General features: G+C 38.8%; 61 protein-coding genes (2 of these 61 cut by a window edge). 6 read left to right on the forward strand and 55 right to left on the reverse strand.

What is annotated here, in order from left to right:
• The 13 genes from pepT to ruvC form a co-directional block, all read right to left on the reverse strand.
• Nucleotides 1-1,267, reverse strand: partial view of a peptidase T gene (pepT, locus tag DYE54_RS03685; protein ID WP_115309968.1) — the 5' portion only. It extends 5 nt beyond the left edge of the window; the window shows 1,267 of its 1,272 coding nt (coding positions 1-1,267); the start codon lies at nt 1,265-1,267; the stop codon falls past the left edge of the window.
• 11 nt (nt 1,268-1,278) lie between these two features.
• Complete coding sequence (locus DYE54_RS03690) at nt 1,279-2,853, reverse strand: AbgT family transporter (protein WP_218564752.1); 1,575 nt, start codon at nt 2,851-2,853, stop codon at nt 1,279-1,281.
• A 292-nt stretch (nt 2,854-3,145) separates the two neighbouring features.
• On the reverse strand, nt 3,146-4,342 hold the full coding sequence (locus DYE54_RS03695) for an MFS transporter (RefSeq protein WP_115309969.1): 1,197 nt from the start codon (nt 4,340-4,342) through the stop codon (nt 3,146-3,148).
• 106 nt (nt 4,343-4,448) lie between these two features.
• Nucleotides 4,449-5,351 (reverse strand): protein translocase subunit SecF, encoded by a 903-nt coding sequence (secF, locus tag DYE54_RS03700; protein ID WP_115309970.1) that lies wholly within the window; start codon nt 5,349-5,351, stop codon nt 4,449-4,451.
• Nucleotides 5,351-6,607 (reverse strand): protein translocase subunit SecD, encoded by a 1,257-nt coding sequence (gene secD, locus DYE54_RS03705; RefSeq protein WP_115309971.1) that lies wholly within the window; start codon nt 6,605-6,607, stop codon nt 5,351-5,353. Before secD ends, secF begins: the two co-directional genes overlap by 1 nt.
• Before the next feature lie 39 nt (nt 6,608-6,646).
• A complete protein-coding gene (locus DYE54_RS03710; protein ID WP_245935685.1) occupies nt 6,647-7,210 on the reverse strand; it encodes a 5-formyltetrahydrofolate cyclo-ligase in 564 nt (187 codons plus the stop codon).
• 1 nt (nt 7,211) lies between these two features.
• On the reverse strand, nt 7,212-7,493 hold the full coding sequence (yajC, locus tag DYE54_RS03715; RefSeq protein WP_115309972.1) for a preprotein translocase subunit YajC: 282 nt from the start codon (nt 7,491-7,493) through the stop codon (nt 7,212-7,214).
• A 54-nt stretch (nt 7,494-7,547) separates the two neighbouring features.
• Nucleotides 7,548-8,657, reverse strand: coding sequence for a tRNA guanosine(34) transglycosylase Tgt (gene tgt, locus DYE54_RS03720; RefSeq protein WP_115309973.1), 1,110 nt, complete (start codon nt 8,655-8,657; stop codon nt 7,548-7,550).
• Nucleotides 8,658-8,762: 105 nt separating this feature from the next.
• Nucleotides 8,763-9,785: a tRNA preQ1(34) S-adenosylmethionine ribosyltransferase-isomerase QueA gene (gene queA, locus DYE54_RS03725; protein WP_115309974.1), complete on the reverse strand. Its 1,023-nt coding sequence runs from the start codon at nt 9,783-9,785 to the stop codon at nt 8,763-8,765.
• Nucleotides 9,786-9,816: 31 nt separating this feature from the next.
• Entirely contained in the window at nt 9,817-11,283 is a 1,467-nt protein-coding gene (locus tag DYE54_RS03730; protein WP_115309975.1) for a SpoIID/LytB domain-containing protein, read from the reverse strand.
• Nucleotides 11,280-12,326 carry a Holliday junction branch migration DNA helicase RuvB gene (gene ruvB / locus DYE54_RS03735; protein WP_115309976.1) on the reverse strand — a complete coding sequence of 349 codons (1,047 nt, stop codon included), beginning with the start codon at nt 12,324-12,326 and terminating at the stop codon, nt 11,280-11,282. Before ruvB ends, DYE54_RS03730 begins: the two co-directional genes overlap by 4 nt.
• Before the next feature lie 2 nt (nt 12,327-12,328).
• On the reverse strand, nt 12,329-12,940 hold the full coding sequence (gene ruvA, locus DYE54_RS03740; protein ID WP_115309977.1) for a Holliday junction branch migration protein RuvA: 612 nt from the start codon (nt 12,938-12,940) through the stop codon (nt 12,329-12,331).
• Between the two features lie 48 nt (nt 12,941-12,988).
• Nucleotides 12,989-13,489 (reverse strand): crossover junction endodeoxyribonuclease RuvC, encoded by a 501-nt coding sequence (gene ruvC, locus DYE54_RS03745; protein ID WP_115309978.1) that lies wholly within the window; start codon nt 13,487-13,489, stop codon nt 12,989-12,991.
• Nucleotides 13,490-13,722: 233 nt separating this feature from the next.
• Between ruvC and DYE54_RS03750 the strand changes: the two genes are divergently transcribed.
• From DYE54_RS03750 to DYE54_RS03760, 3 genes are read left to right on the forward strand one after another with little or no spacing between them, the layout of a single operon-like run.
• On the forward strand, nt 13,723-14,046 hold the full coding sequence (locus DYE54_RS03750) for a PadR family transcriptional regulator (RefSeq protein WP_115309979.1): 324 nt from the start codon (nt 13,723-13,725) through the stop codon (nt 14,044-14,046).
• A complete protein-coding gene (locus tag DYE54_RS03755; RefSeq protein WP_115309980.1) occupies nt 14,039-14,620 on the forward strand; it encodes a DUF1700 domain-containing protein in 582 nt (193 codons plus the stop codon). Before DYE54_RS03750 ends, DYE54_RS03755 begins: the two co-directional genes overlap by 8 nt.
• A complete protein-coding gene (locus DYE54_RS03760; RefSeq protein ID WP_115309981.1) occupies nt 14,617-14,820 on the forward strand; it encodes a hypothetical protein in 204 nt (67 codons plus the stop codon). The genes DYE54_RS03755 and DYE54_RS03760 overlap by 4 nt, the downstream gene beginning before the upstream one ends.
• A gap of 105 nt (nt 14,821-14,925) precedes the next feature.
• Here the strand turns inward: DYE54_RS03760 and DYE54_RS03765 are convergent, their stop codons facing one another.
• The 10 genes from DYE54_RS03765 to DYE54_RS03810 all read right to left on the reverse strand — a co-directional run bounded on the left by DYE54_RS03765 (nt 14,926) and on the right by DYE54_RS03810 (nt 22,927).
• Nucleotides 14,926-15,651, reverse strand: coding sequence for a gamma-glutamyl-gamma-aminobutyrate hydrolase family protein (locus DYE54_RS03765; protein ID WP_115309982.1), 726 nt, complete (start codon nt 15,649-15,651; stop codon nt 14,926-14,928).
• 102 nt (nt 15,652-15,753) lie between these two features.
• Nucleotides 15,754-16,515, reverse strand: coding sequence for a tRNA (guanosine(37)-N1)-methyltransferase TrmD (gene trmD, locus DYE54_RS03770; RefSeq protein ID WP_115309983.1), 762 nt, complete (start codon nt 16,513-16,515; stop codon nt 15,754-15,756).
• 101 nt (nt 16,516-16,616) lie between these two features.
• Nucleotides 16,617-17,114, reverse strand: coding sequence for a ribosome maturation factor RimM (gene rimM, locus DYE54_RS03775; RefSeq protein WP_115309984.1), 498 nt, complete (start codon nt 17,112-17,114; stop codon nt 16,617-16,619).
• Nucleotides 17,114-17,521 carry a YlqD family protein gene (locus tag DYE54_RS03780; protein ID WP_115309985.1) on the reverse strand — a complete coding sequence of 136 codons (408 nt, stop codon included), beginning with the start codon at nt 17,519-17,521 and terminating at the stop codon, nt 17,114-17,116. Before DYE54_RS03780 ends, rimM begins: the two co-directional genes overlap by 1 nt.
• A 13-nt stretch (nt 17,522-17,534) precedes the next feature.
• Entirely contained in the window at nt 17,535-17,762 is a 228-nt protein-coding gene (locus DYE54_RS03785) for a KH domain-containing protein (protein ID WP_006556455.1), read from the reverse strand.
• A gap of 21 nt (nt 17,763-17,783) precedes the next feature.
• On the reverse strand, nt 17,784-18,047 hold the full coding sequence (rpsP, locus tag DYE54_RS03790; protein WP_115309986.1) for a 30S ribosomal protein S16: 264 nt from the start codon (nt 18,045-18,047) through the stop codon (nt 17,784-17,786).
• Nucleotides 18,048-18,083: 36 nt separating this feature from the next.
• Nucleotides 18,084-19,442 (reverse strand): signal recognition particle protein, encoded by a 1,359-nt coding sequence (gene ffh / locus DYE54_RS03795; protein WP_115309987.1) that lies wholly within the window; start codon nt 19,440-19,442, stop codon nt 18,084-18,086.
• 1 nt (nt 19,443) lies between these two features.
• Nucleotides 19,444-19,794: a putative DNA-binding protein gene (locus DYE54_RS03800; protein ID WP_115309988.1), complete on the reverse strand. Its 351-nt coding sequence runs from the start codon at nt 19,792-19,794 to the stop codon at nt 19,444-19,446.
• Nucleotides 19,795-20,343: 549 nt separating this feature from the next.
• Complete coding sequence (locus DYE54_RS03805) at nt 20,344-22,512, reverse strand: heavy metal translocating P-type ATPase (protein WP_115311082.1); 2,169 nt, start codon at nt 22,510-22,512, stop codon at nt 20,344-20,346.
• Nucleotides 22,513-22,657: 145 nt separating this feature from the next.
• The gene (locus tag DYE54_RS03810; RefSeq protein WP_115309989.1) at nt 22,658-22,927 is read right to left on the reverse strand and encodes a metal-sensitive transcriptional regulator; all 270 of its coding nucleotides are present in this window, start codon (nt 22,925-22,927) and stop codon (nt 22,658-22,660) included.
• A 250-nt stretch (nt 22,928-23,177) separates the two neighbouring features.
• On the opposite strand from DYE54_RS03810, the gene DYE54_RS03815 reads away from it, so the two are divergent.
• The 3 genes from DYE54_RS03815 (at nt 23,178) to DYE54_RS03825 (ending at nt 25,312) form a co-directional block, all read left to right on the forward strand.
• On the forward strand, nt 23,178-23,819 hold the full coding sequence (locus DYE54_RS03815) for a YigZ family protein (protein WP_115309990.1): 642 nt from the start codon (nt 23,178-23,180) through the stop codon (nt 23,817-23,819).
• A gap of 208 nt (nt 23,820-24,027) precedes the next feature.
• Entirely contained in the window at nt 24,028-24,918 is an 891-nt protein-coding gene (locus tag DYE54_RS03820) for a LysR family transcriptional regulator (protein WP_115309991.1), read from the forward strand.
• Between the two features lie 118 nt (nt 24,919-25,036).
• Nucleotides 25,037-25,312 carry a glutaredoxin gene (locus DYE54_RS03825; RefSeq protein WP_115309992.1) on the forward strand — a complete coding sequence of 92 codons (276 nt, stop codon included), beginning with the start codon at nt 25,037-25,039 and terminating at the stop codon, nt 25,310-25,312.
• Between the two features lie 62 nt (nt 25,313-25,374).
• On the opposite strand, the gene DYE54_RS03830 is transcribed toward DYE54_RS03825, so the two are convergent.
• The 32 genes from DYE54_RS03830 to lpxB form a co-directional block, all read right to left on the reverse strand.
• Complete coding sequence (locus DYE54_RS03830; RefSeq protein ID WP_115309993.1) at nt 25,375-26,760, reverse strand: amino acid permease; 1,386 nt, start codon at nt 26,758-26,760, stop codon at nt 25,375-25,377.
• A 230-nt stretch (nt 26,761-26,990) separates the two neighbouring features.
• Entirely contained in the window at nt 26,991-28,019 is a 1,029-nt protein-coding gene (locus DYE54_RS03835; protein WP_115309994.1) for a DUF362 domain-containing protein, read from the reverse strand.
• A gap of 296 nt (nt 28,020-28,315) precedes the next feature.
• Nucleotides 28,316-30,226: a threonine--tRNA ligase gene (gene thrS, locus DYE54_RS03840; RefSeq protein ID WP_115309995.1), complete on the reverse strand. Its 1,911-nt coding sequence runs from the start codon at nt 30,224-30,226 to the stop codon at nt 28,316-28,318.
• Between the two features lie 506 nt (nt 30,227-30,732).
• Nucleotides 30,733-30,957: a DUF4911 domain-containing protein gene (locus DYE54_RS03845; protein WP_115309996.1), complete on the reverse strand. Its 225-nt coding sequence runs from the start codon at nt 30,955-30,957 to the stop codon at nt 30,733-30,735.
• Nucleotides 30,958-30,988: 31 nt separating this feature from the next.
• Complete coding sequence (locus DYE54_RS03850) at nt 30,989-32,224, reverse strand: peptidase U32 family protein (protein WP_115309997.1); 1,236 nt, start codon at nt 32,222-32,224, stop codon at nt 30,989-30,991.
• Between the two features lie 3 nt (nt 32,225-32,227).
• On the reverse strand, nt 32,228-32,830 hold the full coding sequence (locus DYE54_RS03855; RefSeq protein WP_115309998.1) for an O-methyltransferase: 603 nt from the start codon (nt 32,828-32,830) through the stop codon (nt 32,228-32,230).
• Between the two features lie 15 nt (nt 32,831-32,845).
• Nucleotides 32,846-33,853 (reverse strand): endolytic transglycosylase MltG, encoded by a 1,008-nt coding sequence (gene mltG, locus DYE54_RS03860; RefSeq protein WP_115309999.1) that lies wholly within the window; start codon nt 33,851-33,853, stop codon nt 32,846-32,848.
• Nucleotides 33,854-33,962: 109 nt separating this feature from the next.
• Nucleotides 33,963-34,256, reverse strand: a complete 294-nt coding sequence (locus DYE54_RS03865; protein ID WP_115310000.1) for a DUF1292 domain-containing protein — start codon at nt 34,254-34,256, stop codon at nt 33,963-33,965.
• A 69-nt stretch (nt 34,257-34,325) separates the two neighbouring features.
• Nucleotides 34,326-34,745 (reverse strand): Holliday junction resolvase RuvX, encoded by a 420-nt coding sequence (gene ruvX, locus DYE54_RS03870; RefSeq protein ID WP_115310001.1) that lies wholly within the window; start codon nt 34,743-34,745, stop codon nt 34,326-34,328.
• Nucleotide 34,746: 1 nt separating this feature from the next.
• A complete protein-coding gene (locus DYE54_RS03875) occupies nt 34,747-35,004 on the reverse strand; it encodes an IreB family regulatory phosphoprotein (RefSeq protein ID WP_115310002.1) in 258 nt (85 codons plus the stop codon).
• Nucleotides 35,005-35,099: 95 nt separating this feature from the next.
• Nucleotides 35,100-37,709 (reverse strand): alanine--tRNA ligase, encoded by a 2,610-nt coding sequence (alaS, locus tag DYE54_RS03880; RefSeq protein ID WP_115310003.1) that lies wholly within the window; start codon nt 37,707-37,709, stop codon nt 35,100-35,102.
• 68 nt (nt 37,710-37,777) lie between these two features.
• Nucleotides 37,778-38,584 (reverse strand): metal ABC transporter permease, encoded by an 807-nt coding sequence (locus DYE54_RS03885; protein ID WP_115310004.1) that lies wholly within the window; start codon nt 38,582-38,584, stop codon nt 37,778-37,780.
• Nucleotide 38,585: 1 nt separating this feature from the next.
• Complete coding sequence (locus DYE54_RS03890) at nt 38,586-39,296, reverse strand: metal ABC transporter ATP-binding protein (RefSeq protein WP_115310005.1); 711 nt, start codon at nt 39,294-39,296, stop codon at nt 38,586-38,588.
• 62 nt (nt 39,297-39,358) lie between these two features.
• Nucleotides 39,359-40,288, reverse strand: a complete 930-nt coding sequence (locus DYE54_RS03895; RefSeq protein ID WP_115310006.1) for a C40 family peptidase — start codon at nt 40,286-40,288, stop codon at nt 39,359-39,361.
• Between the two features lie 127 nt (nt 40,289-40,415).
• Complete coding sequence (locus DYE54_RS03900) at nt 40,416-41,360, reverse strand: glycosyltransferase family 2 protein (RefSeq protein ID WP_115310007.1); 945 nt, start codon at nt 41,358-41,360, stop codon at nt 40,416-40,418.
• A gap of 258 nt (nt 41,361-41,618) precedes the next feature.
• Nucleotides 41,619-42,215: a signal peptidase I gene (gene lepB / locus DYE54_RS03905; RefSeq protein ID WP_115310008.1), complete on the reverse strand. Its 597-nt coding sequence runs from the start codon at nt 42,213-42,215 to the stop codon at nt 41,619-41,621.
• A gap of 84 nt (nt 42,216-42,299) precedes the next feature.
• The gene (locus tag DYE54_RS03910; RefSeq protein WP_115310009.1) at nt 42,300-43,172 is read right to left on the reverse strand and encodes a YitT family protein; all 873 of its coding nucleotides are present in this window, start codon (nt 43,170-43,172) and stop codon (nt 42,300-42,302) included.
• Nucleotides 43,173-43,215: 43 nt separating this feature from the next.
• The gene (locus tag DYE54_RS03915) at nt 43,216-43,692 is read right to left on the reverse strand and encodes a hypothetical protein (protein ID WP_115310010.1); all 477 of its coding nucleotides are present in this window, start codon (nt 43,690-43,692) and stop codon (nt 43,216-43,218) included.
• Between the two features lie 234 nt (nt 43,693-43,926).
• Nucleotides 43,927-45,102, reverse strand: a complete 1,176-nt coding sequence (locus tag DYE54_RS03920) for a DUF3084 domain-containing protein (RefSeq protein ID WP_115310011.1) — start codon at nt 45,100-45,102, stop codon at nt 43,927-43,929.
• 186 nt (nt 45,103-45,288) lie between these two features.
• Nucleotides 45,289-46,380 carry an LptF/LptG family permease gene (locus DYE54_RS03925; protein WP_115310012.1) on the reverse strand — a complete coding sequence of 364 codons (1,092 nt, stop codon included), beginning with the start codon at nt 46,378-46,380 and terminating at the stop codon, nt 45,289-45,291.
• 18 nt (nt 46,381-46,398) lie between these two features.
• On the reverse strand, nt 46,399-47,118 hold the full coding sequence (lptB, locus tag DYE54_RS03930) for an LPS export ABC transporter ATP-binding protein (protein WP_115310013.1): 720 nt from the start codon (nt 47,116-47,118) through the stop codon (nt 46,399-46,401).
• A 12-nt stretch (nt 47,119-47,130) separates the two neighbouring features.
• A complete protein-coding gene (locus tag DYE54_RS03935; RefSeq protein ID WP_115310014.1) occupies nt 47,131-47,844 on the reverse strand; it encodes an LptA/OstA family protein in 714 nt (237 codons plus the stop codon).
• 16 nt (nt 47,845-47,860) lie between these two features.
• Nucleotides 47,861-48,400: an LPS export ABC transporter periplasmic protein LptC gene (lptC, locus tag DYE54_RS03940; RefSeq protein ID WP_115310015.1), complete on the reverse strand. Its 540-nt coding sequence runs from the start codon at nt 48,398-48,400 to the stop codon at nt 47,861-47,863.
• Nucleotides 48,387-49,322: a lysophospholipid acyltransferase family protein gene (locus DYE54_RS03945; protein WP_115310016.1), complete on the reverse strand. Its 936-nt coding sequence runs from the start codon at nt 49,320-49,322 to the stop codon at nt 48,387-48,389. The genes lptC and DYE54_RS03945 overlap by 14 nt, the downstream gene beginning before the upstream one ends.
• A 20-nt stretch (nt 49,323-49,342) precedes the next feature.
• Nucleotides 49,343-49,864: a KdsC family phosphatase gene (locus tag DYE54_RS03950; RefSeq protein WP_115310017.1), complete on the reverse strand. Its 522-nt coding sequence runs from the start codon at nt 49,862-49,864 to the stop codon at nt 49,343-49,345.
• The gene (locus tag DYE54_RS03955; RefSeq protein ID WP_115310018.1) at nt 49,864-50,835 is read right to left on the reverse strand and encodes a KpsF/GutQ family sugar-phosphate isomerase; all 972 of its coding nucleotides are present in this window, start codon (nt 50,833-50,835) and stop codon (nt 49,864-49,866) included. The genes DYE54_RS03950 and DYE54_RS03955 overlap by 1 nt, the downstream gene beginning before the upstream one ends.
• A gap of 27 nt (nt 50,836-50,862) precedes the next feature.
• Nucleotides 50,863-51,681 carry a 3-deoxy-8-phosphooctulonate synthase gene (kdsA, locus tag DYE54_RS03960; RefSeq protein ID WP_115310019.1) on the reverse strand — a complete coding sequence of 273 codons (819 nt, stop codon included), beginning with the start codon at nt 51,679-51,681 and terminating at the stop codon, nt 50,863-50,865.
• A 60-nt stretch (nt 51,682-51,741) separates the two neighbouring features.
• The gene (gene kdsB / locus DYE54_RS03965; protein ID WP_115310020.1) at nt 51,742-52,473 is read right to left on the reverse strand and encodes a 3-deoxy-manno-octulosonate cytidylyltransferase; all 732 of its coding nucleotides are present in this window, start codon (nt 52,471-52,473) and stop codon (nt 51,742-51,744) included.
• Nucleotides 52,470-53,606: a tetraacyldisaccharide 4'-kinase gene (gene lpxK, locus DYE54_RS03970; protein WP_115310021.1), complete on the reverse strand. Its 1,137-nt coding sequence runs from the start codon at nt 53,604-53,606 to the stop codon at nt 52,470-52,472. Before lpxK ends, kdsB begins: the two co-directional genes overlap by 4 nt.
• Before the next feature lie 47 nt (nt 53,607-53,653).
• The gene (locus DYE54_RS03975) at nt 53,654-54,958 is read right to left on the reverse strand and encodes a 3-deoxy-D-manno-octulosonic acid transferase (RefSeq protein ID WP_115310022.1); all 1,305 of its coding nucleotides are present in this window, start codon (nt 54,956-54,958) and stop codon (nt 53,654-53,656) included.
• Nucleotides 54,959-54,960: 2 nt separating this feature from the next.
• Nucleotides 54,961-56,691, reverse strand: a complete 1,731-nt coding sequence (msbA, locus tag DYE54_RS03980) for a lipid A export permease/ATP-binding protein MsbA (RefSeq protein WP_115310023.1) — start codon at nt 56,689-56,691, stop codon at nt 54,961-54,963.
• Nucleotides 56,678-57,671 carry the 3' portion of a lipid-A-disaccharide synthase gene (gene lpxB / locus DYE54_RS03985; RefSeq protein WP_115310024.1) on the reverse strand. Its footprint extends 170 nt past the window's final position, so the window shows 994 of its 1,164 coding nt (coding positions 171-1,164); its start codon lies off the right edge, out of view; it ends in the stop codon at nt 56,678-56,680. The genes msbA and lpxB overlap by 14 nt, the downstream gene beginning before the upstream one ends.

A 57,671-nucleotide genomic window follows, 5' to 3' on the forward strand; every position in this document is an offset into this window, starting at 1 on the left:
CTCTGATAGATTTTTCATAGATAAGCTGAATCAATGTCAAAGTCATTTCAAAAGATTTATAAAATGAGTCAATTGGCAAAAATTCATATTTAGAGTGAAAGTTTAATGCTCCTGTAAAATAGTTTGGTGTAAGTATTCCTTTTGTGGAAATAAAGGATCCATCGGTACCGCCACGCATAGCAATTGTTTTTGGCGTAATCTTTAAACGATTCATCGCCTCATACACATAATCAATAGCTTTCTTATTTTCTTCAGTTATGGCATCAGCTATATTCCCATAAGTATCACTTAATTCACAGGTAATTGTAGCTCGTGGATACTGGGTCTGTAATTCTTTTACATTATCTTCAATCAACACCTTCTTAGCTTCATATTTTACTTTATCATGATCTCTAATATTTAATGACACAATCGCCGTTGATTGATTAGATTGTATACCTTGGCACCATATATATCCTTCTTTACCTTCTGTACACTCCGGTGTTTCCTCACGATTAAACATATTGATAAAATCAACGGCTACTAATGTAGGATTAAGCAGGACACCTTTCGCGCTCATTGGGTGCGCACTTACCCCATGAATCGTTACCTTGCCGCTACCAGCATTAAACGTTTCATACACAACTTCACCTAATTCACAAGAATCAATCGTATACGCAAAGTCTACAGGAAATCGTTCATACTCCATATTCTTCGAGCCAAATAATCCGCATTCTTCGTCAGGCACGAAGGCTACATAAATATCTCCATGGTACCGCGAAGTATCCTCTATTAAAGTATGTAGTGCCGTCATAATATTAGCAATCGCCGATTTATTATCAGCTCCTAATACGCTCGTACCATCGGAAACAATAATATCTTGCCCTTCATAAGGAGCCAACTCTGGATGCTCATCTCGTTTCATCACAATCGTTTCTACTGTATTTAGTACAATGTCGCCCCCATCATAGTTTCGAATCACTTGTGGATGTACCTTCGGTGATAAACTTACATCGACTGTATCCACATGCGCACAAAAACCTACAGCCGGCACGGTTCCTACAAAGTCACTAGGTAAATGAGCTGGTAAACGTCCTGTAAGTACTGCCTTATCACTAACATGTAAATCAACTAAGCCTATCGTTTCACACTCTTCACGCAAAAGGTGAATCATGTCCCATTGACTTTCAGTACTAGGAACCACAATACCTCCATTAGGTTGACTCTGAGATGGTATCTGTACATATTTTAAAAACCGTTCTATCAATTCTTCCCGTTTCAACAACATGAAAAACCTCCTTAGAACATTTGACGTGGATATACATAATCAGCTTGGAAACCAAGCGGAATATTTAGCCACCAGAAAATATATAATACAATCGTCAATGCAATTAATAATGCGATTGTATGTGGCAACATTAAACTACTCAATGTACCAACACCAGTTTTTTTATAATATTTCTGACAATAAATAATAATGAGTGGATAAAAAGCAAACATTGGCGTACATACGTTAACAGCCGAGTCACTAATACGAAAGGCCGCTTGTGTTAATTCTGGTGCAATGCCCACTGACATCAACATAGGAACAAAGATTGGCGCTAAAATAGACCACTTAGCCGAAGCTGATGTAATTAATAAATTAAGTAAACCTACGAACACAATGATACCAAAAATCGTAACTTGTGGTGGTAGTGCAAGCGATTTTAAAAATTCAGCCCCTGCAATAGCAATTAAAGCCCCTAAATTAGAAGCGCCAAATGCATACATAAACTGAGCAGCAAAGAAATAAAACACGATCAATTGTACTAGTGTATGAGTAATTTCTTCCATAGATTTAGTGAAATCTTTAGAGTTTTTAAAATTACCACTAATAATCCCATAAACGATACCGGGAATAGCACTTAACAAAAAGATAACAGCTACAATTGACTGCATAATCGGTGCTTTAAAACTGGCAATATTACCATCGGGATCACGAAGCAATGAATCGGCAGGCATTAAAGCAAGCACTAATCCCGCCACCATTAATACAAGTACTAAAGAGGAAATATAAAATGCCCTATTTTCTTTAGCCGTTATGGGTTTCATTGCCTCTTCTGATACATCTAAATCAGCGTCTAGTGGACATGCCTTACGACACCAAGGCTCAGTAATCTTTTCAGTAACCCACCAACAAACAAAAATAACAGGTATGGTTGCCACAACAGAAAAAAAGTAATTACATAATACATTTACTTCATACGATGGGTCAATTAATTGAGCCGCCATCTGTGTAAACCCTTGAATCACCGGATCAATCGCTGACGGTGTATAGTTAGCTGCAAAAGCCCCAGCAATCCCTGCAAACGAAGCTGCTACCCCAGCTAGCGGATGCTTTCCTGAAGCATAAAACAAATACGCAGCAATAGGAATAATAATCATATAACCACTATCAGGTGCTAAATGACTCAACATCCCTACTACGATAACAATTGGTGTTAACAAGAACTTAGGTGTAATGACTAATATCTTTTTTAATCCTGTATTTATATAGCCAGAACCCTGAGCAATACCAATCCCTAATGTGGCTACTATAACCATACTCAGTGGTGGAAATCCAGCAAAATTTCCCACCATTTTCGTCATTAAGGTAACCAGCGACTGAGCTGATAACATATTGGTTACCATAATTTCCTTCCCCGTAGTTGGATGAATATAGCCAAAATGCATGGTTGAGAAAATAGCCGAAACTACACATGTAATAACAAAAGCACCTATAAATAACATTGTAATATCTGGAATCTTGTTTCCCATTCGTTCCAACCAGCCTAAAAAACCGCCCACAGGCTGCACATCTTTTAGGTTAGGTTGATTAGATGGTTGCATTGCCATACAAACACCCCTTTCACCTAATCAGTAAATCCCTTTTTTGTATGCTTCAAAAATACATAGATTATCCTGACAAGCCTTAAAGACACACCTCCTTTATAGGATTTAGCCTATCTATTCGTATTAACACCATACTAACAATCCTGCTATAGAATGTCAAATGACAGTAAACATTTGTATATAATATATATTGTATACAAAAAACTCCGCAAAAGGATATTCCCTTCACGGAGCGCATAAATAACTCTATAATAGGCTATTCATAACCAAATTTATGCTATATAGCTTATCTCCACTAAATAGCCTTCTTATAAAATTGTTTAACATAGAAATGATAAATAAAAAGTCCTGCTAGTGCAATACAAGCATTAATTTGATACATCATAGCAAAGCCTACCCAGCCAATCACTAAACTTAAAATAGCTGAACCCAGACCAACACCAATATCGAGAGATAAGAAATAAGTCGCATTAGCAGCCCCTGCTCGTTCAGCTGAAGCCGCCTGCACACCCAAGGTCTGAAAGGCCGGACTAACAGCCCCATAGCCTAAACCAATAATAGGTGCTGACGCAATAACCCACCAAGGGGAACTTGCTAAACTTAAAATTATAATGCCAATAAAATATAATATAAAACCAGGGTAAATTAAACTATTAGCTCCCAGCTGATCAAAAGCTCTACCAACCCACGGCCGCGTTACAACAATGATAATAGCAAATAATACAAAGAAGAGACTCGCCATAGTGCCTTCACCCATTTCAGTCATCATAATGGGAACAAATACGAGGACTCCCGAGTAACTAAAACTAATGAAAACACCAATAATGGCCCAAGGCAAGGTATGTCGTTCAAAAAAACGGTCAAAGTTCCACGGACGATGTTTTGCCAAACGTGGTAAGGCCAACGTTTCATCAAGTCGTTTACGATTGGCCGCATAAAAACCTAAAAAAGCACAAACACTGAGGAACATAAAAAAAGCCTCAGTCCCCCACATATCTAATATAGTTAATCCTAAGAAAGGGCCAATAACCATGGCTACATTAACAAATACCGAAAAATAGCCAATCCCTTCCCCTTTACGATGTTTAGGTAATACCAATACAGCCACAGCCGCTACAGCCGTAGTACCGATAGCAAATATCATGCCATGCAACAACCGTAATAGAAAGATTAAATCCATAGACGTTGTAAAATTAAAAGCAATCATGATTAATAAAAAAATACCTGTAGTTAAAAAAAGTATGTTTCGTTTATCAAACCCGTCAATAATTTCGCCAGCAAACGGACGGCATAAAATCGTCCCTATCTGAAAATACGTCATAGCTAAACCTGCCTGAAAAGCGGTTCCCCCATAGACAGCGGTAATAATTAATGGCAACCCAGCAATTAATATATACTGACTCATATAAAATAAACAGCTACTTAAGCCACAACCTAAAAATTCAGCAGACCAAATTTTGTCCTTAGCTATAGCTTGTTCTGTCTCTTCCATTCCACTCTCTCCTTTCTAAAATGGTAAAACACAGTAGTCCGTAGACCACTGTGTTTTTATCTGCAAAACTTAAATTATAGACAAACCAACATCATCAATGCAAAAATTAATGAGCTTTGGCTGCATTACGAATATCTTTTTTATTGCGACTTTTCCAAATAGCCCAGATAGACGTAGCTACACAAATGGAAGAATAAGCCCCACTTACGAAACCTACAATCATACAAAGGGCAAAGTTCTTCGTTGTATCACCACCAAAGAAGTATAAGGAACAACAAGCAAATAATACCGTAGATAACGTATAACAACTACGGTGAATACTCTGTGCAATACTTGCATTCGCTAAATCAGCAAATGTATCAGACCGTTTATGTGTGTGTGTATTTTCACGGATACGGTCAAAAATAACTACCGATTCATTCATAGAATAACCAATTACGGTTAAAATAGCCGCCAAGAAAGAAGCATCAATTTCTAATTGGAAGAAAGAGAATACCCCCAACACCATAATAAGGTCATGGAAAATAGCCGCCAACGAAGAAAAGGCAATCCGATACTCAAAGCGGAAGGAAATATACGCAGCCAACACCAAAAAGGCAATAGCTAAGTTAATTAGCGCATGTTCTGTTACTTCAGAACCAATCACAGCCCCTACCGATTCTACACGTTTTACTTCGTTAGGACCGATATTTTTATTTAAGCTATCAACGATTGCTGCACTTTCATTAGAATCAAGGTTACGCGTACGAATGATAACATCATCACCTTCAGTGGCAGAACTTTCACCAGACAACTGAATAATTGCATTTTCAAGGCCAAATTGTTTTAAATCCTCACGAACTTGAGATACTTGAACAGGTTGTTCAAAGCGAACTTCTACAATCGTACCGCCTGTATAATCAATGCCCCAGTTAAACCCTTTTACAAAAATAGAGGCTAAACTAGCAATAACCAAGATTGAAGACAAAATAAACCACCAGCGATGATGTTTAATAACGTCAAAACGCATTATTTTTTGCCTCCTTTCTTATATAACTCCATAGTAGCTGTTGGTGATACATTAGCACCATACCAGAATGGATGATTCGTTAAATTACATTCTATGAGCATACGGAGTAAATAACGACTTACAAATACGGCCGTAATCATACTGATTAATACCCCTAGCCCTAACGTAACGGCAAAACCACGCACAGGGCCAGACCCAAGAACAAATAAGATAGCCGCCGTAATCATAACGGATACGTTCGCATCCACAATCGTTGCAAAAGCACGCCGGAACCCTGACTCCATAGACATGCGTAATGTTTTACCAACTTGAACTTCTTCTTTAAAACGTTCAAAGATAAGGATATTCGCATCAACGGCAACCCCCATAGAGAGGATGATACCAGCAATACCAGGCAGTGTTAAAGTAGCATCTAAGAAATGTAATACTGCTAACAACGCTAACACATAAATTAAAAGTGCCATCGTTGCCACAAAGCCAGATACACGATACAACACAAGCATAAAAGCAACAATTAAACCAATACCTACGGCAAAGGCGGTAACAGACTTATCTTTAGAGTCTTGACCTAATGTCGGTCCTACTGTACGAACTTCTAAGACATTAACCTTAACTGGCAAGGCCCCTGAACGAAGTAAGATAGCTAAGTTTTTAGCATCATCTAATGTTTGGCTACCAGTAATAACAGCTTTACCACCAGTAATAGGTTCATTAACAACAGGATTTGTTAATTGTTCCCCATCGAGATAAATACCAATGTGACGACCTACATTCATGGTCGTTAAATCACCAAATTTCTTGGCCCCTGCGTCAGTAAACTCAATGCCAACCATAAACTGTTTGTTCTGACCAATTTGCTCTTTTGCATCTTTTAAATCATTACCAGTTAAATGAACAACACCGTTTTCATCTTTAAATTCCATAACGGCTGTTTTACCAATCGTTTTAATCGCTTGATCTGGATCTTTAACACCTGGTAATTCAATAATAATACGTTTTTTGCCTTCACGCTGAATCAATGGTTCAGCTAGGCCCATTTCGTTAATACGGCGTTCAAGAATTTGACGAGCTCTCTCTACCGCATCATCTGTTACTTTGTTCTCCCCTGCATCTTCTGCTTCAAGAACAATATGCGTACCACCTTGTAAATCAAGGCCTTGTTTTATCGATTGAGCTAATGGCCCAATGAAATAGATAAACGCAGCCACAATAATGGCAATGGCCGCAAGAAATTTTGCAAGCGCCTTACCGTTCAAAATATGCCCCCTCCTTAATCCACTTAGGGTCAACAACGACTAAAAAAATTGTAAACTTCGTGCATCCGTAATTAAAGCACCTAATCGCTTATCGTGAACATCCATGGGAATTGATTCCGACACAACTTGTATGTCCCAAGCAACACCCACACAACGTTCAGTAGCTACCTCCGCTAGAAATCGATCATAATAACCAGCTCCCATCCCCATGCGGCCACCGGCTATATCAAAGGCGACGCCGGGCACAAGAATTAAATCTAAGTCTGTTGGTGCAATGCAATTATAAGGTTCTTGTGGTATACGAATCCGTAAAACACCTACTGAAACAGCATCTAAACTTATTAGTTCAGCTGCTACCATTTCCGTTTTACTAATACATACTGGTACATATACTTTTTTACCAGCTGCTAAGGCTTGCTCAATCAGACTATCTAGATTAGCCTCTTTCGGCATCGCCAAATAGGCCATTATAGTCTGTGCGTTTTGATACACTTCACTAGACATAATCCGTTCACAAAGAGACTTTGCACGTTCCTTACATTCTGCCTCAGACATGGCTTGGCGCCTTGCTTTAAAAGCAAGGCGCATCGTTTGCTTATCCATATTATTTGTCATCTTTGCCAAGCACATGAGCTACACTGGAACGAGCCAATTTAATTTCGACTTTTTCCGCAATTTGAAGCATAATTACTTCATCAGTCAAAGAATTAATAGTACCGTAAATACCACCAATTGTTACAATTTTTTGACCTTTTTTCAAGCTATTTAAAAGTTCATTACGAGCTTTTTGTTGCTTTTTCTGTGGACGATATAAAAGGAAATAAAAAATTACTACCATTAACAAAATCGGCCAACCAGCTTGAAATAATTGTTCTAAATCTGCCACTTTGAGTCACCTCCATAAACCAACACATCTATCTCATTCAACGTCGTAAGCCCCTTACTTTTTATAGGCCGCCCAGAATTCATCACGGAATGCTGGGAATCGATCTTCTAAAATAGCAGCACGCATTTGACGCATGAAATGCAATAAGAAATACAAATTATGATATGAAACTAAACGGAATGCCAAAATTTCTTCCGCTTTATATAAATGACGAATGTAGGCACGAGAATAATTACGACAGGCATAACATTGACACCCTTCTTCAATAGGGCCCCAATCATGAGCATACGTAGCATTCTTAATTGTTACGCGACCATTATGAGTCATAGCCATACCATTTCGTGCTACACGAGTTGGAAATACACAATCAAACATATCCACACCTCGGGCAACACCTTCAACTAAACAATCAGGAGTCCCTACTCCCATTAAATAGCGAGCCTTATTCGTAGGCAATAATGGCGTCGTATGTTCTAAAATATCATACATGATATCATGCGGTTCACCCACTGATAAACCACCAATACTATATCCATCAAAATCCATAGCCACTAACTCTTTAGCACTTCGTGTCCGAAGATCTTTATACATGCCACCTTGCACAATACCAAACATACCTTGAGTTGGCGATGTATGTGCCTTACGACAACGTTCTGCCCAGCGCGTCGTCCGCGCCGTAGAGCGATCAGCATATGCATAATCAGCAGGATATGGAATACATTCATCGAAGGCCATAGCAATATCGGCGCCCAATTGCTCCTGTACTCTGGTAGCAATTTCAGGTGATAAAAATTTCTTAGACCCATCAATATGAGACCGGAATGCTACACCTTCTTCAGTAATTTTACGTAAATCACCAAGACTAAAGACTTGAAAACCACCACTGTCCGTTAAGATACCACCACCCCAATTCATGAAACGATGTAACCCCCCGGCTTCTTCAACTAGCTCTGGTCCAGGCCGTAAAAACAGATGATATGTATTACTCAATATAATTTGAGCACCCATCTCTTTTAATTCCTCTGGCGACATAGTCTTAACCGTAGCTTGTGTGCCTACAGGCATAAACATAGGAGTCTTAAACGTGCCATGAGGTGTATGTAGAAGTCCTGCACGAGCACCTGTATGAGGACATTCTTTTTGTAATTCATAGGTAATAACCAAGCGTATCCTCCTATCTAACTATAGCTAATTGTAACCTATCAAGTAATTATTATAACACAATTTACCATGCATACCTAGATGTTTCTCATCTAACAAACCCATTCCTTATCGTATAAACATGGCATCACCAAAGCTAAAGAAGCGATACCGTTCCTTAACAGCTTCTTCATAGGCTTTTAGACAATGTTCACGGCCAGCTAATGCACTGATGAGCATCAATAATGTGGATTGCGGTAAATGGAAATTGGTAATCAGTGCATCTACCATTTTATATTCATAACCAGGGTAAATAAAAATTTGAGTCCAATCATGTCCAGCTTGTAATACTCCATTTTTAGTAGCCGATTCTAAAGTACGCACTGACGTTGTCCCTACCGCAATAATCCGCTTACCAGCTTGTCGAGCCTCATTGATAGTCTTTGCCGTTTCAGCAGTTACAACATAATATTCACTATGCATTTCATGATCTTCAATAGTATCAACTGACACAGGTCGGAAAGTACCTAACCCCACATGAAGTGTTACAAAAGCTAAGGTTACGCCTTTGGCCTTAATACGTTCTAATAACTCAGGCGTAAAATGTAAACCCGCTGTAGGCGCTGCCGCCGATCCTTTTTCACGAGCATAGACCGTCTGATAGCGGTCTTTATCTGCTAACTTTTCATGAATATATGGAGGTAAAGGCATTTCACCAATTTCTTGAATAATATCATCAAAAACACCTTGTGCCTCAAACTGAATAATACGTCCACCAAAACTCGTTTTATCAACTACAAGCCCCGTCAAACGATCATCAAAAACCAACTCTTGACCAACGGGACATTTTTTACCAGGCTTTACCAAGCATTCCCACTTATTATCACCACAAGGTGTCAATAATAACACCTCTACCTTACCACCGCTACCCTTGCGATGGCCATACAGGCGAGCTGGAATGACTTTAGTATCATTAAATACAAGAACATCATTATCAGTCAATTCATCTAAAATATCATAAAAATGTTCTTTATGACTAAGAGCTCCCGTCACTTTATCCAATGTCATCAAACGTGACGTATCACGTGGTTCTACGGGATGTTGTGCTATCAACTCTTCCGGTAATTCATAATCAAAATCTGTTACCTGCATGGTAAACCTTCTTTCCACTCTTAATATGCTTTTAATATTCTTTTTCTACTGAAACGCCTGTATAATAATGTTTCAAAATTTGTTTATAGTAATCGTTAGCTTTGGCTGGCGCCTTAGCCGCCATTGCCGCTGCGCCCCACTGAGATAGGCCTAAACCATGCCCCCAGCCATACCCACGGATGCTTACCGTATCACTTGCTTTCTTAAATGTATGGTACGCTTTAGGCTTTTTAAAACTATCTGCTGTAGCCGGTGCTTTAACATTTACATAAAAATCAAATAAAGTCGATTTAAGACCAAAGATTTTCATAATTGTATCGCCACTCAAAGTAAAGGATTTCTTAGACCCAATAAACTGAGCCGTTAACACACGCCCTGACACACCACGATCAGCTTGTTGCATAGGTCGTTTCCGTAATGTACTTATTTTAATCTCTTTTAACGTGCCCATATCCTTACCTGCGGCTTTCAATTTTTGCTCCATAGCGGAACGAGTTAACTTCACCGTCCAAGCGGAACTATCACCATGTTGTGCATAGTCCTTAACACCACGCAAATAAGGTACTACACTGCCCCATACATTTTCACTATTTTCAGTATAACCACCACCATCAGCATGGAAAAAGGCTTCTATTAATTGCCCTTTGTATTTTATTACCATACCTTTAGTCGCATCTACAGCCTTACTAGTGCTAACAAACTCAGCCGCTTGTCCATTATACACCTGATGATTGGTATTTGGTTGCACATCATAGGCTTTATTAGTACTTCGTTGCCTATTATACAAAGCATACGTACGCGCAGCTACCGCTTGTGCTTTTAAGGCTTCTTGTGGCCAACTAGGTACAACTTCAGCAGGCACTACACCATATAAGTATTCTTCTAAATCCACTTCATTAATAAGCATCATCGCCCCCGAAGAAGTAGGTACGACTTTTATAGCGCCTCGATACGGTTTACTATCCACAGTTACAGTACCTGGGGTATTGCCTTGCCACGATTTAATATACACACCACCATCTACCGCTTTACCATTAACAGTAATTTTATGATTCTTCACCGCTACCACTACGGCATCACCAGCGGTAACCTTAGGTAAGGCTGATTTATTTAATGCATATACAGCCATCTTGCCACTACCCGCTGCTACCCATGAACTATTCCGAGTTCCAAGTAACACTCGAATATCAGGAATTTGTGCCTCTACACCTTCTGAAAAAGCAGGTACTTTTGAAACTTTTGAAACTTTTGAAGTTTTTGTAATTGTTGGAGTTTTTGGAGTTGTTGCCGTATTTTTTGTAATTGTCTGTGACTTACCCGAATGTATTACAGCCGTAGTTTTAGTCGTAGTCGCTGTAGCCATTGTAGCTGTTGAAGTCGTACTAGAATTACCTTCTTTTGTCACCGTAATCATAGCCGCATCAGCTACCGCACCATACATAAGGACGGAGGTAAGTAATGTCGTCGCCACTACGCCTCGCCAATGTTTACTTATCATACGCCCTCCTTATTAACGCTTGCATTAGGATTTACAATGCCTAAATGATCATAAGCTAATTGTGTTGCCATACGACCTCGACTTGTACGCACTAAAAAACCGAGCTGCATTAAATACGGTTCATACACATCTTCAATCGTATCTCGCTCTTCGCTAATCGAAGCCGCAATGGTATCAATTCCTACTGGGCCACCTTGGAATTTATCAATAATGGCCAGTAAAACTCGTCTATCAATTCGGTCTAAGCCAATTTGATCAATATCTAACCGCTCTAATGCATCATCCGCAATAACATCGGTAATAACACCATTCCCTAATACTTGAGCTACATCGCGCACCCGCTTCAGAAGACGATTAGCGATACGCGGGGTTCCTCGAGAACGTCGTGCAATTTCAGAGGCCCCTGTTTCAGTAATAGTAGTATTTAATACATCGGCGGCCCGCTTTACAATAAATTCCAACTCTTCTTGCTTATAGTATTCTAAATGACTAATAATGCCAAAACGATCACGTAATGGCCCTGACAAAGCACCTGCCTTAGTTGTGGCCCCTACCAAAGTAAATGGCGGCAAATCAATGCGAACAGATCGTGCACTCGGCCCTTTGCCAACAATAATATCTAAAGAATAATCTTCCATCGCTGAATACAGCACTTCCTCTACACTGCGCGATAAGCGGTGAATTTCATCGATAAATAATACATCATGGGCTTGTAGATTCGTAAGCAAAGCCGCTAAATCACCAGGTCGCTCAATGGCAGGGCCTGACGTAATGCGGAAATTAACCCCCATCTCATTAGCAATGATACCTGCTAAGGTCGTTTTGCCAAGGCCTGGCGGTCCATACAGCAATACATGATCTAAGGCTTCTTGCCGCTCTTTAGCAGCTTGTATATAAACTTTTAAATTATTTTTTGCATCCGTTTGACCAATATATTCTTTTAAATATCGCGGACGCAAACTGAATTGCCAGGAATCGCCCAATTGCTCTTCCTTACCTACAATACGCATTTCATTATCAGCTACTCGTATTTCTTCTTTCATGGTTACCTACCTTTTCCCAATTCAGATAATACTTGACGTAACAAGGTAGCTACCTCTTGTTGCCCATCATCCAATTGTGTTAGCACCTCAGTAAATTCAGACTCTTTATAGCCTAATGAAAGCAGTGCTTCTGCCACCTCACCAGCTACCCCTAAACGAGTAATGGCCGGTGAAACGCTAGTTGCCACAGTAGCATTACTAGGCGCCGTTGTAAATTTCCCAATTTTATCTTTTAATTCAAGAACTAATCGTTCTGCCGATTTTTTGCCAATTCCAGGTAATTTTGTAAGTGTTCCCAATTCACCATTCATAATAGCGACTTTAATGCCATCTACCGAAAGCCCCGATAAAATCCCTAAACCCACCTTGGGACCAATACCGGATACCGAAATCAACAGCATAAACAAATCATATTCATCTTGTGATGCAAATCCATAGAGCTGAATAGCATCTTCACGCACACTCATATGTGTATATAAAAGAACTTCCGTTCCTTCCACTAAACTATCACGTGTACTCCCAGAAATATAAAGTCGATACCCTACACCATGCACATCAACAAAACAAGAGCCAGCAAAAATATGACTCACTATACCTCGCACAAATCCAATCATGGATAGGCCTCCTACTATCTATTAAATCCTATATAACACAAACATATATCATATTTGAATGCGTCGCCGTAAATCTTCATTATGAGAACTATGCGCCGTACAAATGGCAATAGCCAATGCATCCGCCGTATCATCAGGCTTAATCTTTTCACGAATTCCCAACATATTCATAGTCATATAGATGACTTGCTCTTTTGTTGCTTTCCCATAGCCCACAACAGCTTGCTTTACTTGTAAAGGAGTATACTCATAAATAGGTATTCGTTGTTGATTCGCCGCTAATAGAATAACACCGCGAGCCTGAGCCACTGTAATAGCAGTCGTCACATTTCGGTTAAAAAATAATTTTTCAATGCCGAATTTATCTGGTCGATACTCTTCTAAAACATCACTCAAATCATTAAATAATATTTCAAGGCGCATTGCATCAGTATCTTGTGGCGTCGTTGTAATAGCGCCATATGCTACCGTTTTTAACCGGCTTCCTTCTACATCAATTATGCCATATCCGCATATAGCAGTTCCCGGATCTATACCTATAATACGCACGCTAAAACTCCTTTACTATATCTAATACTATCATTATATTATAGCATTTCTTAAGCCTTAGACCAAACAGAAAGACGACTAAATATAATCACATATAACGCTAATAACTATTAACGCTAACTATTTTGCATTTATAACTTCATAAACATTTTAATATTCAGTACCTTGTATTGTTTTATACCTTGTGTTATTATATAGTTGTCAATACAAAATAGTGATGTAAAGGAGTTGCCATGAAAACACAACTTAAGAAAGGAGTTATAGAACTATTAGTATTAGGCCTATTAACTCAAAAAAACCACTATGGGTATGAAATTGTTGACACTATTTCAGACTATGTAGAAATGTCAGAAGGATCCATCTATCCCCTTTTGAAACGTTTACAAAAAGATACCCTAGTTGAAACCTATTGGGAAGAATCCATCAGTGGACCACCACGAAAATATTATCGAATTACTGCCACTGGCAAAGTAAACTACCGTGAAATGTTATTAGAATGGCAAGACTTCTCCAGTGCAGTCAATCGTTTTTTAGAAGGAGTGGAACAGCATGACTAAAGAACAATATTTAGATTTATTACGCTATTACTTTCGTCAAGCCAAGGCGGAAGACCTGCAAGAGATTATTAGCGACTACGAAGAGCACTTTCGTAGCGGCTATGAACAAAACTTAACAGACGAAGACATTATTCGCGCCCTTGGTGAACCTAAGCAAATTTATGAAGCCTATCTATCAGAAGGTATCATAACTGAAAAGAAGGGGCTCTTAAAAGGTGATTTAAAAGAAGACCTAAAAGATATGTTTGATAAAGCCCAAGAAGAATTTCATACAACGATGAAACCTCAACTTCCTCATTATTGGCAAGAAGCTTCTAAAGCCGTTTTCCTTACCAGTGGTACTTTAGCTTATGCGTTAGCGGCTCTATGCTGGTTTATAACGTTAATCATAACGTATCTATTAAGCATCCAATGGCAACCATTAGCTGATGTAGCGCCATTACCAGCCGTCTCACTTGTTACGGTAGGTGCCTTTTGCCTAACAGGTATCGGTGCTGGCCTTACTTGTCTTTTTATCGGTCAAGAATGTTTTAAACACTATAAAACGCAAAAAGCGAAGGAGGTTCTCGGATGAAACGAATTTTAATTACCGTTTTACTTACTATTTTCTGCTTCGGTATCGGGCTAACCTCATTAGTAGTCAACGATTTATCAAATCTTAACCATTGGTATCAAACAGAAGTACGCCCTACTATGCATAAAGAGAAAGTTAGAGATAATCACATCTCTAATGATGAAAAACTAGTACCTCAAATACAACATAATAGACACTAACACAACAAAGCGGCCCCTGTAGGAGCCGCTTTTATTATATACATATGTAAATTTTGAAATATGTAAATTCTGAACAGTCTAACTAGTATGTTTATCTATAACACACTACATTCTATCCTTTACCTTAGCCACAAATGCCTCAAATAAAGCATACATTTCCTCATGTTCTTGCCACATATTTTCCGGGTGCCACTGAACACCTACAATAGAAGCCTCTTTATTTTCAATACCTTCTACCACGCCATCAGGACTTGTAGCCGTAATCATAAATCCAGCTGGCACATCACGGATGGCTTGATGATGACGGGAATTAACTAACGCTGTTAAACCTAATACAGAATGCAAAAAACTATCTTTAGCAACATTTACCGTATGTGTAGGATAACCCCCCGGTGCCTCTTGTGAATGCTTAATATATACATCTTCACATTGAGAGTCAAGGTCCTGATACAATGTGCCACCCAAAGCAACATTAATCATCTGTGCTCCTTTACATATACCCAGCACTGGCTTTTTCACTTTAGCAGCGGCTAATATCAACTCTCGCTCAAACAAATCACGCTTATAATTGATCATACCAATTTGACGAATTGGTTCTTCGCCAAATAAATGAGGGTCCACATCAGGACCTCCATGAATGATTAAGCCATCATATAAATCTAAATACTCTTCCCCGATCGCATTCGTTACATCTGGTAAAATAAAAGGAATGCAACCTAATTTAGCAATAACCTCTACTAATTCGCGAGACACAAAGGGAGCTCGTTGCAAATTAGTCCGTGAAGTAGCCTCCATATAAGTATCAGCAGTAATAGCAATACGTGGTTTCATAATAATCACCTTTTTTATACACACGAGGATTTAAAATCATTTCATTACTATCATTATACAACAAAGTAGCTAAAAAAAAACAAGGCCACCGTCTCCATCTGCTTATGGATTCCATAGACCTTGTTTTTTTAATTCTTTAATGGCTCGTTCTTCTTCGCCCGTTAATTCTCTATCTAATAAATCAGGGCGAAGCTTTAAAGTACGTAATAATGCCTGTTGCAGTCGCCAATTTGCTATATTTTGGTGATGTCCACTACGCAATACATCAGGTACTGACCAATCTCGATACACTGGTGGCTTTGTATATTGTGGACCTTCTAAAATAGGACGATAAAAAGAGTCTTCCATAGCCCCTGAGGCGGCACCTAAAATACCGGGAATCATACGTGCCACTGCATCTGCCACAATCATAGCTGGCAATTCTCCACCTGTAAGCACAAAATCACCAATAGAAATTGTTTCATCAACAAGATGTTCCTCAACGCGATAATCAACACCTTCATAATGTCCGCAAATTAAAACAAGTTGATCATATGTTGCTAATTCACGCGCCTTAGCTTGATTAAACGTTTCACCCGTAGGCCCTAAAAAAATCACCCGTTTGCGAAGCTCTGTAGCCGGTAGTTCTGGTTTAACCCCTAATACATGCTCCACAGCTTCAAAAATGGGTGGCGCCATCATAAGCATACCAGCCCCACCACCATAGGGTGTATCGTCCACTTGATTATGTTTATTATGAGCAAAATCTCGAGGATTGGTCACAGCCATAGTCAATCGATTAGCCGCTACAGCTCGTTTAATAATAGAATGATCAAAAAAAGCAGCAAAGAACTCAGGGAATAAAGAAATAATGTCAATTTTCATAGTCTCACATTATCCTTTCCAATGCTTTATAAACACCATACTATAGCCATACTCTCTATGGGCGCCTATCTAAGCATTAATACCTAAGTCTTAGCTGCTTCTTAAATCCATTCTGGTGGATCTGCAATAATTTTGCCTGCTTCAATATTAATGTCTAAAATCACATGATCCAGTACCGGCAACAACAAATCAGGTTGCCCCTCTTGTGTTACCACATACACATCATTTGCTCCTGGTTGTAATACATCAGACACTGTGCCAAGCACATTCCCCTTTGTATCCTCCACGGTAAGGCCAATAATATCAAAGATATAATAACGACCTTCTGGAAGCTCTACTAAATCATCACGCCGGACTTGAATCTCTTTACGAGCCATCAATTCAGCCGTATTACGATCAGGTACTTCTTTAAAGGTAGCTAAAATAAATTGTTTATGAAAACGAGCAGATGTAATGTGGTATTCTTTACCATCAATGTAGCAAACATCCATCGTTAAAAACCGATCAGGAAAATCGGTTTGAGGCATTATACGAAGATCACCCCGCACACCGTGCGGGGCAACGATAATACCTATGGTAATTAGTTCATTTCTATCCATTACTGGCGAAATGCTACAATCTTGCCATCTTCAAGCAAGATTTCAGAACCCATTAAGGAATCAAGGTCATCCCCGATTTTAACCGTAATGGTCTGTTCCATAGTGCCCTGAGCAATCTCAGAACCAAGTTCAAGCTTTTCCGCATCCTTTAATTTGGCTGCTACTTCCGCCTTAAAGTTTAAACGTTTTTGCTTTTCTTCTTCAATCTGCTGGCGTAATTGAATAAGGCCTTGTGCATCAAGTTTAGCCTGTTCGCTTAATAAGCGTTTTGCTTGAAACTCAATTTGCTGTAAGTCTTGCTCAACTAGCTCTAAACGCTGCTGAAGATCGGCAACAAGCTTAGCTTTGAGCCCTTCTGTAACTTTTGACTTAATCGTCACTGGGACGCGTACCGTCATTTCTTCCATGTTTTCTCACCCTTTAGACAATATCAACGGATATCTTTTTGTTTTCTTTAATAGCTGCTGCTTTTGCGACAGCTCGGATTGCTTTAGCAATTCTGCCCTGCTTTCCAATAACCTTACCCATGTCTTCCGGTGCAACGTGGACTTCATAAACTTCCACATCGCCTTTTACGGTCACGGTAACAGAAACGGCTTCAGGCTGCTTAACCAATGACTTCGCAATTAATGTAATTAATTCTTTCATCACAGTATGCCTCTCTATGAATTACTTCTTAGCGTCAGCAAATTTCTGCATAACACCGTGCTGTTTGAAAAGGGAGCGAACAGTGTCAGTTGGCTGTGCACCATTACCCAACCAAGTCAATGCTTTTTCTTCATCAATATTGATAATAGCTGGGGACTTAGTTGCATCGTACTGACCAATCGTATCTACTGGACGGCCCTCACGAGGAGCGCGGGAGTCGGCTACAACAATACGATAGAACGGAGCTTTTTTAGCACCCAAACGAGTCAAACGAATTTTTAACATTTATACTTCACCTCCTTGTTAGAATATCTTCTATGATCAACCCATAAATGGTAAGTTTGGCAGTTTTGGTAGCATACCTTTTTTACCTTTACGCATAGATCCCATCTTTTTCATCATTTTTTGTGCTTCTTCAAACTGCTTAATCAGGCGGTTTACATCTTGCACCCGAGTACCAGACCCCATAGCAATACGCTTACGGCGGGACCCGTTCAATATTTTAGGATTCGCTTTCTCTTTTGACGTCATCGACTGGATAATCGCTTCAATACGGCGAATTTCTTTACTATCTAAATCAATATCTTTTAGTTGATCTTTAATCTTACCCATACCAGGGATTAAACCAATTAAATCTTGGAATTTTCCCATTTTACGAACTTGGTTCATCTGTTTGAGGAAGTCATCTAAGGTGAATTCATTGCGTTGCATTTTAATGGCTAATTCCTTAGCTTCTTCTTCATTAACCAATTCTTTAGTACGGTCAATCAAAGCACCTAAGTCACCTAAGTCAAGGATACGCGAAGCCATGCCTTCTGGTCGGAACTCTTCCAGACCATCCATCTTTTCACTAGTCCCCATAAATTTGATAGGACGACCAGTCACTGATTTAATAGATAAAGCAGCACCACCTTTGGCATCGCCGTCAAGTTTAGTCATAACTACGCCATCAATGCCTAACCGTTCATTAAACGTCTGGGCGGTTTGTACAGCATCTTGACCAATCATAGCATCCACAACTAAGAGGATTTCATGTGGGCGTACCGACTGTTTAATATTAACAAGCTCTGTCATTAAAGTCTCATCAATAGCCAACCGACCAGCCGTATCGATAATCACTACATCTTTCAACATAGAGGTACTAGCTGCAATTGCATCACGAGCAATATCTACAGGATTGGCACCAGGCGTTTCATTAGCAAATACAGGGATATCAATTTGCTTGCCTACAACTTGCAACTGTTTAATCGCCGCTGGACGATATACGTCAGCAGCTACTAGCATAGGATGTTTCCCCTTTTTACGAAGATACACTGCTAATTTACCAGCTGTTGTCGTTTTACCAGCCCCTTGTAAACCAACCAGCATAATTACTGTTGGCGGTTTAGAAGAAATAGTAATACCACTTTGTACCCCACCAAGTAATTCTGTTAATTCATCTTTAACAATTTTAATAACAGTTTGTACCGGATTAAGAGATCCATATACTTCTTCACCAATGGCTTTTTCTTTAATACGATTGATAAAATCTTTAACAACGCCTAAGTTGACATCTGCTTCAATTAAGGCTAAGCGCACTTGACGCAAGGCTTGTTTTAAATCGTCTTCGCTAATCTTCCCCTTGCCTTTTAAGGACTTAAAGACTTCTTCCAATTTTTGTGTTAAATTATCAAAAGCCATCTTATCCCTCCATCTGTGCGACTAATTGATATAAAGTATTCGTAGAAGTCTGGAACTCAGCATCCTTCATACGACTTTGTAAATGAGCCAATTCCTTACGCATAGCCGCCACTAGGGATTCACGTTGTTCATATTGTGCGACTAAGTGTAATTTACTTTCATACATTTCTAATAGCTGTCTAGCTCGCTCGATATTATCATAAATGGCTTGTCGTGAAACGCCTAATTGTTCCGCAATCTCACCTAACGACATATCATCCTCATGGTGCAACACTAAACATTGTTTTTGACGCTCCGTTAATAGAGCGCCATAGAAGTCTAATAGCAAGCTAATCAATACTCGTTCTTCCATGTAAAACCACTCCTTCACGGTGTCAAGCTAAAAAACTTTACACGTAATTCTAACAGAGTTATATCTTAGTGTCAAGTGTTTTTCCTTAACAGTTACTTAAATTTTATCCTATAACCCCAATTTGCTAATAAATACCTTCTCAAAATAGAAAAACACCACGACGCTCGCTTCGCCGTGGTGCTTTTCTTTCTCGGTAGTGAATATTGAAGTTCAGCCTTATTAACGTAACTTAGTTAGCAGCGCTCGTTAAGTAAGGTGACTAGAAAATCTTACTAAGAATCTGCTCGCTTCAGTCCCTTAGTTTCGTTCTCTAGAATTAGTATATACCGAGTTATTTATTTTGTGAAATTTCAGTTATTTATATCAGTTATTACTTTTAGAAATAATGAAGTCATTCTGCTAAAACTCAAAGTTATATTGATAACGAACCGTGTAAAAACTATCACACTTGATTTATAAAATAATCATATTTTTATCAATTATTTATAAATGTAACAGTAACAATAACAATCCTTTTAATTTTCACTCGTTTTTATAACAATATATAACTCAATGCAAAGTAGCTCGCTTCAATCGTAAGGAATTACTTACAACCGCTACCGAACTAAAAGCCATAGCCGTGCCAGCTACGATAGGTGTCAAAAGACCAACGGCAGCTAAAGGAATACCAATACAGTTAAAAATTAAAGCCCAGAATAAATTTTGGCGAATATTCCCCATGGTCTTACGACTCAAGGTAACAGCTTGCACCAAAGTTTGTAAATCATTGCGAACTAATACAATATCAGCTGCTTCCACAGCAATGTCTGTACCATTACCAATAGCAAACCCAATATCAGCTAAGGTCAACGCCGGCGCATCATTAATACCATCACCAACCATACCCACAACTTTGCCAGACTTCCGAAGTTCATCAATTTTGCCAGCCTTATCCTGCGGTAATACTTCTGCCATTACATGAGAAATACCGGCTTGATCAGCCATATATTGAGCTGTACGACGGTTATCCCCAGTCAACATCCATACCTCGATGCCCCGCTGTTGTAATGTTTTAATAACAGCCGGCACTTCCGGACGAAGTTCATCTTCAACAGCCCACAAAGCTCTAATTACACCATCTACAGCTAATAAGGAGACAGACGCCCCTCGTTCTTCTTCTTGAAGTACGGCCTGAGCTATAGTTTCATTCATATACCCCAATGTGTCCATCCAACGACTATGACCTAATTGAACCATTTGACCAGCTACAACCGCTTCAAGCCCATGACCTGGTACTTCTTTAAAACTATCTACTGTCGGTAAAACACCATTACCTAATTCCTGAGATCCATAAGCGGCCATAGCCTTAGCTATAGGATGAGTCGTACAATTTTCTACGGCGGTCATAATGCCTGTATTCTCTTTAGCCTCACCATTAAATTGAATCGTCTTACTTACTGTCAAAATACCTTTAGTTAACGTTCCCGTTTTATCTAAGACTAAAGCATTTAACTTACCGGCCCGTTCTAAAAATTCCGCACTTTTTATCAAAATACCATGTTCAGCCCCTAACCCAGAACCTACCATGATTGATGTTGGTGTTGCTAGCCCCAAGGCGCACGGACAAGCAATAACAAGGACGGCTGTACCATGCATAAGCGCTACACCCCAAGTGGCCTCAAAACCAAAGTACCAAACTAAAGCGGTCAGAATGGCAAGACCAATAACGGTAGGCACAAAATAGGCCGCCACTACATCAGCCACTCGCTGAATAGATGCTTTAGAGGTTTGAGCCGCTTCCACGACTTTAATAATTTGCGATAACATCGTATCTGAACCAATTTTTTCAGCACGCATGGTAAAAATACCAGTTTCATTCACCGTGGCCCCAATCACTTCGCTATCAACCGTTTTCTCTACCGGTAAACTTTCACCTGTTAGCATAGCTTCATTAACGGCCGATTGTCCTTCTAAAATGACACCATCTACAGGAATCTTTTCACCAGCTCGCACTTGCAGTACATCACCGACTACGACTTCAGCCGTAGGAATATCAACCCACTGACCATCTCGTTGCACATGCGCTACACTAGGTTGTAAATTCATAAGTTTTTCAAGGGCTTCGGACGTCCGCCCCTTAGCTACTTCTTCTAATACTTTACCGAGTAAAATAAAGGTAATCAACCATGCCGAAGTTTCAAAATACATGTCATGACTGCCAATATACATATTGTAAATACTAAATACATAAGCTACTGTCGTTCCCAAGGCTACGAGTACATCCATCGTCAAGGAACCACCTTTAATAGCGCCCCATGCCCCTTGATAGAACACAAGACCAGGGCCAAACTGTGCAATGGTAGCCAAGATTAACTCTACCCAATGAGGCAACATAGGCCAACCAAATGCATGATGACCTACCATACTAGCCATCATAGGTACTGCCATAATAGCCGCTATAATCATGCGATATAATTGAGGTTTATAATTTACTTTTTCTAATTTATGAGGTCCTGAAGCGGCTAAAGACGCCCCAAAGCCAATCCCGGTTATAGCATTAACAACATCTTCAGAGGTTACTGTACTATCATCAGTATACGTTACGCTACCTTTACGAGTTAATAAATTAACTTTTACATCAGCTACCCCCTCCAAACGACTCACCACTTTTTCAACCCGAGCTACACAAGCCGCACAATGCATCCCTGTAATATCAAATTCATTACTTCGACTACTCACAACAATCACGTCCTTCTCATCGATTTTACACTTACTACTAACGCTAATCCTATATAAGTCTAGGTAATACCAATTCGTTTCATTTTATTATCTGTTGTATTGTTTAAATACATAACTACCATTTTATAAACAATAATCGCCATAATTATTTATGTAACGATTTATACACACCCATTAATTCTGTAATAGCATCATCTTCTTTACCTTTTTTTATAGCTTCTACAACACAAGAACGGGAATGACTTTCTAACATAATAAGCCCTACCTGATATAAAGCAGCTCGTACGGCCCCAATTTGTTGCAATACTTCTACACAATAGCGATGATCATCAATCATCTTTTCAATACCTTCTACTTGCCCTTTAATTCGACGTAAACGACGACTTAATTTATCTATTTCCATATCATTTAACATAGGTAACTCCTTTTCTTAACAAATACCCCCAGGGAGTATTTTAACTATCTATTATGTTAAACCTTCTCAGTAAGAACGTCAACAAGGGGGTATTGTGTATTTCTAAAAAATTACGTATCATAAAGTAAAGCTACTATCTATCTAATATCGCAGAGAAAGACTGTAGCCAATAGCTGTTACCAACTATACACTAATTTCTATTGATAAACTCTATCAATAGAATACTCATATATTTTAACAGGGGGTATCCATGGAATCCTATATAACTATCAGCGAAGAGCATCGCATCGAATATATTGTAGAAAAATCGCGTTTTATTGCTACCGCCATTCCCTGCACAACTGAAGTAGAAGCGCAAGCTGCTATAGCGCGTATCACTAAAGAATTTTGGGATGCTACTCATAATTGTACTGCCTATGCCTTAGGACCACGCCAAGAACAACAACGCTCTTCTGATAATGGTGAACCTTCAGGCACAGCTGGTAAACCGATGCTAGAAGTACTAAAAAAGACGGGAATTACAAATACCCTCATTGTCGTGACACGATACTTTGGTGGTATCAAATTAGGCGCTGGTGGACTGATTAGAGCCTATTCCCATAGTGCTGCCGAAGTCATCCATAATGCACCTAAAACATTACATGCACCTCGACAACTCGTTGCTATTACCATCGACTATGGCCTATATGGTGCCGTAGAACGTTATTTACAGGATGAAAATTATTACTATGAAACTAATTTTACCGACACCGTCACTATCACTATATATGTTGAACCAAAACGCTTAACACAACTAGAAACGAGGCTAGCCAATTTAACTAGCGGCCAGCATAACTGGACTCTTTTAGACGAAAAATTGGTGGCCCTCCCCTATACTGATACATCTAATTAATGTCTTTTATAAATCAGTTCATATTTGACTTATTTAAATAAGTACTTCACAAGTTAGCTCTTAAGAGGTATTACAATTCGCATTTATACCTACTGGGGTAATGACAAATAACGCATCCCATAGTACAATATAGTAAATAAATAATAAAGTAGTACGCCCACACTACATTGTCATGACAATCTTACTTGTATAGACAGGGAGGATTCTCATGGACACATCATACTATTACAATTTTATTATTCTCGTTCAAACTGGCAATATGACTCAAGCAGCTAATATTTTACACATCACACAACCTGCTTTGAGTAAACAACTCAAATACTTAGAAGCCGAGTTTGGTACGCCCCTCTTGCATATAAAACGCGGTCAACGAGGGGCTAATTTTCGTCTCACTGAAGCAGGTCGTATATTCTATGAAAAAGCACAACAATTATGTGCCATTGAAGAAGCCACTTATGCGGATGTGAAACGTTTAAATTCTACAGTTGAAGGTACACTGCGAATTAGTTCGTCAGCCTCCCGTTCAACAGGCTTAATACAACAATATTTGCAAGACTTTTCCCATAAATATCCATCCGTGCATTATGAGGTCTACGAAGGGCTTATGAGTGATGTAACCGAATCCCTATTAAACGGCCGTGCTGAAATCGGCTTATGTAACTCTCAAATGGTCGATACAAACCGATTCGACATTCTCTTTACCCAACCAGAATCACTATATGCAGTCTTCCGTAATGATGTATTTTGGAATACCCAAGAAAAAGAAACTCTCACTTGGGATGAAATTGCACGTTGCCCCCTCAGTTTATCTGGTGGTTCTGTGCGAATGCTCATGCAAAGCGCCAGTCGTCTGTTTAATAACTTAAATGTAATCTCTGTAACAACGACAAAAAGCTCAGCCATTGAATGGGCTCAACTTGGCCGTACGGTGGCTATCATCCCTATGGATTTACAAGAGAAAGTGCATGGACGTAAAATGACACGCATTCGCTTACCAGAATTAGCTACAGGTTTTCATAAAAGTTTTATTACTATTAAAGGCCATAGTCCATCCCTAGTAGCCAAACAATTCTTAGAATTTTATCAAGGTATCATGTAATTTTTACATCTAAAAAATTGAATGTTATGCAATTATATGGTATACTAACTATAGTGGTAGTTGTAACCACTACCCTTTCATTATGATTATATTAATACTATGTAAAGGATGAATAACTATGAAAGAAATTTTAGGTTTCCATTTAAACGGTTGTCCTTATTGCAAAAATGCATTTAAAGCTATTGAAGAATTAAAAGCTGAAAATCCAGCCTACGGCAATATTAAAATTAATTGGGTTGAAGATCAAGACGCACACGAATTATTCAAAACACATCCTTATGAATACTATCCAAATCTTTGGTTTGATTTAGACAAACAATATGAAGCTAAACCTGGCGAAAGCTATGAGGAAACAAAACAATTAATTAAAGCTGTCTTTGACAAAGCTTTATAATAGGGAAAATAAATAAAAAGCTATCACACCGATTGAATATCGGATAGTGATAGCTTTTTTATTTACGAAATTTCTTTTTTCAATTCATAAATTAGTAATAATAGAATAAACCATACTGGCGTTACAAATAAAGCAACACGAGTGGCCGGATTAAAGGCTAGTGTAACAATAACAAAAGCAAAGAACGCCAATACTGCATAATTCAAAATTGGAAATAATGGCATTTTAAACGTACTCTTAATGGCCAAATCAGGCCGTGCCTTAACAAATTTCATATGGCATATGGTAATAATGCCCCAGATATAAAGAAAACAAAAAGTGGCCACACTTGTAATAATAACGAAAACCCCTTCAGCAATCACATATTGTAAGGCTACCACTAAGCATATAACTAAAACAGATAAAAAGAGGGCGTTAGCCGGAACTTGCTTATTGGTTAATATTTCTAACATACCAGGTGCATGACTTCGCTTAGCTAAAGAATACAGTAAACGACTTGTGCTAAACACACCACTATTACAAGCAGACGCTGCCGATGTCAATACTACGAAATTTACAATAGAGGCGGCCCCTACAATCCCTACGGCTAAAAATACTTCCACAAAAGGACTTCTATCAGGGTTCACTGAATCCCAAGGAAAAATACTCATAATAATCCCTAAAGCCCCCACGTAAAAAAGAATAATGCGAATAGGGATACTATTAATTGATTGAGGGATAACTTTTTTAGGATTCTCTGTCTCCCCCGCCGTCAAGCCTACCAATTCAATACCAGCAAAAGCAAATACAACCATTTGAAATGATTGAATAAATCCGTTAACACCTTGAGGAAACCAGCCACCATGACTCCATAAATTACTAAAACTAGCGACGCCCACTGAAGTAGGATATCCTGTAAAAATAAAATAAGCGCCTAAACCTATTAAGGCCAAAATAGCAACCACTTTAATACAAGCAAACCAAAATTCTAATTCGCCAAATAATTTAACAGTCAATAAATTCATCAATAATAAAATGAACAAAGTAACTAAACTGGGAATCCATGCTTCAATATTGGGGAACCAATATTTCACATAAATCCCCACAGCTGTTATGTCAGCCATTGCCACTGAAATCCAACAAAACCAGTACGTCCAACCTGTAACAAAGGCTGCCTTTTCTCCCATATAGTCTTGAACAAACTCAATAAATGTATGATAATTCGTATTTGATAAAAGCAATTCCCCTAAAGCTCGCATCATCAAAAAACAAATACCGCCCGTAATTATATAAGCAAATAATATGGACGGACCAGCTAATGCAATAGAATGACCAGATCCTAAAAATAAACCTGTACCAATAGCACCACCAATAGCAATGAGTTGTACATGACGATTTTTTAATCCTCTAGCCAGAGTTTGTTTTTCATTCGTATGCGAGCCTGGCACTGGTTCCAATTCTTGATTCATCGAAAATCTCGCCTCCTATCTACCTATACAAGTAATAATTATTTATTATATCAGTTTAAAGCCAATTTTTTCTATAGAAATCTCTAAAAATATTGTATACATACAAAAACTGTAGCTAAAATAACTGCTTCCAAGTATATAACTAAAACAACCTCTTCCAATTAGCTTATATAGAACTATCTGGAAGAGGTTATTCAAAACTATATAACACTCAAATTTACTTTTATTATTTAGTCAATAGAAATTAATTCATAGTTTTCATTGCCCATTTTCAAATCCCTCATAGCTTGCAACTGATGAAGACCATGGCGAGATTCGACTCGTTCTACTAAATCCTGCTTTTCATTAGCAGGCATAGACCATACTAAATCAATGCTTGCTTGATCTACAGCTAAAATATCAGTAGATGCTACAATACCAATATCAGAAATAGTGGGTTCCGCTGCCATAACACCAGCACAGTCACAATCTACTGACATGCGGCGCATTACATTTAAAAAGACAATGTGTTTACCAAAATAATCAACTATAGCTTTGCCTGAATCAGCCATCCGTTCCATTAAATGATCCTGCAGTGGCATTTCACCCCAAGCAGCGGCTTCCGGTGGCATAGGCCCTTCTAAATAGCCATGAACTTGTCGCTTACCCACTTGACCGGAAGCACAACCAATAGCAATATTCTTTAATGAGCCGCCAAAACCACCCATAGCATGTCCTTTAAAATGAGTTAATACCACCAAAGAATCATAGTCGGCTAAATGTTTACCCATGGCCACTTCTTGTAAATGTTTACCATTGCGAACTGGAAAATTCACATCTCCCTCTTCATCCAAAATATCAACTGGACAAAAGTCAAAACCATTAACTTTCAACGTTTCACGATGGTCTGCTGTCGTATAACGATCGCCACCATACATAGTATTGGTTTCCACAATCACACTATTGGGTATATGTCCTTGAAAAGCTTTTACCATATCACGAGGTAAAATATTAGGCCCATGTTTCTCGCCTGTATGTAATTTAATACCTACTTTGCCATAAATCCCTTCATTAATTCGATCATATAAAGCAATTAAATGTTCCGCATCAATATGCTTTGTAAAATATACTTTTGCTTTTGAAATACTATCATTTTGACTCATAGTCACACCTCCTATATTAGACTTGGCCGTTGTCAATTTAGAAAAACTAGGCAACAATACGCCACCAGCTGCTATCCCCGCCATTTTAAAGAAATTACGTCTCGATATCTTTCCCATTGTTCTCTCTCCTATAGTATACCTATCAAATGACTAAATTAAGTCTAATACCTCTAATAAAAATACTGTTTTATATAATTAGCATATACCTTAAAGTTGACTCTAAGTCAATAAAAAAGAACCTAAAGTGGAATTTCTCTTCTACTTTAGGTTCTTTTAAGGTTATTATATATATCCAGTCATAATACTATGTAATTGTAAAACAACATAAATACATATATTTACTTAATTTGCAGTTTTTAGCTTATTTACTATTTTTAACTTATTTATAATTTTTAGCCTATTTACAGTTTTACTTATTTACGGTTTTTAACTTCTTCTAAAATGTTAGCCAAGAAGTCGTCCCATTTAACAGCTCCTTTTTCACCTTCAGAGCGGCTGCGAACCGCTACAGTACCTTCTTGTTCTTCTTTGTCCCCTACAACTAACATGTAAGGCACTTTTTCCATCTGTGCTTGACGAATCTTGTAGCCAATCTTTTCACTACGATCGTCTAATTCTACACGAATGTAAGATTTTTTGAAAGCATCACGTAATTTTTGCGCATATTCTACATGTTTTTCGCTAATAGGCAAGATTTTTACTTGTACTGGTGCCAACCAAGTTGGGAATGCCCCCGCATAATGCTCAATCAAGATACCGATGAAGCGTTCCATAGAACCGAAGCATGCACGGTGAATCATGATTGGCTGATGTTTTTGACCATCTTCACCAATGTATTCCATTTGGAAGCGTTCAGGTAAGTTCATATCTAATTGGATAGTACCACACTGCCAAGTACGACCAATAGAATCACGAATATGGAAGTCTAATTTAGGGCCATAGAAAGCGCCATCCCCTTCGTTAATTTGGTAAGGAATTTGTTTCTCTTCAATTGCTTCACGAAGTGCATTAGTAGCCGATTCCCAAATAGCATCATCGCCCATTGCATTATCAGGTTTAGTACTCAATTCTACAGTATACGTTAAACCAAATTGACTATAAATTCGGTCAAAAAGTTCAATGACTTTAATCAATTCAGCTTTAATCTGAGATGGCAACATGAATACATGCGCATCATCTTGTGTGAAACTACGTACACGGAATAGACCATGCAACGCACCTGATAATTCATGACGATGTACAAGACCAAGCTCAGCCATACGAATTGGGAAGTCACGATAAGAATGCATATCATTTTGATAAACCAAGATACTACCTGGGCAGTTCATTGGTTTAATTGCATAATCTTCTTCATCAATCATAGTTGTATACATATTTTCACGGTAATGGAACCAGTGACCCGATTGTTCCCAAAGTTGACGATTCAAGATAATAGGCGTACGAACTTCTTCATAATCAAAGTCATGGTGTACTTCACGCCAGAAATTTTCTAATTCATTGCGAAGCGCCATGCCTTTTGGTAAGAAGAATGGGAACCCAGGGCCTTGTTCTTTAATAACAAAGAGACCCAACTCTTTACCTAATTTACGATGATCACGACGAGCTGCTTCTTCTAATAAATGTAAGTATTCTTCTAATTCTTCTTTCTTTTCAAAAGCAGTACCATAAATACGTTGTAACATTTTATTTTTTTCATCACCACGCCAGTAAGCACCAGCTAAGCTCTGCAATTTGAAGGCTTTAACTTTACCAGTAGAAGCTACATGTGGACCGGCACAAAGATCAAGAAACTCCCCTTGACGATACATAGAGATTTCAGCATCAACTGGTAAATCTTCAATTAATTCTACTTTATATGCTTCATTCTTTTCTTTGAATAATTTAAGTGCTTCATCACGAGCAATCAATTCTTTTTCAATAGGGAAATTAGCTTTCACAATTTTCTGCATTTCTGCTTCAATTTTTGCTAAATCTTCTGGCACCAATACATGTTCCATATCAATGTCATAATAGAAGCCATTTTCAATCGCTGGACCAATAGCAAGTTGTGCTTCTGGCCAAAGGCGTTTAATAGCCTGTGCCATAATATGAGACGCACTATGGCGTAAAGTGTCTTTACCACCTTGCTGTTCAAATGTCAAAAAGCTAACATGAGAACCATCTTTTACGACTTCCCGTAAATCAGTTAACTCACCATCTACATCAGCGGCTAATACTTTCTTCGCTAAACTATTGGATAATTGTTTAACCGTTTCTCCTAAAGTAGTGCCCGCTGCATAAGAACGTTCACTGTTGTCAGGTAAAATAATTTTTACTTCACTCATGGGGATTCCTCCTTAGAAATCAGCTACACCGGCGGGACACGTTGTAACTCACATTATATACATTACTTAATTCCAAATCCTGCCTACTAAAGAGCTAACGCTTCACTTAATAGGCTTTGACTCAAACATCAAAAAAGACCTTCATCCCGACAAGGGACGAAGGTCTCGTGGTTCCACCCTAGTTAGTTATCTCCATAGATAACTCACTTTACTGTCGATAACGCCTACTCGCGGATTGGCATACTCTAGTTCAACCAATCGGTTTGAAGGGGGTAACACGCTAACTTGTGTAAGATGGTCACAGCCCAGCCATCTCTCTCTGTCACACAGTGGATTAGGTATCATGTCCTTCGCTCTACCTGTTTCATTTGATGTATACACTGTACACCAAAAATCGTATGGTGTCAATACTCATTGTGTACAATTTATTAATTTTTTACAAACTAACTATACATTAAGACAAACTAGCCCTTTTATCGCCTAGTGTATCTGCTAATTACTTTAATTTAAAACTCATTCGTATAGGATTCCAAAAAGGTTAATTCTATATCTAAACTAGCTAATACTTGACGTACTAAAGGTTCTGTATCAGGCGTACAACGAACCATACAAATCCCTTCCGCTCGTTGTAAAGTCGTCATAACGCCTAAATACTCGTATCCTTCTAATATACGATTTACATAATTTGTCTCCGCTGGTGAAATCTTAAAATATACATAAGCTTCATCCAAAAGTCGTCTCTCCTCACCTGTAATACAGGCCCTATTGCCCTTTAACTTTACATTTACGACGCATCATCGCATACTCTTCTAATGGTGTATCAATGTATAAGCGCACCTTCATCTGGGCATGTGGAGCCACTGTAATTTCATTTCCATCTTCATCAGTCATCTTTGTAATCACATGATGAACTAATTCCCCATGAGGCTGACAGAATTCTACTTCATCCCCTACTTTGAAATTATTACGCTGCTCTAGATATGCATACCCTTCCTCAGCATTATACCCTTCAACAAGACCAATAAAGTCATGAGTCTGTGTATTACTAGAAGCACCATAATTTTGCGCCGTTTCATCTGGTTTTTCTACAGAAAAACCTTCCGTATATGGACGATGAGAAATTTTTTCTAATTCTTCAATCCATTCTGGTTTCACTTCATAATGCGCTGGATCTGCTAAATAGGTATCTACTGCTTCACGATATACTTTTGTTACGGTAGCTGCATAATGAACACTCTTCATACGACCTTCAATTTTCAAACTATCTACGCCTGCTTCTACCAAATCAGGAATATATTTTAATAAGCAAAGATCTTTTGAGTTGAAAATATAAGTCCCATGTTGATCTTCTTCAATCGGATAGTATTCACCAGGACGATTTTCTTCTACCAAAGAGTATTTCCAGCGACAAGCCTGGGTACATTGACCTCGATTAGCATCACGAGTCGTAAAATAATTACTTAATAAGCAACGACCAGAATAGGAAATACACATAGCGCCATGAACGAAGGCTTCAATCTCAATATCAGCGGCCTCTTTCATAGTTTTAATGTCAGCAATACTCACTTCACGAGCTACTACAACACGGCTTGCCCCTTGTTCTTTCCAAAATTCAGTCGTTAAATAATTCGTTGTATTCGCTTGCGTACTTACGTGCCGTTCCAAATTAGGTGCTACACGCTTAGCGAGCAAAAAGATACCTAAGTCAGCTACAATAATGGCATCTACACCAATAGACTCTAGGAATTTCAAATAATCTTCTAAACCTACCAAATCTTCATTGTGAGGAATAATATTACATGTAACATAAATCTTTTTACCATGACTATGTACAAAATCAACAGCTTCTTTTAGCTGTTCATTACTAAAATTTGAACTGCTAGCACGCAAACCAAAAGATTGGCCTGCACAATATACAGCATCGGCGCCATAACGAATGGCCATTTTTAATTTATCCATATTGCCAGCTGGTGACAATACTTCAATTTGTCTATTCATGTATTACTTATTACCTTTCCAAATACTCACACTCATACCATCTCCTAACGGATAAATGGTCGTATTAAATTTCGTTTTATCTTCTACGACAGCTAAAAATTCACGCAGTCGTTTCACAATTGTCTTATATCGATGAGGTGCCTCTTTATCGCCTCGCACATATCCTCTAAAAAGAACATTATCAGCTAATACAACCGCCTGCGGTGACAAATGAGGCAAAATGAGTTCTAACTGCCGCCCATATTGACCCTTAGGGCCATCTAAAAAAACTAAATCAAAGTGGCCGGTTAATGAAGTTAACACTTCATTAGCATCTCCTAAGTGCAATGTAATATTATCTTTATAAGGTGACTGCCCTATATAATACTGCGCCATGCCATGTCGCTTTTCATCTAGTTCTATGGACACTATTTCAGCATCTGGGGCTGCATGTTTAGCTAATAATAAGGTAGAATAACCAATAGCAGTACCTACTTCTAACACTCGATTAGGTCGGTATAAGCCAATGAGTTCTTCAAATAAATGTACTTCTGATTCACGCAATATGGGCACTTTATTAAGAACTGCATAAATGCGTTGTTCATTTAAAATCTCTTTAATCTCCATAAACTACAATCGCCATTACTCTCCATAAATAGATTCAACTACTTGTAAATGTTCTTCATAAGTTTTAGTAAAGTGATGGTGACCTTCCTTATCTGCTACAAAAAATAAATACTCTGTGCTTGGTGCATTAAGCACAGCTTCCATAGATTTCATGCCTGGATTCGCAATCGGTCCTGGCGGTAAGCCCTTATTAAGATATGTATTATATGGACTTGGCAATTCCGTATCCTCAATGGATAAATGAGGCTTTGGATACCCCAAAATATACTGAATGCTAGCACAAGATTGTAAAGGCATACCAATTTGCAAACGTTTTAAAAATACGGCCGCAATAATAGGACGATCTTCATCAAACATAGCTTCTTTCTCTACTAAGGAAGCAAGTGTAATGAATTCAAAAATAGTCATATTCTTTGCCGCAATTTGCTCCCGTATAGCTGGCGTCAATTGTTTATTGAGTTCACCTGCCATACGCTTTAAAATATCTTCTGGTGTACTGTCCACAGGGATTTCATATGTATTAGGGAATAAGAACCCTTCTACACGATAATCTACCTTGCTAGGTCCATACATATATTGATAAGGTACATACGTTTTAGCCGTTTCTAAGAAAGCCATCTTAGAAGCAAGCCCATCTTTTTCTAATTCATCTGCAATCTGCTGAATAGTATACCCTTCAGGAATTGTTACTTTAATAGTTTGTAACTTTCCTTTTTGCAATAATTTAATCACATCTCGTAGACTAGCATTTTGTGGAATTTGATAATAGCCTTGTTGTAATTTATCTACGGAACCAGTAAGACGCAAGGCTAAGCGGAAGGTAGTAGGCGAGCTAATAATCCCCTTCTCATATAACATATCACCAATTTCAGCACCTGTTTGATCCTTATTGACCGTAAATACCACATCTTGAGGCTTTTTTACCATACTATTGGGTTTTAAATAGATAACGGTGGCGGCGATGCAAAGGATAAGTAGTATTCCTAATACAGAAACTCCTATCCACTTCAATCGTCTGCTCATAAACAATCTAACTCCTTATAGTTAACAATCACAATCTTATAAACACTAACTGTTTATAAACAGGCGAAAGAGGGGCTAGGCCCCTCTTTCCCTAAATTTTAATACCTAATTATTCTTCGTCAAGACCTGCTTCATAAAGGGCCAATACGCTTTCAAATTCTTCATCTGTAGGCGCTACATATACATCTTCGCCATCTTCTTGATCGATGCGAGCAATGATAACTTCTGGTTCTTCATGGCATTTACAGCCAGGTTCACATTCTTCTGGTGGCAAAGAAATAAGAACTGCAAATTCTTTACCTTCATGGTTGATGATCATATCTTCTTCATAATACATTTCATTGCCTTCGCCGTCATCAATGACCACTACCGACATTTCGCCTTCATACCCTTGTTCTACCATGAGGACCTCCTTACTATTACTACAAATAGCCGGTTTCACGGCTCTAACAAATACAGCCAACAACGACCATTATCGCTGCCATTTGCGACTATCTAAATACCCCTGTAATATGACAACGGCTGCCATTTTATCGATTACTGTTTTACGTTTCTTACGGCTTACATCCGCAGCAATCAACGAACGCTCTGCCATAACAGTAGAGAGTCGTTCATCCCAAAACGTTACAGGTGTAGCAATGACTTCCTGCATCTTTGCAACAAATTCTTCCGTCTTAAGTGCACGGTCACCTTTTGTCCCATTCATATTTTTAGGCATCCCCACTACAAGTTCTTCTACTTCATATTCTGTAATGAGTTCTTGTAATCGCTGAAAATCCTTTTCTAAGGATGTACGACGAATTGTTTCAATTCCTTGTGCCGTCAAATATAAGGCATCACTGCATGCCACACCGATAGTCCGACTACCCACGTCTAATGACATAATTCTCATATTACAGTTTCTTAGCCTTTACATATTCTACAACAAGCTCTTCAATCAATTCATCACGATCTAAGCGACGAATCATGCTACGAGCATTATTATAGCTCGTAATATAAGTAGGCTCGCCCGAGATAAGAAAACCTACAATTTGTTCCACAGGATTATATCCCTTTTCTTGTAAAGCGTGATATACATCACGTAATACTTCACCAGCGGAAGGAACATCATTTACTTTTTGAAACATCATAGTTTCGTCTGATACACTCATGCAAAAGCCTCCTTTGCAACGGTATAGTCACTGTTCCTAAGAACAGATCAACTATACACAGAATGATTAATGGTTATCTTTATTTTACCACAATTCTATTTTACCATAGATAAAATAGTTTCTTTACCTTTTTCTAAGGCTGCGCCTAAAGCACTTGCCTCTTTACCACCAGCTTGTGCCATGTCAGGACGGCCACCACCATTACCACCAGCCGCTTGTGCCGTAGCTTTAACAATGTTACCTGCATGGAAACCAGCTTTAACGGCATCTTTAGTAGCCATACACACAAAGTTCACCTTATCTGCGTTTTTCATGCCTAATAAAACAATGCCAGAACCTAATTTATCACGAACCATATCCGCCGTGCTACGAAGTTCATCCATATCAGCAGCCTTCACTTCAGCTACGGCTACTTTAAAGGCACCCGCTTCAAATGTACTATTTAAAATAGCATCTAAACCACCAGACATTAACTCTTTACGAGCCGAACCTAATTCATGTTCTAATTGTTTTACTTCCTCTACAATTTGTTGTGCTCGTGTTACCACATCTTCAGGTTTTGTTTTAAGAATCGTTGCTACTTCACGAAGCTGTCCTTGTTCTTGTTGAGCTAATGCTAATGCTGCTTCACCAGTTACCGCTTCAATACGGCGTACACCAGAACCGATACCACCTTCTGACAAAATGCGGAACGTGCCAATTACAGCTGTATTCACAACATGTGAGCCACCACAAAGTTCTACACTAAATTCAGGTACTGTAACAACGCGAACACGATCGCCATATTTTTCACCAAAAAGTGCCATAGCACCAAGCTTCTTAGCTTCATCCATGGACATTTCTTGAATTGTTAAACTGCTTGCTTTAAGGATTTCACCATTAACTAAATTGGTAATCTGTTTCAACTCTTCAGCTGTTACCGGTGAAAAATGAGTAAAATCAAAACGCAAACGATCTGGCATCACTAAAGAACCTGCTTGATTTACGTGACTCCCTAATACTTGTTTCAAAGCCGCATGTAATAAATGGGTAGCCGTATGATTACGCGCCATCGCTAAGCGACGAGTCGTATCTACTTCAAACGTAACCGTATCACCAACTTGTAAACTACCTTCTACAATTGTACCTACATGATATGTTGTACCTTCTGGTAATTTACGCGTCGTATGCACTTCCATTTTACCCATAGGCCCTACAATAAAACCAGAATCACCTAACTGACCGCCCCCTTCTGCATGGAATGGCGTAGTACGAACAATCAAAGTAATTTCCATACCATCAGAAGCGCTATCTAATCGAGTAGCCCCTTCACCAAGCATAAGGACCTCAGAGGAAGTCGCTGTTTCATCATCACTTAACGCTTCATCACGAAGGAATGTAATATCTGGAGTAGCTACTTTAGCATCCACATCTTCACGAGCAGCGCGAGCACGAGTCCGTTGTTCTTCCATGGCCTTTTCAAATCCTGCCATATCAATGATTAGGCCTGCTTCCATAGCAATTTCTTCAGTTAATTCCCAAGGGAATCCATAAGTGTCATATAATTTAAATACTTCAGCACCCGGTACTTCTTTCGCATTCTTTGCTTTTAAATCAGTAATTAAAGCACTTAATAATTCAAGCCCCTGCGCTAATGTCTGATTGAAACGATCTTCTTCATTAGCTACTACACGTTTAATGAAGTCATGTTTTTCAGCTAAGCCTGGTACACCAGAACCTAAAATATCAATAACAACATCAACTAAATCCGTTAAGAAACGACCTTCAATGCCTAGTAAACGACCATGGCGTACAGCACGGCGTAAAATACGACGCAATACATAACCACGACCTTCATTAGATGGTAACACGCCATCACTAATAAGCACAGAAATAGCGCGCACATGGTCCCCAATAACCTTCAAGGACACATCTGTATTAGCATCCGTATGATACGTCACTTTAGCCATTTCAGCTGCTTTTTCAATAATAGGGAAAATTAAATCTGTTTCAAAATTGCTTTCTTTATTTTGTAATACAGAGGCCAATCGTTCAAGACCAGCACCAGTATCAATATTTTTCTTTTCTAAAGGCACGTATTCACCTTCAGCTGTACGATTAAACTGCGTGAATACAAGGTTCCAAATTTCAAGATAACGATCGCAATCGCAACCTGGTGCACAATCTGGTTCACCACAACCACGTGCTTCACCAAGATCGTAAAAAATTTCACTATCAGGACCACATGGGCCTTCGCCAATTTCCCAGAAGTTATCTTCTAAACGGCTAATATGATCATCTGGCAAGCCTAATTCATTATGCCATACATCATACGCTTCTTGGTCATCTGGATATACCGTAACATATAAACGATTTTTATCCAATTTAATCACTTCTGTTAAAAATTCCCAAGCCCAATGAATGGCTTCTTTTTTGAAATAATCGCCAAAGGAGAAGTTCCCTAACATTTCAAAGAAAGTATGATGACGCGCCGTGCGTCCTACATTTTCAATATCCCCTGTACGAATACATTTTTGACAGGTCGTTACACGTGTACGTGGTGGTACTAACTTACCTGTAAAAAATGGTTTCAATGGTGCCATACCAGCCCCAATTAGTAACAAAGAGGGATCATTTTCCGGAATTAGGGAAAAACTATCTAAGATTAAATGTTGTTTACTTTCAAAAAATTTTAAATAAGCCTGACGCAGCTCATTACCCTTCATGAGTTCAGCCTCCTAAATAAATACGATTACTCCTTATTATACTTCTTTAAACCTATATTTGTCTATCTTTATCGGGTCCCCTTAGCAACAGCTAACGCAAATGTAAAAGCATAGCCTAAAATAGCAACTAATACGATAGTACCACCAGGCGCCAAATCAAATTCAAAAGCAACTATTAAACCAAGAATCACACTCCCCATTGAATAGGCTTCGCTAAGTAATAATGTTTTAACAAATCCTTGGCGCCACAAATGAGCCGCTGCGACCGGTACAATCATAAGAGCCCCAATAAGTAAAATACCAACAATCGTCATTCCCATAACAACTACAAGAGCTGTTAAAATAGCAAACAACATATTAATACGGGCTACTGGAATCCCTGCGGTAATTGCAATTTGTTCATCAAACGCTGTAAATAATAATCGAGAGTAAACCACATAGACCATTATCGCCACAATGACAGCTACAATGGCAATTGTCATAATATCCGCTGTCGTTACCGTTAAAATACTACCAAACAAAAAATTCAATAATCCTGTACTTGGCATTTTAGTCATGGTGGCAAAAATAACCGCCAACGCTAGCCCTGTATAGAAAAATAGCGCTAAAATCATATCCGTATACTGATTCTGGCGTCGCCGAATCAGTTCAATACCAATGGCCGTTAATACGGTAAGCGCTGCGGCCCCTAACGGTGGATATATTTGTAATAAAGAGGCACCCGTTACCCCAGCAAAGGCTACATGGCCTAACCCTTCACTAAGTAAGGATTGTCGTTTAATAACAATAAACGTACCTATAAGAGGACACATAAGAGCTACAATTACACCGGCCAGAAACGCTCGTTGCATAAATTCATAGGAAAAAATATCCATCTTAACCTCCTATATGCCAAGCTAAGGCGGTGCCCATATGGCTCTCTAAAAAACCTTGACTATTGCCATCATAACAAACATGACGATTAACACAAACGACTTGATCCGCTACTTTGCAAGCATCTACAATATCATGTGTTACCATAAGTATTGTCATGCCTTCATCACACAACGTTCTTAACAAGGTCATAATATGCTCACTCACTTGATAATCTATCCCGCTTGTAGGTTCATCTAATAACAAATATTTAGGATGTCTAGCCAAAGCCTGGGCAATCATAACACGCTGTTGTTGGCCCCCGCTTAAATCGCCAATACGCCGATGGGTAAACTCCGCCATTCCCACTTGTGCCAAGGCCTCATGAGCTAATGCTTGTCGTTCTTTCCGTTTAATCCCTTTAATGCGCAAGCCTAATTCCACAATTTCCCCACAAGTAGCAGGAAATTGAGCTGCATTCTTATTGTAGATTTGGGGCACCAGATGAAGTAAACCCAATCGTTGAGCCGTTTGAACATCATGACCATCTATCATCACACTGCCACTGGCAGGCTGCAATAATCCAGCGACTAAGCGTAAAAAAGTTGTTTTACCAGCCCCATTAGGTCCTACTACAATAGTAAATTGTCCTTCAGGAATAGTTACACAAATATCCATTAGGGTGTTTTCTTGTTCATAATTAAATTTCACATTGTTTAAAGCAATTTCGCCCATGAAATACTCCTTGTGCTCTATAGGCTAAAAGAGGAGGCTAGGGCCTCCTCTTCATATATACCTTAAATTACACGTTTTGCTCCAATATAACGTTCGCCCCAATAGCCATCATTAATATTAGCTATGGTCACACCACGACTAGACGTAGCACTGATGAATTTACCTTCACCAACATAAATACCAGAATGAGATACGCCTTGTTCATAAGTTTGGAAAAATACCAAATCACCAGGTTGCAAATTATGCTTGCTAATTGTTTTACCTACCGTATACTGCTCATCAGCACTCCGCGGTAATGTAATCCCTGATTTAGCAAATACATAGCGAACATAACCAGAACAATCAAAGCCACTTGGTGTAGTACCGCCAAATACATAAGGCACACCACTATAGCTTTCAGCTTCTTTCAAAATAGTCCGAACTGACTTTGGTACATTCTCGGTTTTAGTAAAAATAAAATCTGGCTCAATAGGATCTAATAAAATAGACGAATCATGGCCCTTATTCTGATTATTTTTACCATTTACCTTCTTCAGTTCTTTAGTCGTTTTATTATCCTTTTTAGATGATTGTTTCTTAGTAGCTTTTGATGACTCTGCTTTTTTACTATCACTAGTTTTCACAGCATTTGCATTTTTACGACTAGCCGCCATTTCGGCCGCAATTTTTTCATCAGACATACGTCCTAAACTAGCTACCGTCTTTTCGTTCAATGTCTTCCCCATTAATTTCTTATAAGTAGTCGCATCTAATACACCATTAACAGGTAAGCCATTATCACGTTGATATAAACGAACAGCCCATTTAGTGTTCGCATCATATTCGCCATTAAGACGAGCATTATAACCAGCCGCAATCAGTTTCTTCTGAATCGCTGGAATATCGCCACCCTTAGCACCATAAGTATACCCAGTAGCACTCACTATCCAATGAGATCCTACTACGACTACCATAGCCGCTGCTAAGGCGACTTTTCTTTGAATTGATTTCATAATTTCATCCTCAAACTAATTCTGAGTACAGACCTTACTTAATCAGTTCTGACTCTTATAGTCAAACTGTTCACTCTTTATTATATCATAAAATATAGAGTAATGACTATATCCTACTAAAAAGCCGTTATTGCTTATCTTTGTAATCCTCGCAATTAAAGCTATCACGCACCCAATATAAAGGCCGGTGTTTAACTTCTTCGAATACACGTCCCACATATTCACCTATAATACCTAAGCCAACAAGTTGTACGCCACCAAGAAAGAATATAGCAACGCCTAAGGTAGCCCAACCGCTCACAGCAGAATCGGTAAAAAAGTGAACAAATAAAATATGCAAAATCATAATCAAACTAAGTAAACCTGACAAAAGGCCTACATAAAAAGCTGCTCGCAATGGTAATTTAGAAAAAGCAGCAATTCCATCTAACGCAAAATGTAACATTTTACGCACACTAAATTTAGATTTACCAGCAAAACGAGGGGGCGCTACAAAGTGAATTTCTGCCTGATTATAGCCAATGTCACCGACAATACCTCGTAAAAATCGACCATGTTCCCTAAAACGTAATAGTGTATTTAAGGCCTTACGATTCATAAGGCGAAAATCAGAGCCACCTTCCACAATAGGCACATTAGCCATTTTATTCATTAATTTATAATAATATTTAGACGTAAAAGCTTTTGCCCAACTTGCATCTTCTGTAGAGTCACGAATTGTACGAACTACATCATGGCCGTCTTCCCATAAACGAACTAATTCAGGAATTAGCTCTGGTGGATGTTGCATATCACCATCCATAGTAATCACAGCATCCCCTTTAGCATAGTCAAGACCGCAAGTAAGTGCTAATTGATGACCAAAGTTACGAGCCAATAACAATACTTTAACGGCTTTATCTTCTTCTGCAATGTGTTTAAGCATTGTTGCCGAATCATCAGCTGAGCCATCATCTACAAAGATGATTTCCTGTTCATAAGGTAACGTATTTAACACGGCTTTAACAGAACTATAAAATTTTTTAATATTTGCCTCTTCATTATATACGGGCACTACTACTGACAATAACATATACTGCCTCCGTTTCCTTGATTGCGACTTCATTTTACTAAATTTTTAAAACTTTGGCAAATAAACAGAGCTTAAATAAAATATAAATCAACAGTCCCTACCTGACTAAACACGAACAACTAAAACATTAACAGGAAAACCTTAGTGCCTAAAAAACAAAAACAGTTGAATGCGACAAAATCAGCACTCAACTGTTTGTATTATTTCCTATAAAATGTACCAAGTGACTCTAAGAACAACGATCACTTATATCACAGCTTAAAAACTAAGATTATATACGACATGGCCAATTACATTTTTAACAGGCACAGGCCCTATAAAACGACTATCACTAGAGTGATTACGATTATCCCCCATCACAAATACATGACCTTCAGGAATGACAACCGGTGCCGTTTGCGTATAATTCATGCTAGGTTCCTTCGTATATGGTTCTTCTAACTCTTGGCCATTACGCCATACATGACCATTTTTAAACTCTAAAGTATCGCCAGGTAAACCAATAACACGTTTTACCCATGCATCGTGACGTTCGGCTGATTTACTAAATACCGATAAATAATTAGATACTACATCGGTTACATCATCTTGCCAAGTTCGTTCTCGATTAACCCGACTATCAATAATAACTATATCACCATAGGTAGGCATATTACCACGTACATGATCCCATTTAGAAACAACTAAGAAATCACCATTATGAAAAGTATCTTCCATAGACTCTCCAGATACACGAGTAATTTGCCCGACAAATAAATGAACAACAATGGCTATAGCCAATGCAATAATAATAGCATATAACCACTCGCCTACTTCATGTATGATTTGTTTACCAATTGTTTTTTCTTCTACCATATAACTTTCTAGCTATTTACTAAATACGCCAATTTGTAAATATATTGCTAGACTCCTTTCTTCAAAGAACCTAATGCTAGATGATTAATGAATAGTCTTCTTGCCAAACTGCCCACCAAATACATCGTGCACATCGGTAATCGTAATAAACGCATTTTCATCTTGTTCATAGACAATATCTTTCATCTTTGTGATTTCCAGACGCGTCACTACTGAGTATAACACTTTTTTAGGTTCTTTTGAATAGCCACCTTCACCGAATAAAACAGTAACGCCACGACCTAGGCGATGCATCAACACTTCGCGAATTTCATCAGGACTATCTGTAATAATCATAATCCCTTTCGATTCTTCAAGACCGGTAATGGTCATATCCATCATCTTGTAAGCTACAAAGTACGCAATTAAGGAATACATAGCACTATTCCAGCTATATACAAAGCCCGCAGCCCCTAAAATGAATAAGTTACAAATCATTACAATCTCACCAACAGAGAATGAACTTTTCTTATCCATAATAATAGCTACGATTTCTACCCCATCAAGGGAGCCACCATTACGAATAATAAGGCCTACCCCGATACCTAAAATAACACCGCCAAAGATAGACGCCAAGAACGGATCAATATCCGGTGGTGTAATCGTATGCATATATAAAGACATAATTGAAATACATACAACACCAAATAGTGTAGCTACCGTAAAGCTTCGGCCAATCAACTTATAGCCAACGTACAAAAACGGTAGATTAATCAGTACTAGATAAATACTAAACGAAATACCTGTTAATTCAGCCGCCATCAAGGCTAAACCAACGACACCACCGTCGATAATACTCTTAGGTACCAAAAGTACATCTAGTCCAAAAGTATATATAGCGGCACCAATCACAATCCATATATACCGAATTAAAATATCTTTCCAAGTTAATTTTTGTGCTTTTTTATAAGCAGCCATCATTTGTCCCCTTTCTCTTGTTGTCAAACATCCTACATGCTACTTACGCATGTTTATGTAAATTAAAAATATATTGCTCACCAATAATCCAAGCTGTAAAATCATCAACCGGTACTGGTGGATATAACATACCTTTAGGAATGAGTCGCTTTAAACCTTTTGGCCGATGAAATTCAAAATAACGTTTTCGTGCCAGCTCTGTTGTATGAGCTTCCTCAGCCAAATAAGCTGGTATACCTAACTTGTTGCCCAATGTTTCTATAATATGAAACACATGTTTATGATTGGTCCCATTGCCACAAATCAATTCTACAAGTTGTGCTGCATATTGACTACTAACTGCTAATAAATGAGCCTCTAATTCTGCTGTCGGATAAATCGCTTTTTCCACCAAAGCAGCCTCGTCATAAGTCATAATGGCAACGCCACTTTTTTCCCGACCAGGATCTACAGCCAACAGCAATCTTTGTATTGGTTTCGACTGAGTATACTCCCTTGGCTGAGTCAATCGCTTACTCATCGTTGCCCGCCTCCCATCACACTAAAATTCCCATAAAAAATGCTGTCGGTAGCTAAGCTATCGGCAGCATTTAATCTGTTCCGGCATAGTAATCACTGAAAATACTGCACTCGCTATAGAGCATCTCCAAACTCTAAAAATGAATATTTTCGATATACTTATTATACCATAAAGTCAACAATACTTAGTTACTAATTTTAATTCTTTCTATGACTTTTGCGCATAAACAATCAGCTATTCTGGACTAATACGCAATTCAATTTGCACTGGTCCAGTTGTATACGTATCCTCTCTAACGACAGCTTCTAAACGAACTGAACCTACCATACGACTTAATTCTCGAATAGTATCAAACAATTCGTCCCCTGGCATAGACCCTACATCACCACTTAATGGATCTGGTAAAATGCCTTGTGTTTTTGCTTGACTATTTACGTCTTTTAAGAAAGATAAAACGGCAAATTGAGCATCATCCCCACCTTGTACCGTCGTCGACCAAATGACATCCCCCTTATCATACACTTTACGATATGGGTATGCATGAATTTCAGCCAAGGCTGCCTCGCCATAAATAATATTCGCGGCTGCCGTTATACGAATTGTCATTGGTTCCGATGCATTAGCAACTTGTTTAGCCACTTCTTCCAAATTAGAACGACTCACATAAATAACAGCTCTATTTTCATCAATGCCTAATCGACGTAGAATTAAACCATTCGTATCATTTAATACATTCGTAATCGCTTTAGCACTTTCTTCTTCATTAAGGCCCGGACGAATTAAAGCACCACTTAATACTTCACCTACACGAAATAATACTGTCCCTTCGCGCACATGTGTAATCCCTTCTTCCAACCGTTTAGTTGTCACTTTTAAATCTTCAATATGAGCTTCTAATTCCTGCTTAGTGCTTTCTAAGGCCTTCACATCATTAGCAGACTGTGCCAAGCGAGCATCAGCTTGCCGATACGCTTCTTGAACAGAAATCAATTCTTCACTCATAGAATTACGAGCAGCTCGAGCTTCTTCTAACTCTTCTTGCGTAGCCTGCACATCTTTACGCATAGTATTTAATGCAATCGTCTTTTCACTAAGCTCTTTTTTACCCGCTTCTAATTCTTTATTTTTGGCCGCCACATCGCTATTTAACTGATCCATCTCAGCTTGCAACTGTTCCATACCAAATAAAGCCGTACGAACATTTTCAGAAGCAATCGCTAAAATACCAAGAGTAAAAGCAGAAATAAGTATCCCCGTAATAATGGTCATTATAATCGAAGTATGCTTTGGCCGTAACCCAAAGATAGACATACGTTTCTTGCCAATTTTGGTACCTAATTTATCACCAATGAAAGCAATGGCCCCACCCATGATAGCGATAATTAAAATAATATTCAAACCCACTAACATACAAGGCTCACTCCTTTCTCTTACTCATAACTAATATATATAATACGGTACTGCATATATTATGCTTAGTTTCTATTGTACTCTATTTTCAAAAAAAGAAAAAGTGAATTACTATGAAAAAAGTATTATTTATCACAAAAAGCGACCTTAACTTCACTTGTCAAGGTCGCTAATATCCATATATTCTTATTTAGAAACTTTCCAATTTAGCCAAAGCCCTGCAATAATACCCAACGTGTCAGGAATAACCGCAGCAACTACTGGTGGCAAAGCACCGCCTTTACCGAGTGCACCAGTAAAAGTCATAATGCCATAGTACACAAAAATAATCAATACACTAAGGCCAAAACCAATAGAAGAACTAGAGCGTTGCTTCTGTAAGCCTAACGGAGCCCCTACTAACGCAAAAACAAAGCTAGCAATAGGAATCGTAAAACGTTGATACATTTCCATTTCCCATTTAGTAGATTTTACATGACTAGCTTTAAGGGCTTTAATTTGTGCACGCAATTCCTTAATTGTCATTTCTTCAGGATCTCGCTGTTCCTGTGAAATTTGATCAGGGTCCTTAGCAATTGGTAAGACTTGATCTTTAAAACGTAGCGTTCGTTCAATTCCATTACCATCAGCGGCTAAATCATAAATAACACCATCATGCATAACCCAATATGTACCATTCCATGTCGCATTTTCCGCATGTTCAATCTGTGTTACATTACCATTGGTAAAAAGCTGAGCTGTCACCCCTGTAATTAATTTGGTGTTAGAATCATATTTTTTAGCATACATAAGAGTGCTTATCTCATCACCCTCCATGGTTTTTAATACAATATGTTCCTGCGCCGGTGGTTCTGCTTGCTTTTTAATTTCATTCCGAATAATGTTCTGATACGCATGATTAGCTGCTGGTACAACATATTCATTAAAAGCAATAGCGCCAATAGAAATGAAGAAAGCAGCAATATATACGGGCATAGCTAATCGTAAAAAACTAAGGCCACCTGCCCGCATAACAATAATTTCACTAGTCCCACTTAATCGGCCAAAAGCGAGTAAAGAAGCCAACAGTACCGCCATTGGAAATGTAAGTACCACAATACTCGGCAAGGCTAATACAAAGGCCCGTGTAACAGCCCATAAAGAAGCACCATACTCCGTAATATACTGAGCAATCCGGAATAATGTGCCCGTTCCTACGAAAATACTGGTAAATGCAAAAATCCCAAAAAGAAAGGGGCCAATAAAGCTTTTCAATATATATTTATCTAATATACGCATTCTTATATCACCTAGCCCCTATAAATTAAAACTATCCCCTAAGTAATGTTTACGAGCAACTGGACTATTAGCAATTTCATCGGCTGAACCTTCTAATAAAATTTTACCATTACTTAAAATATAAGCTCTATCAACAATCCCTAAGGTTTCACGCACATTATGGTCTGTAATAAGAACACCAATGCCTCGCTCTTTTAAATGTCGAATAATCGATTGAATATCAGCCACTGCAATAGGATCGACCCCAGCAAATGGTTCATCGAGTAGAATAAAACGTGGTGCTAATGCAATACAACGAGCAATTTCTACACGGCGTCGTTCACCACCCGATAGTTGCATACCTTGTCGATGTCGAACATGCTCAATATGAAACTCTTGCAGCAAAGCTTCTACAGTCTCTTCAATTTCTTTTTTGCTTTTTTCTGTTGTTTCAAGCATAGCACGAATATTATCTTCTACCGTTAAGGAGCGAAATACAGAGGCTTCCTGTGGCAAATACCCAATTCCCTGATCAGCTCGTTTATACATAGGCATATGAGAAATATCTTTGCCACCAATAGTAATGTTACCATTGTTGGGCTTTTCAATTCCTACAATCATATAGAATGTTGTCGTTTTACCCGCTCCATTAGGGCCTAATAAGCCGACAACTTCACCTTCTGCTACACGCACACTAACGCCATCTACAACATTACGACCTTTATAGGTTTTTACTAAATCCTTCGTTTCAATAAACATCAAGGCTACTCCTTACTGTTGTGGCGTAATGACTAAGGTACTGCGACCACCGACAGTTTGTACTGAATTATCTTTCATTTCTAATTTTAATTCTGGTGCATTAAGCACATTACCATTTTGTACGGCATGAGCATTACCAGTTAAGTAAGCCACTCCGTCATCTTGTCCTGGAGTTTGTGTATACACTGCATTATCAGCGCTAGCATCTAAATTATGTTTAGCACTATGCAATGTTACATTCCCCTGTGCCGTTGCACGAATCTGACCTAACCAACCTTCAATATAATCACCAGTAAGAACAGCATCATCCATAACTAATTTACCATGACCACGGGAAGTACCATATTCAGTCTTAGTATTATATGTCACAATATCGCCAAAAACTTGTTTATTTTCTTTTTGTAAGCGTACATTTCCTTTAGCTTCTAACTGTTCATTATTTGTACTATGTAACTCTTGAGCTGACATAGAAGTATCTGTACCAATCATACTAATCCCACCTGTCAAGCGAGCTTCTTGTGTCTTAGTATTATACCAGCCTTCTTTACCAGTCATTGTCTTATCTTCATTAATAATCACTACATTGCCTTTAGCTTCTGCTAATCCACTACTACCATTGTATTGTAATACATCAGCGGTAATTGTCATATTGGATGTAGCTGCCCACACTGGTACAGCCAAACTAGCCACTAAACTTGTAATAGTCATTACTTTTGACAATTTCATTCTATGAGTCCTCCCATCACTTTCTAACCAATTTAGCATGTCCGTGAGCTGTTACTATATTAAGTACTGTATCAGCTTCTAACTTATCACCAGTTACCGTTGCTTCCTGATTAGTAAAGGTAAATGGAGTTTCTGACGTTAATTTCTTCGTCTTATTATCAAAAGCAATTGCTTCTGTAGTTAATTCAACATCAGCACCATTAGTCCCTTTTACACCACCGGCTAATTGAAACTTACTATGATCACCTGTCATATAGCCCCGTGGTGCTGTAACAACTAATGTCTTCTCGCCATCATAAAAAGTACCCTCCATATTAGTCAGGTATACTTCCTTTGTTTTAGGATTAACCTTAATCTGTTCAGCAGTTACTGACCAAGCGAGTTTTCCTGCTTGCTCTTCAGTAATGGTAGAGCCTTCAAAACTAACTAAATTCTCTTTTGGCTGTGTAGGATCTTCTGCTATTTCATCACTACTAATTAAGAAAATCCAAACAAAAACACCAATGAGTAACGCCACAATGGCTACACCTAAGATTGTTTTCTTATTCTTTAGCATGTACTGCGTCCCTCACCTTCAATTTCTCATCGATATCAACAATTTCATGGAGCTTAGTATTCCAACGATGCTGAAACCAAAGCCATTCGGTTGGATGTTGACGAATAAACTCTTCCGTTACTCGCACGGTAGCCTCTGTTAACCGATAAAGATCCTCCGCTTCATGGCCTGTATCTTCATAATATAAAGGTGGTAAAATTTCTACCACATGACCAATCCCATTCGCTTTACGATAGGTAAAAACAGGCACAACAGGGGCTTTAAATTTCTGAGCAAACGTAGCCGGCCCTGTGACAGCCGACGATTCTTGCCCTAAAAATTCAACAGGCAAGCCTTGAATATAACCATCTTGGTCTGCTAAAAAACCTAACAATTTCTTTTGTTTCATGGCCTTTACAGCCCGAATCATTTCAGAACCACCACGCGCAAATACTTCTAAACCTACCATCTCACGATATTCATTAAGCAAACGAGTTACTTGTGCATTCGGTTGTTTCTTTACAATTGTTGTCGATGGATAACCATAAGCCGCTAAAGAAGCGCCCATCCATTCCCAATTGCCTACATGCGCGGTTAGAATGACCACGCCTCGTTGCTCTGCTAAAGCTTTATCCAAATATTTTAAACCGTGCATTTCAATATGCTCAGTAATAAACTCTTTCGTTAAATTCGGCATGTACAAAATTTCTAAAGCAGACCGCCCCAAATTCTTGAAAAGTTCTTCCAAAATTTGTGAAGCTTCCGCTTCTGATACATCCATGCCTTTCATTACATTATAAATACCTCGTTTTTTTTGTTTTTTCCCTACGAGTGAATATAAAGGTCCTAATGTCGCCCCTATACGAAGTATCGTGCGATACGACAGCTTACAAGTCAATGCACTCAAACCTTTTAATAATTTGTATTGCCACTCATTTGACATACCGTACGTACCTCCTTTCGCTACTGACCTTGACTATATATTTCATTTCTATAATCATCAACTAATTGGTCCCAACAACCTTCTTTTTTAAAAATATATTCGATAGCTTCACGAACGGCGCCATGACCACCGCTCTTAGTTGCTATAAATTTAGCAACTGCCTTTACTTCCATCACACCATTTGCTGGTGTCATAGGAAAACCTACCAGGGAAAGGGCCCCTAAATCATTGAGATCATCACCCATATATGCCATTTCATCAGTATCAATGCCTAATTCGACAGCTAATTCTTTAATCGCTTCTGTCTTATTATGACAGCCCATACGGACAAAATCAAATTTTAATTCTTTGGTACGACGATCGACCATTTCAGAATGACGCCCCGTAATAACAGCTAGTTTCAAGCCTCCACGACGAGCTAAGGCTAATCCAAGTCCATCTTGGGAATTAAAAACTTTAAGTTCATCACCCTTGGCCGTATAAATAATACCGCCTTCAGTCATAACTCCATCCACATCTAGTATTAAGCATTTTATATTCATTATACAATACCTCGACGTAATAAGTCAGTAAGATGGACAATGCCTAAACAATGTTTATTATCGTCCACAACTGGCAATACGGTAATTGGACGGGGCTGATTTTTTTCCATTAAATGCAATGCTTCTGCTGCTAGTTTATCTTTAGTAATCGTTCTAGGCATAGGTGTCATCATATCTTCCACAGGCCATTCTAAAAAATTACTCCCTGCATCTAACCCACGACGAATATCACCATCCGTAACAAGGCCTAATAAACGACCATCTTCATCAACTACATTGGTAGCCCCTAACCCTTTTTCTGTCATTACAAAAAGAGCATCACGTACTGTAGAGCCTTTATAAACCATCGGATTATCTTCACCGCTATGCATAATATTTTCTACGGTAAGCAATAATTTACGCCCCAAAGATCCACCGGGATGGAAAATTGCAAAATTTTCAGGCGTAAATTTATGACGATCTAATAAACAAACTGCTAAAGCATCACCCAAAGCTAACGCTACTGTAGTACTAGTAGTCGGTGCTAAACCTAACGGACAAGCTTCCCGCTCTACTTCTACTAATAAAACAATATCAGAATTCTTAGCCAATGTAGAATTATGTTTACCCACTACACTGATAAGACGTGCACCAATACGACGTAAAGAAGGCAATAAACTAATGACTTCACTGGTTTCACCACTATTAGAAAAAGCAAGCACAATATCTTCCGATGTAACCATGCCTAAATCACCATGTACCCCTTCACCAGGATGCAAAAATAGCGCTGGCGTCCCCGTAGACGCTAATGTAGCCGCTACTTTACGAGCAATATGACCTGATTTACCCATGCCAGTACATACTACACGGCCTTTAGAATTCAAAATCATATTGACAGCTTCTGTAAAATTACTGTCTAAGGTGGTAATTAGTTTTTCAATCGCCTGCGCTTCTTCATGAAGCACTTGTGCTGCTTGTTCTAAAACATTCATGGATGATCCATCCCCTCTATTCGTCAATTAACCTTTTACAATTTTATCAATGGCCACTAAGTCTCGTAACATAGCTTCTAAATCATCTAAGCGCACCATATTCGGTCCATCAGATAAGGCTTCTTCAGGATTATCATGAACTTCCATAAATAAGCCATCTACCCCGGCAGCTACAGCGGCCCGCGCTAAATTAGGTACAAATTCACGTTGCCCTGAAGAACTTGTGCCAGCACCACCTGGTAATTGTACACTATGCGTAGCATCAAAGATTACAGGATACTCAAAACTGCGCATAATAGGGAAGGAACGCATATCCACCACTAAATTATTATAACCAAAAGTAGCACCTCGTTCAGTCAACATTAAATTCTGATTACCCGCTTCTTCTACTTTTTTCACTACATTACTCATATCTTTAGGTGCTAAAAATTGGCCTTTTTTTACATTAACACATTTACCTGTTTTAGCAGCCCCATATACTAAATCGGTCTGACGACAAAGGAACGCAGGAATTTGTAAAATATCAAGCACTTCAGCAGCTGGTTCAATCTGTTCTACCGAATGAATATCACTAACAATCGGTACTTGTAATTCCTTTTTAATATGACTTAAAATTTTAAGTCCTTCTTCAAGGCCAGGACCGCGGAAAGAACTAAAGCTAGAACGATTTGCCTTATCAAAAGAAGCTTTAAAGATATAGGGAATGCCCACACGCTCACAAATCTCTTTAGCGCGACGGCCAATATTTAACGTACGTTCTGGATCCTCAATCACACAAGGACCCGCTAATAAAAATAAGCCTTTACCGCCACCAAGGGTTAAGTTACCAACTTTTACTTCTTTCATGGATGTCTCCTTCTTATTATCACTGTATATCAAACAAATAATAGTGTTGTTAGCCCAACATTACGATTCCTTCGTTTTAAAAATCGCATTAACAGCTTCTAAATCTTCTGGTGTATCTACTCCAATAAAACGCGCTTCCGTTTTAATCACACGAATAGTAACCCCATTTTCTAAAGCTCTTAGTTGCTCTAACGATTCTGTCAATTCGGCCGGTGTTGGCGCTAATTGGGCAAATTCTAACAAAAATTCACGACTATATGCATAAATACCTATATGCTTTAATGGTGGATTTACAAAAGCATGCCGCGGATAAGGAATTAAAGACCGTGAAAAATACATGGCCTCGCCTTTTAAATTACACACTACCTTAACCGCTGACGGTTCCCCATATTCAGCTTCTTTTAAAGGGGCACCAACCGTCGCCATTTTTAAATCCAAATCAGTTTTAAATAGAGCGCCTAATTCATCAATCAAAGAGGCTTCTATTAAAGGTTCATCACCTTGTACATTAATAATAACATCAATATCAGGATGTAATTGTGCTACTTCTGCAAGCCGATCAGTACCGGTCAGATGATCAGTGCTTGTCATAACCGCAGTACCACCAAAAGCAGTAACCACATCAGCAACACGTTGGTCATCCGTAGCTACAATAATAATATCAGGCACAGTAGCTTTAGACACTTGTTCATATACCCGTTGAATCATAGGTTTACCAGCAATATCAGCTAACGGTTTGCCTGGCAAGCGTGTGGATGCATAACGAGCTGGGATAACACAAGCGATTTTCATACTGCAGCCTTCTTTCCAACCTGACTAATATAGGTTTTAAATACATCTTCCCCTTCAGTAAATTCAATACCGATAGGAATGACAAATACAGGAATTTTCAAATCATGGATAGCCGAGAGCTGACTGAGCTTAACTGCATCTTTCTCTGTTGTTACGATGGCATTAGCCCCCTTAGCAAATGCTTCACTCCACATCCGAACTACATCATCCGTTGAGTATTCATGATGATCACCAAAGTCTAAACTATGACACACTGTATAGCCTAGAGATGTAACTGTATAACGGAATGAATCTGGTTGTCCAATGCCACTAACTGTTAAAAACTTAGGGTCATCAATACCTACTGGTGCTGTTTGTGGCAATTCATTACGTTCCCAAGAAGCTAACGTTTGAATTCCCAGCGGTTTATGCACCGTACTCATAATCGGTGCCTGTGGTGCCCATTTTAGAAGTTGTTGCTTAACACCAAATAAAATATCTTTTGGCACTTGATCTGTTTTAGTCAATACAATAATATCAGCACGCTGTAATCCCACTAAAGGTTCTCGTAACAGCCCTCTTGGCAATACATGATTATAACCAAATGGATTAGCCGCATCAATGAGAACAATGTCTAAATCACGGTTTAATTGGCGATGTTGGAAGCCATCATCTAATACTAGTATATCACTCCCTAACGTAGCCGTCGCTAATTGTGCTGAATTTACACGTTTACGACCAATAACTACACTGGTATGGCCTAAACCTTTGCCAAGGAGCCAAGCTTCATCACCACTCACTGCCGGAGTAACTTCTAAACGGCCACGCCGTGACACTACAATAGTTTCTTCGTTATCTTTAGCACGATAACCACGACTCAAAATAGCGGGTGAATAATTAGCGGTTTCTAAATACTGACAAATATAACGGACCATAGGTGTTTTACCAGTGCCACCAGCAGTAATATTTCCAACGCTAATAACAGGTACGGTAGCACGGATTACACCACTTTTATCATCAAATTTCTTATTCCGTTGTTTTACACCTTGTGTATAAACCGTACTTAACACGCCTAATCCAGCACGAGCTATACTAGCTAACGGGCCTCTCGCTTTACCACTGACTATATGTTTAAACAATTGTTCCCCATTCATGAGCTCTACCTCCTTTACCACAGTTATGCACAACATGATTTAGGCAACTATGGAATAATCTGGTGGGATTCAAATAATTTGCGTAACTCTTCCGTATTTCGTTGTGTCGCACCACGATTCTCATGGACAATATCTAAACAATTCTGTCCCATCGTATCCCGTAATTCTTTATCACGACATAACAATAACATCGTATCAACTAATTCTTTAGTATCTTTTACCATTAAACACGCATGGCGTGAACTTAACAAGGAATAAATCTCTTTAAAGTTAAACATATGAGGACCTACCAAAATAGGCTTGCCATGGGCCGCAGGCTCTAATATATTATGTCCCCCAGTCTTAACTAATGAACCACCTACAAAAATGATATCACCAAGACTATATAGACGGCCCAATTCGCCGATTGTGTCCAATACGACAACGGGCGTTTTCTCATGAACAGGCCCTGTCATAGTACTACGACAAATAGCGCGCAGACCATTTTTCTCAGCCAAATTCTTAACATCATTGCCGCGCATTATTTCACGAGGTGCGATCAATAAACGAGCCTCTGGATACGCTTTTAAAATTTCAGTAAAAGCTGTCAACACCGCTTCCTCTTCCCCACGATGCGTACTGCCCGCTACAATAATTGGATGATTACGACCAAAGCCAAACTCATCTTGCAACTGACGCTTTTCATCTTCAGTCACTTGTGCATAGGTTTGATCATATTTCGTATTCCCCGTAATGGTAATCCGCTCTTTAGAAGCACCTAACACTTGAATATACTCTGCATCTAACTTAGATTGCATACAGAAATACTGAATGGAGGCCAACATTTCTTTCGTAAAGGAGCGAATCATCATATAACGTTTCATACTCCGATCACTAATGCGCCCATTTACCATCATTACTGGAATTTTTTCTTTCTCAGCAATGCGCAAAAAGTTTGGCCAAATTTCAGTTTCTACCAAAAGTATAGTAATTGGCTTTATCATATCTAAAATACGCTGTGTTAAAAAAGGCAAATCTAAAGGAAAGAAAATAATCCCTTCCGCTTCGGGAATAATACGATGAGCCATAGCATGACCAGTGGCCGTAACCACTGAAACGACCACAACTGCTTCTGGAAATTTCTTCTTAATATCTTTCACAATAGGACTAGTCGCAACAATTTCACCAACAGAAGCGGCATGTACCCAAATAGCACGGCGTCCTTCAATTTTACGCATCAAAGAATCAGGCATGAACCCCGCACTTTGGCGTATACGTTCATAGAAACCTTCTTCAAAGGCCAAGCGATACAGGATGACGGGAATTAGCCCAATCCAATATATAATTAGTAATATGTTGTATACCCAATACATCCTTAATGTCCTTTACTTGCAAATTGAACTGAATATAAATGTTTATAGAGACCATCTTGCGCTAATAACTCTTCATGGGTCCCTAGCTCTTCAATCTGACCTTGTCGTAACACAACAATTTGATCAGCATTTTTAATCGTACTCAAGCGATGCGCAATCACAAAGGCCGTACGACCTCTCATAAGACGTTCTAACGCTTCTTGTACTAATTTTTCACTTTCTGTATCTAATGCCGAAGTAGCTTCATCTAAAATAAGAATTTTTGGATCTTTTAAGATAGCTCTCGCAATAGCAATACGCTGACGTTGCCCACCAGACAAAGAACTCCCTCGTTCACCAACAAAAGTATCAAATCCATCTGGTAGCTTTTCAATAAACTCTAACGCATTAGCTGCTTTAGCCGCTTCATAGACTTCTTCCTCCGTGCCATCTAAACGACCATATAAAATATTATCACGAATGGTTGCATTAAATAGCATGGTTTCCTGTGGAACCAAACCAACTTGTTCCCGCAAAGAAGCAAATGTCACATCACGTACATCAATTCCATCAATGCGAATCGCCCCAGACGTTACATCATAAAATCTTGGCAACAGATTGGCAATCGTTGTTTTACCCGCACCGGACGGTCCTACAATAGCTACAATTCGGCCCGCTGGCACGTCTAAATTCATATCTTGCAAGGCCATCTTTTCTCCATCATAAGAGAAGGATACATGATCAAATTCTACATGACCCGATACGTCTGGCAATACGTTAGCATTCGCTTTTTCTTTAACATTTGGCTCCGTATCTAAAATCTCAAATACACGATCACCTGCTGCCATCGCTTTTTGAATATTGCCATACACCTGACTTAGCCGTTTAACAGGATTGGATAGATTAATAGCATAAATTAAAAACGCAATTAAAGAACCTGCTGAAATAGCGCCGGTAACCACAGAATAACCGCCGTACCAAAGGATTACTGTCACAGCAATAGCCGCTGAAAATTCAACAAGAGGGCTTAACAAACTCGATAATTTAGTCGCACGCATAGCGGCCAAGAAATTTCGCTGATTTTCTTTTTCAAACCGTGCCACTTCATGCGTTTCACGGGCAAAAGAACGAACTACTCGAATCCCCGAAATCACTTCTTGTAATAAAGACGTAATATCAGCAATACGTCCCTGTACATCATGTCCAGCCGAACGTAAGCGCTTTCCAAAAATATTAATTAACCCTAACACAACAGGCACAATAATCAGTGTTACTAATGTTAATTTCCAGTCAATCAATATCATGGATACTAAGGACCCAATGAGGGTAACCCCTTCTGTAATGAAAGAAACTAGATTATCTACAATCGCGGTTTGTAGGGCTCCCACATCATTCGTTAAATTACTCATGACAACGCCTGTTTTACGACGATCAAAATAAGCTTGATCCAAGCGTTGTAAATGTTTAAATAAAGCCTCACGAATATCGATAATGACTCGCTGACCAATATACGACATCGTATATGTCTGACCGTAGGTAGCAAACCCACGAATCAAAAATACCACCAAAATAGAAACGACGACTAAATTTAGCATAGCCAAATCTTTCGCCTGCAACACTTCGTCAACTACATTTTTAATCAACCAAGGTACCACTAAATAGGCAGCGGCTGCTATAATCATACAAACTAGGCCAAAAATTAACCGGCCAATATACGGTCTCACATAGACCAATAATCGTTTATAACTTCCCATTCATATCCTCCGCAACCTGGTTAGCTCGTGCTACCGTAGCAATTAATTCAGCCACTCGCTCTACTGCACCAGTTCCGCCCAAGGCTTCTCGAACGGACCTCAAATCAGCTACCATGGCCTCTCGTCTTTTTGAATCCTCTAATAAAGAGGTTAATTCTTTAGCAATATTAGCCGGTGTTACAGCACCCTGCAATAACTCAGGAATCACTTCACGACCTGCTACTATATTAGGTAAGCCTACATGTGTTAAATTCACTAGTACCCGTCCCAATGCATAGGTAATTGGTGATAAGCGATATAACAAAATAGTGGGTAATTCCATTAAGGCAGTTTCTAATGTGGCGGTACCTGAAGCGGCTAAACAAACATCACAACATTGCATTAAATCGTACGTGTAATCGTCTGTAATCGTAACAGGCACTTTATATTTCTTCGTAATAACTTCTAATTCTTCTTTATCAATTGTATGCGCTCGTGGCAAATAAAATACTAAATTAGGATGCTTAGCCATAACTAACTCAGCCCCAGCCAACATTCGTTCTAACAAACTGATAACTTCTTGCTTACGACTACCAGGCATAAGTAACACTCGTTTTGTATGAGGGGGCATTTTAAAATAAGCCAAACCTTCCTCTAAAGACATCGTCGGTTTCACAATATCAAGTAAAGGATGCCCTACGAATTCAACATCTACCCCAAATTCTCTATACGCCTTAGCTTCAAATGGAAAAATTGAAGCTACCTTAGTAACCGTGCTGGCAATATCTTTACCACGACTACGATGCCAAGCCCAAATAGTAGGCGCAATATAATAAATAACCGGAATGCCTAAATCATGTGCTACCTTGGCTAATTTCATATTAAAACCAGGATAATCCACACACACCAAGACATCAGGCTTCTCGCGCAACATAACCTCTTTTAAAAAAGTACGTAATTTGAAAAAAGAAGGTAAATGTTTTATTACTTCAACAATTCCG

The organism is Veillonella criceti, from assembly GCF_900460315.1.
GTDB classification, from domain to species: Bacteria; Bacillota; Negativicutes; order Veillonellales; family Veillonellaceae; genus Veillonella_A; species Veillonella_A criceti.

Excerpts from the sequence above, each read along its gene's own strand:
- DYE54_RS03690 (WP_218564752.1), bottom strand. The coding sequence starts at position 2,853 with ATGGCAATGCAACCATCTAATCAACCTAACCTAAAAGATGTGCAGCCT.
- DYE54_RS03695 (WP_115309969.1), bottom strand. The coding sequence starts at position 4,342 with ATGGAAGAGACAGAACAAGCTATAGCTAAGGACAAAATTTGGTCTGCT.
- secF (WP_115309970.1), bottom strand. The coding sequence starts at position 5,351 with ATGCGTTTTGACGTTATTAAACATCATCGCTGGTGGTTTATTTTGTCT.
- DYE54_RS03710 (WP_245935685.1), bottom strand. The coding sequence starts at position 7,210 with ATGGATAAGCAAACGATGCGCCTTGCTTTTAAAGCAAGGCGCCAAGCC.
- queA (WP_115309974.1), bottom strand. The coding sequence starts at position 9,785 with ATGCAGGTAACAGATTTTGATTATGAATTACCGGAAGAGTTGATAGCA.
- DYE54_RS03730 (WP_115309975.1), bottom strand. The coding sequence starts at position 11,283 with ATGATAAGTAAACATTGGCGAGGCGTAGTGGCGACGACATTACTTACC.
- ruvB (WP_115309976.1), bottom strand. The coding sequence starts at position 12,326 with ATGAAAGAAGAAATACGAGTAGCTGATAATGAAATGCGTATTGTAGGT.
- ruvA (WP_115309977.1), bottom strand. The coding sequence starts at position 12,940 with ATGATTGGATTTGTGCGAGGTATAGTGAGTCATATTTTTGCTGGCTCT.
- DYE54_RS03750 (WP_115309979.1), top strand. The coding sequence starts at position 13,723 with ATGAAAACACAACTTAAGAAAGGAGTTATAGAACTATTAGTATTAGGC.
- DYE54_RS03755 (WP_115309980.1), top strand. The coding sequence starts at position 14,039 with ATGACTAAAGAACAATATTTAGATTTATTACGCTATTACTTTCGTCAA.
- DYE54_RS03760 (WP_115309981.1), top strand. The coding sequence starts at position 14,617 with ATGAAACGAATTTTAATTACCGTTTTACTTACTATTTTCTGCTTCGGT.
- DYE54_RS03765 (WP_115309982.1), bottom strand. The coding sequence starts at position 15,651 with ATGAAACCACGTATTGCTATTACTGCTGATACTTATATGGAGGCTACT.
- trmD (WP_115309983.1), bottom strand. The coding sequence starts at position 16,515 with ATGAAAATTGACATTATTTCTTTATTCCCTGAGTTCTTTGCTGCTTTT.
- rimM (WP_115309984.1), bottom strand. The coding sequence starts at position 17,114 with ATGGATAGAAATGAACTAATTACCATAGGTATTATCGTTGCCCCGCAC.
- DYE54_RS03780 (WP_115309985.1), bottom strand. The coding sequence starts at position 17,521 with ATGGAAGAAATGACGGTACGCGTCCCAGTGACGATTAAGTCAAAAGTT.
- DYE54_RS03785 (WP_006556455.1), bottom strand. The coding sequence starts at position 17,762 with ATGAAAGAATTAATTACATTAATTGCGAAGTCATTGGTTAAGCAGCCT.
- rpsP (WP_115309986.1), bottom strand. The coding sequence starts at position 18,047 with ATGTTAAAAATTCGTTTGACTCGTTTGGGTGCTAAAAAAGCTCCGTTC.
- ffh (WP_115309987.1), bottom strand. The coding sequence starts at position 19,442 with ATGGCTTTTGATAATTTAACACAAAAATTGGAAGAAGTCTTTAAGTCC.
- DYE54_RS03800 (WP_115309988.1), bottom strand. The coding sequence starts at position 19,794 with ATGGAAGAACGAGTATTGATTAGCTTGCTATTAGACTTCTATGGCGCT.
- DYE54_RS03810 (WP_115309989.1), bottom strand. The coding sequence starts at position 22,927 with ATGTTAAATGATATGGAAATAGATAAATTAAGTCGTCGTTTACGTCGA.
- DYE54_RS03815 (WP_115309990.1), top strand. The coding sequence starts at position 23,178 with ATGGAATCCTATATAACTATCAGCGAAGAGCATCGCATCGAATATATT.
- DYE54_RS03820 (WP_115309991.1), top strand. The coding sequence starts at position 24,028 with ATGGACACATCATACTATTACAATTTTATTATTCTCGTTCAAACTGGC.
- DYE54_RS03825 (WP_115309992.1), top strand. The coding sequence starts at position 25,037 with ATGAAAGAAATTTTAGGTTTCCATTTAAACGGTTGTCCTTATTGCAAA.
- DYE54_RS03830 (WP_115309993.1), bottom strand. The coding sequence starts at position 26,760 with ATGAATCAAGAATTGGAACCAGTGCCAGGCTCGCATACGAATGAAAAA.
- DYE54_RS03835 (WP_115309994.1), bottom strand. The coding sequence starts at position 28,019 with ATGGGAAAGATATCGAGACGTAATTTCTTTAAAATGGCGGGGATAGCA.
- thrS (WP_115309995.1), bottom strand. The coding sequence starts at position 30,226 with ATGAGTGAAGTAAAAATTATTTTACCTGACAACAGTGAACGTTCTTAT.
- DYE54_RS03850 (WP_115309997.1), bottom strand. The coding sequence starts at position 32,224 with ATGAATAGACAAATTGAAGTATTGTCACCAGCTGGCAATATGGATAAA.
- DYE54_RS03855 (WP_115309998.1), bottom strand. The coding sequence starts at position 32,830 with ATGGAGATTAAAGAGATTTTAAATGAACAACGCATTTATGCAGTTCTT.
- mltG (WP_115309999.1), bottom strand. The coding sequence starts at position 33,853 with ATGAGCAGACGATTGAAGTGGATAGGAGTTTCTGTATTAGGAATACTA.
- DYE54_RS03865 (WP_115310000.1), bottom strand. The coding sequence starts at position 34,256 with ATGGTAGAACAAGGGTATGAAGGCGAAATGTCGGTAGTGGTCATTGAT.
- ruvX (WP_115310001.1), bottom strand. The coding sequence starts at position 34,745 with ATGAGAATTATGTCATTAGACGTGGGTAGTCGGACTATCGGTGTGGCA.
- DYE54_RS03875 (WP_115310002.1), bottom strand. The coding sequence starts at position 35,004 with ATGAGTGTATCAGACGAAACTATGATGTTTCAAAAAGTAAATGATGTT.
- alaS (WP_115310003.1), bottom strand. The coding sequence starts at position 37,709 with ATGAAGGGTAATGAGCTGCGTCAGGCTTATTTAAAATTTTTTGAAAGT.
- DYE54_RS03885 (WP_115310004.1), bottom strand. The coding sequence starts at position 38,584 with ATGGATATTTTTTCCTATGAATTTATGCAACGAGCGTTTCTGGCCGGT.
- DYE54_RS03890 (WP_115310005.1), bottom strand. The coding sequence starts at position 39,296 with ATGGGCGAAATTGCTTTAAACAATGTGAAATTTAATTATGAACAAGAA.
- DYE54_RS03895 (WP_115310006.1), bottom strand. The coding sequence starts at position 40,288 with ATGAAATCAATTCAAAGAAAAGTCGCCTTAGCAGCGGCTATGGTAGTC.
- DYE54_RS03900 (WP_115310007.1), bottom strand. The coding sequence starts at position 41,360 with ATGTTATTGTCAGTAGTAGTGCCCGTATATAATGAAGAGGCAAATATT.
- lepB (WP_115310008.1), bottom strand. The coding sequence starts at position 42,215 with ATGGTAGAAGAAAAAACAATTGGTAAACAAATCATACATGAAGTAGGC.
- DYE54_RS03910 (WP_115310009.1), bottom strand. The coding sequence starts at position 43,172 with ATGGCTGCTTATAAAAAAGCACAAAAATTAACTTGGAAAGATATTTTA.
- DYE54_RS03915 (WP_115310010.1), bottom strand. The coding sequence starts at position 43,692 with ATGAGTAAGCGATTGACTCAGCCAAGGGAGTATACTCAGTCGAAACCA.
- DYE54_RS03920 (WP_115310011.1), bottom strand. The coding sequence starts at position 45,102 with ATGTTAGTGGGTTTGAATATTATTTTAATTATCGCTATCATGGGTGGG.
- DYE54_RS03925 (WP_115310012.1), bottom strand. The coding sequence starts at position 46,380 with ATGCGTATATTAGATAAATATATATTGAAAAGCTTTATTGGCCCCTTT.
- lptB (WP_115310013.1), bottom strand. The coding sequence starts at position 47,118 with ATGTTTATTGAAACGAAGGATTTAGTAAAAACCTATAAAGGTCGTAAT.
- DYE54_RS03935 (WP_115310014.1), bottom strand. The coding sequence starts at position 47,844 with ATGAAATTGTCAAAAGTAATGACTATTACAAGTTTAGTGGCTAGTTTG.
- lptC (WP_115310015.1), bottom strand. The coding sequence starts at position 48,400 with ATGCTAAAGAATAAGAAAACAATCTTAGGTGTAGCCATTGTGGCGTTA.
- DYE54_RS03945 (WP_115310016.1), bottom strand. The coding sequence starts at position 49,322 with ATGTCAAATGAGTGGCAATACAAATTATTAAAAGGTTTGAGTGCATTG.
- DYE54_RS03950 (WP_115310017.1), bottom strand. The coding sequence starts at position 49,864 with ATGAATATAAAATGCTTAATACTAGATGTGGATGGAGTTATGACTGAA.
- DYE54_RS03955 (WP_115310018.1), bottom strand. The coding sequence starts at position 50,835 with ATGAATGTTTTAGAACAAGCAGCACAAGTGCTTCATGAAGAAGCGCAG.
- kdsA (WP_115310019.1), bottom strand. The coding sequence starts at position 51,681 with ATGAAAGAAGTAAAAGTTGGTAACTTAACCCTTGGTGGCGGTAAAGGC.
- kdsB (WP_115310020.1), bottom strand. The coding sequence starts at position 52,473 with ATGAAAATCGCTTGTGTTATCCCAGCTCGTTATGCATCCACACGCTTG.
- lpxK (WP_115310021.1), bottom strand. The coding sequence starts at position 53,606 with ATGAATGGGGAACAATTGTTTAAACATATAGTCAGTGGTAAAGCGAGA.
- DYE54_RS03975 (WP_115310022.1), bottom strand. The coding sequence starts at position 54,958 with ATGTATTGGGTATACAACATATTACTAATTATATATTGGATTGGGCTA.
- msbA (WP_115310023.1), bottom strand. The coding sequence starts at position 56,691 with ATGGGAAGTTATAAACGATTATTGGTCTATGTGAGACCGTATATTGGC.